57 protein-coding genes and 1 tRNA gene (1 of these 58 only partly in view) are annotated in these 55,808 nt (G+C 57.1%); 39 read left to right on the top strand and 19 right to left on the bottom strand.

The window, feature by feature from the left end; all coding sequences use genetic code 11:
• Both AGR1_RS03530 and AGR1_RS03535 read left to right on the top strand, forming a co-directional pair.
• Positions 1–915, top strand: the 3' portion of a protein-coding gene (locus tag AGR1_RS03530; protein ID WP_149146205.1) for a Do family serine endopeptidase. 630 nt of this gene lie to the left of the window's left edge; 915 of the gene's 1,545 nt are visible here — the last part of the coding sequence; its start codon lies off the left edge, out of view; it ends in the stop codon at positions 913–915.
• 91 nt (positions 916–1,006) lie between these two features.
• A complete protein-coding gene (locus AGR1_RS03535) occupies positions 1,007–1,756 on the top strand; it encodes an SDR family oxidoreductase (protein WP_149146206.1) in 750 nt (249 codons plus the stop codon).
• Between the two features lie 25 nt (positions 1,757–1,781).
• Here the strand turns inward: AGR1_RS03535 and AGR1_RS03540 are convergent, their stop codons facing one another.
• Entirely contained in the window at positions 1,782–2,345 is a 564-nt protein-coding gene (locus tag AGR1_RS03540; RefSeq protein ID WP_080790358.1) for a GNAT family N-acetyltransferase, read from the bottom strand.
• Complete coding sequence (serB, locus tag AGR1_RS03545; protein ID WP_080790359.1) at positions 2,342–3,232, bottom strand: phosphoserine phosphatase SerB; 891 nt, start codon at positions 3,230–3,232, stop codon at positions 2,342–2,344. Before serB ends, AGR1_RS03540 begins: the two co-directional genes overlap by 4 nt.
• Here serB and miaA point away from each other — a divergent pair.
• Positions 3,231–4,127 (top strand): tRNA (adenosine(37)-N6)-dimethylallyltransferase MiaA, encoded by an 897-nt coding sequence (gene miaA / locus AGR1_RS03550; RefSeq protein WP_149146207.1) that lies wholly within the window; start codon positions 3,231–3,233, stop codon positions 4,125–4,127. The genes serB and miaA overlap by 2 nt on opposite strands.
• Positions 4,128–4,134: 7 nt before the next feature.
• Here miaA and AGR1_RS03555 read toward each other — a convergent pair whose 3' ends face one another.
• Positions 4,135–6,144: an ATP-binding protein gene (locus AGR1_RS03555; RefSeq protein WP_149146208.1), complete on the bottom strand. Its 2,010-nt coding sequence runs from the start codon at positions 6,142–6,144 to the stop codon at positions 4,135–4,137.
• Positions 6,145–6,524: 380 nt separating this feature from the next.
• Here AGR1_RS03555 and AGR1_RS03560 point away from each other — a divergent pair, with 380 nt between their 5' ends.
• The 4 genes from AGR1_RS03560 (at position 6,525) to AGR1_RS03575 (ending at position 9,936) form a co-directional block, all read left to right on the top strand.
• The gene (locus AGR1_RS03560) at positions 6,525–8,318 is read left to right on the top strand and encodes an acetolactate synthase 3 large subunit (protein ID WP_149146209.1); all 1,794 of its coding nucleotides are present in this window, start codon (positions 6,525–6,527) and stop codon (positions 8,316–8,318) included.
• 19 nt (positions 8,319–8,337) lie between these two features.
• A complete protein-coding gene (ilvN, locus tag AGR1_RS03565) occupies positions 8,338–8,910 on the top strand; it encodes an acetolactate synthase small subunit (protein ID WP_003507555.1) in 573 nt (190 codons plus the stop codon).
• 131 nt (positions 8,911–9,041) lie between these two features.
• Complete coding sequence (locus tag AGR1_RS03570) at positions 9,042–9,410, top strand: metalloregulator ArsR/SmtB family transcription factor (RefSeq protein ID WP_080792809.1); 369 nt, start codon at positions 9,042–9,044, stop codon at positions 9,408–9,410.
• On the top strand, positions 9,403–9,936 hold the full coding sequence (locus AGR1_RS03575) for an SRPBCC family protein (protein WP_149146210.1): 534 nt from the start codon (positions 9,403–9,405) through the stop codon (positions 9,934–9,936). Before AGR1_RS03570 ends, AGR1_RS03575 begins: the two co-directional genes overlap by 8 nt.
• A gap of 138 nt (positions 9,937–10,074) precedes the next feature.
• Here the strand turns inward: AGR1_RS03575 and AGR1_RS03580 are convergent, their stop codons facing one another.
• A complete protein-coding gene (locus tag AGR1_RS03580) occupies positions 10,075–10,920 on the bottom strand; it encodes an aldo/keto reductase (RefSeq protein WP_149146211.1) in 846 nt (281 codons plus the stop codon).
• Between the two features lie 164 nt (positions 10,921–11,084).
• Here AGR1_RS03580 and AGR1_RS03585 point away from each other — a divergent pair, with 164 nt between their 5' ends.
• Entirely contained in the window at positions 11,085–11,678 is a 594-nt protein-coding gene (locus tag AGR1_RS03585; protein WP_149146212.1) for a LysE family translocator, read from the top strand.
• Between the two features lie 6 nt (positions 11,679–11,684).
• Here AGR1_RS03585 and AGR1_RS03590 read toward each other — a convergent pair whose 3' ends face one another.
• From AGR1_RS03590 to AGR1_RS03600, 3 genes are read right to left on the bottom strand one after another with little or no spacing between them, the layout of a single operon-like run.
• On the bottom strand, positions 11,685–12,473 hold the full coding sequence (locus tag AGR1_RS03590; protein ID WP_149146213.1) for an anti-sigma factor: 789 nt from the start codon (positions 12,471–12,473) through the stop codon (positions 11,685–11,687).
• A complete protein-coding gene (locus AGR1_RS03595; protein ID WP_162927328.1) occupies positions 12,470–13,027 on the bottom strand; it encodes an RNA polymerase sigma factor in 558 nt (185 codons plus the stop codon). The genes AGR1_RS03590 and AGR1_RS03595 overlap by 4 nt, the downstream gene beginning before the upstream one ends.
• Complete coding sequence (locus AGR1_RS03600) at positions 13,011–13,391, bottom strand: hypothetical protein (protein WP_149146214.1); 381 nt, start codon at positions 13,389–13,391, stop codon at positions 13,011–13,013. Before AGR1_RS03600 ends, AGR1_RS03595 begins: the two co-directional genes overlap by 17 nt.
• A gap of 142 nt (positions 13,392–13,533) precedes the next feature.
• Here AGR1_RS03600 and AGR1_RS03605 point away from each other — a divergent pair, with 142 nt between their 5' ends.
• The 3 genes from AGR1_RS03605 (at position 13,534) to AGR1_RS03615 (ending at position 15,578) form a co-directional block, all read left to right on the top strand.
• Positions 13,534–13,893: a metalloregulator ArsR/SmtB family transcription factor gene (locus AGR1_RS03605; RefSeq protein ID WP_162927329.1), complete on the top strand. Its 360-nt coding sequence runs from the start codon at positions 13,534–13,536 to the stop codon at positions 13,891–13,893.
• Positions 13,890–14,372 (top strand): SRPBCC family protein, encoded by a 483-nt coding sequence (locus AGR1_RS03610; RefSeq protein WP_080790370.1) that lies wholly within the window; start codon positions 13,890–13,892, stop codon positions 14,370–14,372. Before AGR1_RS03605 ends, AGR1_RS03610 begins: the two co-directional genes overlap by 4 nt.
• Before the next feature lie 78 nt (positions 14,373–14,450).
• Positions 14,451–15,578, top strand: coding sequence for an ATP-dependent RecD-like DNA helicase (locus tag AGR1_RS03615; protein ID WP_077981728.1), 1,128 nt, complete (start codon positions 14,451–14,453; stop codon positions 15,576–15,578).
• Here AGR1_RS03615 and AGR1_RS03620 read toward each other — a convergent pair whose 3' ends face one another.
• Entirely contained in the window at positions 15,579–16,277 is a 699-nt protein-coding gene (locus AGR1_RS03620) for a MerR family transcriptional regulator (RefSeq protein ID WP_149146215.1), read from the bottom strand.
• Between the two features lie 235 nt (positions 16,278–16,512).
• Here AGR1_RS03620 and AGR1_RS03625 point away from each other — a divergent pair, with 235 nt between their 5' ends.
• Positions 16,513–17,268: a pyridoxine 5'-phosphate synthase gene (locus AGR1_RS03625; protein WP_149146216.1), complete on the top strand. Its 756-nt coding sequence runs from the start codon at positions 16,513–16,515 to the stop codon at positions 17,266–17,268.
• Between the two features lie 72 nt (positions 17,269–17,340).
• Positions 17,341–18,606: an NAD(P)/FAD-dependent oxidoreductase gene (locus AGR1_RS03630; RefSeq protein WP_149146217.1), complete on the top strand. Its 1,266-nt coding sequence runs from the start codon at positions 17,341–17,343 to the stop codon at positions 18,604–18,606.
• Positions 18,607–18,676: 70 nt separating this feature from the next.
• Here the strand turns inward: AGR1_RS03630 and AGR1_RS03635 are convergent, their stop codons facing one another.
• Positions 18,677–19,723, bottom strand: coding sequence for an NAD(P)-dependent alcohol dehydrogenase (locus tag AGR1_RS03635; RefSeq protein WP_080790374.1), 1,047 nt, complete (start codon positions 19,721–19,723; stop codon positions 18,677–18,679).
• A gap of 190 nt (positions 19,724–19,913) precedes the next feature.
• On the opposite strand from AGR1_RS03635, the gene AGR1_RS03640 reads away from it, so the two are divergent.
• The 3 genes from AGR1_RS03640 to ilvC all read left to right on the top strand — a co-directional run bounded on the left by AGR1_RS03640 (position 19,914) and on the right by ilvC (position 22,730).
• Positions 19,914–20,819 carry an AraC family transcriptional regulator gene (locus AGR1_RS03640; RefSeq protein ID WP_149146218.1) on the top strand — a complete coding sequence of 302 codons (906 nt, stop codon included), beginning with the start codon at positions 19,914–19,916 and terminating at the stop codon, positions 20,817–20,819.
• Positions 20,820–21,007: 188 nt separating this feature from the next.
• The gene (locus AGR1_RS03645) at positions 21,008–21,661 is read left to right on the top strand and encodes a TetR/AcrR family transcriptional regulator (protein ID WP_149146219.1); all 654 of its coding nucleotides are present in this window, start codon (positions 21,008–21,010) and stop codon (positions 21,659–21,661) included.
• A 49-nt stretch (positions 21,662–21,710) separates the two neighbouring features.
• Positions 21,711–22,730: a ketol-acid reductoisomerase gene (gene ilvC, locus AGR1_RS03650; RefSeq protein ID WP_077981734.1), complete on the top strand. Its 1,020-nt coding sequence runs from the start codon at positions 21,711–21,713 to the stop codon at positions 22,728–22,730.
• Between the two features lie 71 nt (positions 22,731–22,801).
• On the opposite strand, the gene AGR1_RS03655 is transcribed toward ilvC, so the two are convergent.
• Together AGR1_RS03655 and AGR1_RS03660 are read right to left on the bottom strand one after the other, a co-directional pair.
• Complete coding sequence (locus AGR1_RS03655) at positions 22,802–23,833, bottom strand: endonuclease/exonuclease/phosphatase family protein (RefSeq protein WP_080790377.1); 1,032 nt, start codon at positions 23,831–23,833, stop codon at positions 22,802–22,804.
• A gap of 108 nt (positions 23,834–23,941) precedes the next feature.
• On the bottom strand, positions 23,942–24,394 hold the full coding sequence (locus AGR1_RS03660) for an RbsD/FucU family protein (protein ID WP_080792814.1): 453 nt from the start codon (positions 24,392–24,394) through the stop codon (positions 23,942–23,944).
• 271 nt (positions 24,395–24,665) lie between these two features.
• Here AGR1_RS03660 and AGR1_RS03665 point away from each other — a divergent pair, with 271 nt between their 5' ends.
• From AGR1_RS03665 to AGR1_RS03690, 5 genes are all read left to right on the top strand, one after another.
• Positions 24,666–25,910: a PLP-dependent aminotransferase family protein gene (locus tag AGR1_RS03665; protein WP_149146220.1), complete on the top strand. Its 1,245-nt coding sequence runs from the start codon at positions 24,666–24,668 to the stop codon at positions 25,908–25,910.
• A 335-nt stretch (positions 25,911–26,245) separates the two neighbouring features.
• Entirely contained in the window at positions 26,246–27,229 is a 984-nt protein-coding gene (locus tag AGR1_RS03675) for an ABC transporter substrate-binding protein (protein ID WP_080790379.1), read from the top strand.
• 9 nt (positions 27,230–27,238) lie between these two features.
• Positions 27,239–28,933 carry an iron ABC transporter permease gene (locus AGR1_RS03680; RefSeq protein ID WP_080790380.1) on the top strand — a complete coding sequence of 565 codons (1,695 nt, stop codon included), beginning with the start codon at positions 27,239–27,241 and terminating at the stop codon, positions 28,931–28,933.
• Positions 28,921–29,949 carry an ABC transporter ATP-binding protein gene (locus AGR1_RS03685; RefSeq protein WP_149146221.1) on the top strand — a complete coding sequence of 343 codons (1,029 nt, stop codon included), beginning with the start codon at positions 28,921–28,923 and terminating at the stop codon, positions 29,947–29,949. The genes AGR1_RS03680 and AGR1_RS03685 overlap by 13 nt, the downstream gene beginning before the upstream one ends.
• Positions 29,950–30,046: 97 nt before the next feature.
• Positions 30,047–31,156, top strand: a complete 1,110-nt coding sequence (locus AGR1_RS03690; protein WP_149146222.1) for an endonuclease/exonuclease/phosphatase family protein — start codon at positions 30,047–30,049, stop codon at positions 31,154–31,156.
• Positions 31,157–31,165: 9 nt separating this feature from the next.
• Here the strand turns inward: AGR1_RS03690 and AGR1_RS03695 are convergent, their stop codons facing one another.
• On the bottom strand, positions 31,166–32,905 hold the full coding sequence (locus AGR1_RS03695; protein WP_149146223.1) for a GGDEF domain-containing protein: 1,740 nt from the start codon (positions 32,903–32,905) through the stop codon (positions 31,166–31,168).
• A 213-nt stretch (positions 32,906–33,118) separates the two neighbouring features.
• Here AGR1_RS03695 and AGR1_RS03700 point away from each other — a divergent pair.
• The 5 genes from AGR1_RS03700 to AGR1_RS03720 all read left to right on the top strand — a co-directional run bounded on the left by AGR1_RS03700 (position 33,119) and on the right by AGR1_RS03720 (position 35,695).
• A tRNA-Thr gene (locus tag AGR1_RS03700) sits at positions 33,119–33,194 on the top strand.
• A gap of 891 nt (positions 33,195–34,085) precedes the next feature.
• On the top strand, positions 34,086–34,409 hold the full coding sequence (locus AGR1_RS03705) for a hypothetical protein (RefSeq protein WP_149146224.1): 324 nt from the start codon (positions 34,086–34,088) through the stop codon (positions 34,407–34,409).
• Positions 34,409–34,813 (top strand): hypothetical protein, encoded by a 405-nt coding sequence (locus AGR1_RS03710; RefSeq protein WP_149146225.1) that lies wholly within the window; start codon positions 34,409–34,411, stop codon positions 34,811–34,813. The genes AGR1_RS03705 and AGR1_RS03710 overlap by 1 nt, the downstream gene beginning before the upstream one ends.
• Before the next feature lie 181 nt (positions 34,814–34,994).
• Positions 34,995–35,312 (top strand): hypothetical protein, encoded by a 318-nt coding sequence (locus AGR1_RS03715; protein ID WP_149146226.1) that lies wholly within the window; start codon positions 34,995–34,997, stop codon positions 35,310–35,312.
• Positions 35,309–35,695, top strand: coding sequence for a hypothetical protein (locus AGR1_RS03720; protein WP_149146227.1), 387 nt, complete (start codon positions 35,309–35,311; stop codon positions 35,693–35,695). Before AGR1_RS03715 ends, AGR1_RS03720 begins: the two co-directional genes overlap by 4 nt.
• On the opposite strand, the gene AGR1_RS03725 is transcribed toward AGR1_RS03720, so the two are convergent.
• The gene (locus AGR1_RS03725) at positions 35,696–36,235 is read right to left on the bottom strand and encodes a hypothetical protein (protein ID WP_149146228.1); all 540 of its coding nucleotides are present in this window, start codon (positions 36,233–36,235) and stop codon (positions 35,696–35,698) included.
• A gap of 221 nt (positions 36,236–36,456) precedes the next feature.
• Between AGR1_RS03725 and AGR1_RS03730 the strand changes: the two genes are divergently transcribed.
• The 4 genes from AGR1_RS03730 to AGR1_RS29475 all read left to right on the top strand — a co-directional run bounded on the left by AGR1_RS03730 (position 36,457) and on the right by AGR1_RS29475 (position 38,219).
• A complete protein-coding gene (locus AGR1_RS03730) occupies positions 36,457–37,083 on the top strand; it encodes a hypothetical protein (protein WP_187772033.1) in 627 nt (208 codons plus the stop codon).
• Positions 37,080–37,418 carry a hypothetical protein gene (locus AGR1_RS03735; RefSeq protein WP_149146230.1) on the top strand — a complete coding sequence of 113 codons (339 nt, stop codon included), beginning with the start codon at positions 37,080–37,082 and terminating at the stop codon, positions 37,416–37,418. Before AGR1_RS03730 ends, AGR1_RS03735 begins: the two co-directional genes overlap by 4 nt.
• A 134-nt stretch (positions 37,419–37,552) precedes the next feature.
• Positions 37,553–37,735: a hypothetical protein gene (locus AGR1_RS03740; RefSeq protein WP_149146231.1), complete on the top strand. Its 183-nt coding sequence runs from the start codon at positions 37,553–37,555 to the stop codon at positions 37,733–37,735.
• Positions 37,736–38,060: 325 nt separating this feature from the next.
• On the top strand, positions 38,061–38,219 hold the full coding sequence (locus AGR1_RS29475) for a hypothetical protein (RefSeq protein WP_187772034.1): 159 nt from the start codon (positions 38,061–38,063) through the stop codon (positions 38,217–38,219).
• Positions 38,220–38,265: 46 nt separating this feature from the next.
• Here the strand turns inward: AGR1_RS29475 and AGR1_RS03745 are convergent, their stop codons facing one another.
• Positions 38,266–38,577 carry a hypothetical protein gene (locus AGR1_RS03745; protein ID WP_149146232.1) on the bottom strand — a complete coding sequence of 104 codons (312 nt, stop codon included), beginning with the start codon at positions 38,575–38,577 and terminating at the stop codon, positions 38,266–38,268.
• Positions 38,578–38,863: 286 nt separating this feature from the next.
• On the opposite strand from AGR1_RS03745, the gene AGR1_RS03750 reads away from it, so the two are divergent.
• The 6 genes from AGR1_RS03750 (at position 38,864) to AGR1_RS03775 (ending at position 47,640) form a co-directional block, all read left to right on the top strand.
• The gene (locus AGR1_RS03750; protein ID WP_149146233.1) at positions 38,864–41,623 is read left to right on the top strand and encodes a DNA methyltransferase; all 2,760 of its coding nucleotides are present in this window, start codon (positions 38,864–38,866) and stop codon (positions 41,621–41,623) included.
• A gap of 3 nt (positions 41,624–41,626) precedes the next feature.
• The gene (locus AGR1_RS03755; protein ID WP_149146234.1) at positions 41,627–43,678 is read left to right on the top strand and encodes a DEAD/DEAH box helicase; all 2,052 of its coding nucleotides are present in this window, start codon (positions 41,627–41,629) and stop codon (positions 43,676–43,678) included.
• Complete coding sequence (locus AGR1_RS03760; protein WP_149146235.1) at positions 43,671–44,873, top strand: GIY-YIG nuclease family protein; 1,203 nt, start codon at positions 43,671–43,673, stop codon at positions 44,871–44,873. Before AGR1_RS03755 ends, AGR1_RS03760 begins: the two co-directional genes overlap by 8 nt.
• A 39-nt stretch (positions 44,874–44,912) precedes the next feature.
• Positions 44,913–46,130, top strand: a complete 1,218-nt coding sequence (locus tag AGR1_RS03765) for a pentapeptide repeat-containing protein (protein WP_149146236.1) — start codon at positions 44,913–44,915, stop codon at positions 46,128–46,130.
• A 60-nt stretch (positions 46,131–46,190) separates the two neighbouring features.
• The gene (locus AGR1_RS03770) at positions 46,191–46,784 is read left to right on the top strand and encodes a hypothetical protein (RefSeq protein ID WP_149146237.1); all 594 of its coding nucleotides are present in this window, start codon (positions 46,191–46,193) and stop codon (positions 46,782–46,784) included.
• A 106-nt stretch (positions 46,785–46,890) separates the two neighbouring features.
• Entirely contained in the window at positions 46,891–47,640 is a 750-nt protein-coding gene (locus AGR1_RS03775; RefSeq protein ID WP_149146238.1) for a DUF5131 family protein, read from the top strand.
• On the opposite strand, the gene tcmP is transcribed toward AGR1_RS03775, so the two are convergent.
• The 4 genes from tcmP to AGR1_RS03795 form a co-directional block, all read right to left on the bottom strand.
• The gene (gene tcmP / locus AGR1_RS03780) at positions 47,637–48,782 is read right to left on the bottom strand and encodes a three-Cys-motif partner protein TcmP (RefSeq protein ID WP_187772035.1); all 1,146 of its coding nucleotides are present in this window, start codon (positions 48,780–48,782) and stop codon (positions 47,637–47,639) included. The two genes, AGR1_RS03775 and tcmP, sit on opposite strands and share 4 nt — an antisense overlap.
• Before the next feature lie 84 nt (positions 48,783–48,866).
• A complete protein-coding gene (locus AGR1_RS03785) occupies positions 48,867–49,151 on the bottom strand; it encodes a hypothetical protein (RefSeq protein ID WP_149146240.1) in 285 nt (94 codons plus the stop codon).
• A 78-nt stretch (positions 49,152–49,229) separates the two neighbouring features.
• Positions 49,230–49,466, bottom strand: coding sequence for a hypothetical protein (locus AGR1_RS03790; protein WP_149146241.1), 237 nt, complete (start codon positions 49,464–49,466; stop codon positions 49,230–49,232).
• 139 nt (positions 49,467–49,605) lie between these two features.
• The gene (locus AGR1_RS03795; RefSeq protein ID WP_149146242.1) at positions 49,606–50,832 is read right to left on the bottom strand and encodes an AAA family ATPase; all 1,227 of its coding nucleotides are present in this window, start codon (positions 50,830–50,832) and stop codon (positions 49,606–49,608) included.
• Positions 50,833–50,950: 118 nt separating this feature from the next.
• Between AGR1_RS03795 and AGR1_RS03800 the strand changes: the two genes are divergently transcribed.
• Positions 50,951–51,775 carry a hypothetical protein gene (locus AGR1_RS03800; protein ID WP_149146243.1) on the top strand — a complete coding sequence of 275 codons (825 nt, stop codon included), beginning with the start codon at positions 50,951–50,953 and terminating at the stop codon, positions 51,773–51,775.
• Between the two features lie 333 nt (positions 51,776–52,108).
• Entirely contained in the window at positions 52,109–53,548 is a 1,440-nt protein-coding gene (locus tag AGR1_RS03805; RefSeq protein ID WP_149146244.1) for a hypothetical protein, read from the top strand.
• Between the two features lie 465 nt (positions 53,549–54,013).
• On the opposite strand, the gene AGR1_RS03810 is transcribed toward AGR1_RS03805, so the two are convergent.
• Positions 54,014–54,760: a hypothetical protein gene (locus tag AGR1_RS03810; RefSeq protein WP_149146245.1), complete on the bottom strand. Its 747-nt coding sequence runs from the start codon at positions 54,758–54,760 to the stop codon at positions 54,014–54,016.
• A gap of 151 nt (positions 54,761–54,911) precedes the next feature.
• Between AGR1_RS03810 and AGR1_RS03815 the strand changes: the two genes are divergently transcribed.
• On the top strand, positions 54,912–55,649 hold the full coding sequence (locus tag AGR1_RS03815) for a hypothetical protein (RefSeq protein WP_149146246.1): 738 nt from the start codon (positions 54,912–54,914) through the stop codon (positions 55,647–55,649).
• Positions 55,650–55,808 lie beyond the last annotated feature (159 nt).

Consider the following 55,808-nt stretch of genomic DNA (forward strand, 5'->3'; position numbering starts at 1 on the left):
TTCATCCAGACGGATGCGGCCATCAACAAGGGCAATTCCGGCGGTCCGCTTTTCAACATGAAGGGCGAGGTGATCGGCATCAATACGGCGATCATATCGCCGAGCGGCGGTTCGATCGGTATCGGTTTTGCGGTGCCGACGGAGCTTGCGCAGAATATCGTGCAGCAACTCATCGAATTCGGCGAGACCCGCCGCGGCTGGCTCGGCGTTCGCGTTCAGCCGGTCACTGATGATGTGGCCGCGAGCCTTGGCATGGATAGCGCCAAGGGTGCGCTTATCTCCGGGGTCGCCAAGGGCGGACCGGTGGAGAACGGCCCAATCCAGGCTGGCGATGTCGTCCTGAAATTCGACGGCAAGGACATCAATGAAATGCGTGATCTCCTGCGCATCGTGGCGGAAAGCCCGGTTGGCAAGGAAGTCGATGTTGTTGTCTATCGCGACGGCAAGGAAGAGACCGTGAAGGTCAAGCTTGGTCAATTGCAGGATACGACCGACGAGAAGGCCTCGGCCGACGACCAGCAGAGCGAAGATGGCGACGGTGGCATGGTTGTGCCCGAAGACAATGACGGTGGCGACGATCAGGCACAGGACCAGACGCCGGAAGTGCGTGAAGCGCCGCAGAGCGTGCTCGGCATGAATCTCGTGGTGCTGAGCAACGAGTTGCGTACCGAAAAGGGCATTGCCGAAAGCGTGGAAGGCGTGCTGGTGGCCAGCGTCGATCCCGGTTCCCCGGCCGAACAAAAGGGCATGAAGGCCGGCGACGTGATCGTTGAAGTCGGTCAGGATTTCATGGAAGTTCCGGGCGATGTGCTGGTCCGTGTCAACGGGCTGAAATCCGAAGGCCGCAAAAATGCGCATATGATGGTGGCGGATGCACAGGGCAATCTGCGTGTCGTGGCGCTGCCGCTCGAATAAGCCGCTTTTTCACCCACTCCGGCAGGAATCGGGTGGTTGCAGCCTCGTCATCTCCCTATCCCTTGGCCTCCATTCAACGGAGGCCAAGGATATGAAACTACTCGACAATAAAGTTGCCATCATCATCGGTGCGTCATCCGGCATCGGTCGCGCGACGGCGACGTTGTTCGCCGCTCACGGCGCTGCCGTCGTCATCAATGCGCGTGGCGAGAAGGCGCTGGATGAGGTCGCTGGCGAGATCAGTGGAGCCGGTGGCCGTGTACACGCAGTTGCCGGTGACGCCGGTGTTGAGGAAACCCATGCGCGGCTGGCGGATGCGGCTACAAGTGTGTTCGGCGGGGTCGATATCGCCGTCAACAATGCGGGCGGCGTTGGTGCGGCGAAGCCGATGGCGGAGATTTCGCCTGACGAATGGGCCTATGTCCTCAACGTCAACCTGACGTCCGCCTTTCTGGGCGCGCGCTATCAGATTCCCGCGATGTTGCAGCGAGGCGGTGGATCCATCGTTTTCACCTCGAGCTTCGTCGGCACCAGCGTCGGCATCCCCGGCATGTCCGCCTATGGCGCTGCGAAGGCGGGATTGATGGGGCTGGTGAAGGGCATCACCGCCGATTATGCCGTGAGCGGCATTCGCGCCAATGCCTTGTTGCCCGGCGGTGTCGACACACCCATGGCCGGTGATCAGGCGCAAAAAGAATGGGCCGCCGGGCTGCATGCGATGAAGCGCATTGCAGAACCTGAAGAAATTGCGCAGGCCGCTCTTTTCCTCGCAAGCCCTATGGCGAGCTTCGTCGCCGGGGCGGCGCTGTTCGCCGATGGTGGCAATGCCGCGGTGAAGTAACCTTTGCAACTGGCGGGCAGGCGTCCTATCGCGCCCGCCATTCCTCCAGCGTCAGCGCATAGGTGACGTGCGGCCGCAGATGCGGATGCGTTTCTTCCGGCACGCGCGGATGGTCGAAATCGCGCGAAGGGTCGCGCTTCAGGCCAATGCGCTCCATCACTGCCGTCGAACGGTGGTTATCGTGGACGGCAAAGGAGACGATTTCTGGCGTCTCCTTTTCATCGAAAGCCATGACGAGCAGCGACTGCGCGGCTTCAGTGACGTAACCATTCCCCCAGAAGCGGGTGGCGAGCCGCCAGCCGATTTCCATGGTGCCAAGCGGGAAGGGCGGATCAAGGTTCATGACGGGCGATATGCCACAGAAGCCCATGACCTCGCCGGTTTCGCGCAGTTCCATCGCATAAAAACCATAGCCGCTGCCGCGGATCATGCCGTTGATGGTTTCCAGCACCGCGTCGGCTTCCGCATGGCTGCGGCGGAAGGGGAAAAATTCCATGACCTTTTCGTCGGCGTTGATTTCGCGGAACAGATTGCGGTCGCTCTCCTTCCACTCGCGCAGAATGAGCCTTTGTGTCTCACGAATGATCATGGAATGACAAAATCCGTCTTGCGGTAGCCCTGGATGTAAAGAAGCGCGGTCAGATCACCGTGGTCGATGCGCATCTGCGCCTCGGCCGCCACGGCGGGCTTGGCGTGCAGGGCAACGCCTGCGCCGGCCAGATGCAGCATGCCGAGATCGTTGGCGCCATCGCCGACCGCCATCGCCTCTTCCGGCGAGATGCCGAGCCTTGCGGCAATATCGTTCAGCGCATCCACCTTGGCCTGTTTGCCGAGGATCGGTTCGGCAACGGTGCCGTCAAGCTCGCCATTGGCTTCGCCCAGCAGGTTGGCGCGGTTCTCGTCAAAACCGAGCATGGCGGCGACGCGACCGGTGAAGACGGTGAAGCCGCCGGAAACGAGGGCGGTGTAATATCCCTTTGCCTTCATGGTGGCGATCAGTTCCCTGCCGCCGGGGGTCAGCGTGATGCGCTTTTCGATGACGTCATCGATGACGGAGACCGGCAGACCCTTCAGCAGCGCCACACGCTCACGCAACGCAGGTTCGAAAGCGATCTCGCCGTTCATGGCGCGGGCGGTGATGGCGGAGACCTTGTCCTTCAGGCCGACTTCGGCCGCCAGTTCATCGATGCATTCCTGGCCGATCATGGTCGAATCCATGTCAGCGATCAGAAGCTTCTTGCGCCGCTGATCCTGTTCCTGGATGACGATATCGATCGGTTTTCCGGCATGCGCGGTGGCAAGCACGCTGCGTGCCTGTTCGACGGCGGTGCCGGAGGGCAGGGCGATATCGCAGGCAATGCCATCGGCCAGCCAGTAGAGGCCCGATGCGTTGACGGCCTTTGCGGCCGCTTCGCCGAGGGCCGGTGTCAGAACGGGATTTGACGGATTGGCGATAAGCGTGGCAACGAGAGCCATGATGAAAAACCTTGATAAGAATTTTGATGCGATCCTGATAACCGGCCCGACGGCAAGCGGCAAGTCTGCGCTTGCGCTTCGTTTGGCGCGGGAGCGGGACGGCGTTGTCATCAATGCCGACAGCATGCAGGTTTACGACACGTTGCGGGTGCTGACGGCTCGACCGTCCGAAGAGGAGATGGAGGGCGTACCGCATCTGCTTTACGGCCATGTTCCTGCCAGCAGCCTCTACTCAACCGGCGAATGGCTGCGGGAGATTTCCGGCCAGCTTGCGGATTTGCGCGAGCAGGGGCGTTTGCCCGTCATCGTCGGCGGTACGGGGCTTTATTTCAAGGCGCTGACGGGTGGGCTTTCCGACATGCCCGCCATTCCGGATGACATCCGCGATGGCTTACGTGCCCGGCTGATCGGGGAGGGGGCGGCTGCGCTCCATGCCGAACTCGCATGGCGCGATCCGGCCATGGCGGATATGCTGCAACCGGGAGACGGCCAGCGTATCGTCCGAGCGCTGGAGGTGCTCAAGGCGACCGGAAAGTCGATCCGGGATTTTCAACGCGCCAGCGGCCCGATGATTGTTGATCCCGAGCGGGCGCAGAAATTCGTCGTCCTGCCGGAGAGGCCAGTACTGCATGACCGCATCAACCGCCGTTTCGAGGCGATGATGGATAGCGGGGCGGTGGAGGAGGTGCAGGCGCTTCTTGCGCTTGATCTTGCACCGGATGCAACGGCGATGAAGGCGATCGGCGTTTCTCAGATAGCCGATATGCTGGCGGGACGCATGAGCCAGGCGGAGGTGATCGAAAAATCGGCGGCCGCGACCCGGCAATATGCCAAACGGCAGATGACCTGGTTCCGTAACCAGATGGGCGACGACTGGACGCGAATCCAGCCCTGAAACGGGCCTAGTCCTTGCGGTAGAGGCTGCCGAGCGGCTTCTTCAACAGGCTTTCGCGCAGCGAAGGGCGCGTCTCGCCGGGCGACGGGCCATTCTGGGCCTGCATCTGGAAACCGGCCTTGCGCAACTCGTTGACTGCGCCGGTAGTTGGTTCCGTTGAAGCGTTGGAGGGTGGCGCAGACAGCGCCCGCCCGGGCAGCATGTCCGGGCGATAGGGTTCATACCCCTCAGCTGCGGGCGTTCCCAGTTCACGCTTCCAGCTGTCGATCTCGTCCGTCGCCCGGCTTGGCGGGGCCGGTTCGGGGAGATCGGAGAAAGCCGCTTCGACGCTTTGCTGGAAACCGGTGATGACGGGTTTCGGCGTGGCGCGCATGCGGGTGACGATATTGTTCAGATCGACCGTGTCAGGGGTTTCATGGTTCGTATGGTTGATGGTGCCGCTCGCTTTCGGCAATTTCGCGGTGGCCACGCGGTCGAAACGCATGCGCATCGGCACATTCACGGCTTCGCCGAAGGCGATAGCCTCACCATTGCCGATAGACGACAGAAAGCTGGTGGTCGAGGTCGATGCGTTCGGTACGGCGGAGAGAATGATCTTCTGGTCGATCTCGTTCGACAGCCGCATGGCGAAAACGGTCGAGCATTGCGACAGGATTGTCTGGTCCAGCTCGCTTGGCCGCTGGCTGATGACGCCGAGCGAAATGCCGTATTTACGGCCTTCCTTGGCGATCTGGGCGATGGACTGCCGGGTGGGGAAGAAGCCGCGCTCGGGGTCGGCGGGTACATAACGGTGCGCTTCCTCGCAGACGACGAGCATATGCAGCGATCCGCGCGCCAGTACCGCCAGTTCGAAGGACATGCGGCAAAGCACGGATACCACCGAATTCACCACTTCGGAGGGAATGCCTGACAGTTGGAATACCGAAATCGGCTTGCCTTCCCCGGGAATACGGAAAATATGTGCGACCGTCTCCAGAATGGTGTCGCTGATCGTATTGCTGGAGAACATGAAATTATAGCGCGTGTCGTTGATGGCCGAGAGAATGCGGCCTTTCAGGGAGCGCAACGCGGGTTTTTCGCTGCGCCCTTCCAGCCGGCCGATACGCTCGTCAATGAGGGCAAGAAGATCGGCTATACGGTAGGGCACCGGCGTATCCGGTGTGATCGCGCTCTTGTCAGACGTGCGGCGCACGGCGGAACCCTCGGTGCCGCGAAACGCTTTTTTCGCTTCCGGAACGAGGTCGCGAAGGATATCCATTTCTTCCGGCATGGGTTTACGTCCGCGGAAAATCACTTCCGCAAATTCCTCAAGGCGCATCAGCCAGAAGGGGAGGTCCAGCGTCTCGGTATCGATGACGACCGAATGATCGGGAAAAGCGGCCGCGAATTCATTATGCGGATCGAGAATGAGGACGCGTAGTTTCGGGTCGGTCTCGATTGCCTTGTTCAGAAGCAGCGAGACGGCGGTGGTCTTGCCCACGCCCGTCGAGCCGACGACGGCGAAATGTTTGGCGAGCATCTGCGGAATGCTGATGGTGGCGTTGATCGTATCGTCCTGCGTCAGCCTGCCGATGACGCAGGCATCACGCTTGCCGCTGTCGTAAATCTTGGAAAGATCGCTGGTGCGGATGCGATGCGCCACCGCGCCGAGATAGGGGTAACGTGAGATGCCGGTGGAAAAGCGCTCGCTGCCGTCTTCGGTGCGGTAGACCTCGCCCACCAGCTCAACGTCGATCAGCAGCCTGTTCGGCCTGTCCGCCGCCCAGTATTCTTCACCGGTGCGCATGGCAAAGACGAGGGCCGCGACACGGCTGGTGCCCATTTCGATGGAGATCAGGCGTCCGACGGACCAGAGCTGCGACACATCGGTGGTGCCCGGTTCGGTTTCGGCCGCAATGGTGGCATGCGCACCGTTGCAGGCGATGACGCGGCCGAGCATGCGGTTCGCTGGCTGCTCGCCGGATCGCCGTTCGTTTTCGTCCATGCGGGACGCGTTATGAGACCTGTCGTTATTCACATTTTTCCCGGTACATGCGGATGATCGCGGTGGTTCGGGCAGCATCTGTTATCTCGGTATAAAAGATTATGCTTAACAACAGGTGTACCGGTTGCGTTCGAAAATTTCGCCAAAGCCACCTCTTGGGTAATAAAAGAAGGCGGGGGCGATTTTTTCCTGCAATATGCGTTGACGGCTGGGGCTTTTGTGGCTAACACTCCGGCCCATGAAAAATCTTAACGTACTTATCGTGGTGGGACGGCGCATGGGCAGGATGGTGTAACCATCCGGCGAAAGCACCCATGCGCTGAACGAGGCTCCTCTAGGGGCCTTTTTTTATGTCTTCAAACAGGCCCTCGGGCTCCTCGATATCTAAAGCCAAAGCGGGATGGAAACAGGCAATGACGGATAAGGACAATACGGAAAACAGCAATCGCATGACCGGTGCGGAGATCGTTCTGCAGGCGCTGAAGGACAATGGCGTCGAGCACATCTTCGGTTATCCGGGCGGTGCCGTTCTTCCGATCTACGACGAGATTTTCCAGCAGGAAGACATCCAGCACATTCTCGTCCGCCACGAGCAGGGCGCTGGCCATGCCGCCGAAGGTTATGCCCGCTCCACCGGCAAGGTCGGCGTCATGCTGGTCACCTCCGGCCCCGGCGCCACCAATGCGGTCACGCCGCTGCAGGATGCGCTTATGGATTCCATTCCGCTCGTCTGCCTGTCCGGCCAGGTTCCCACCACGCTCATCGGTTCCGACGCGTTCCAGGAATGCGATACCGTCGGTATCACGCGCCCCTGCACCAAGCACAACTGGCTGGTCAAGGACGTCAACGAACTGGCGGGCATCATCCATGAAGCCTTCCGTATCGCGCAGACGGGTCGTCCCGGTCCTGTCGTCGTCGATATTCCGAAGGACATCCAGTTCGCCACCGGCACCTATACGCCGCCTTCCGCCGCCATTCAGCAGAAGAGCTACAAGCCGAAGGTCCAGGGCGACCTCAATGCCATCCATGCCGCCATTGAGCTGATGTCGAAGGCGAAAAAGCCGGTTTTCTACACCGGCGGCGGCGTCATCAATTCCGGCCCGGAGGCCACCCGGCTGCTGCGCGAACTGGTCGAGCTGACCGGCTTCCCGATCACCTCGACGCTGATGGGCCTCGGCGCCTATCCGGCCTCCGGCAAAAACTGGCTCGGCATGCTGGGCATGCACGGTTCCTACGAAGCGAACATGACGATGCATGATTGCGACGTCCTGGTCTGCGTCGGCGCGCGTTTCGATGACCGAATTACCGGTCGCATCAACGCGTTCTCGCCGAATTCCAAGAAGATCCATATCGATATCGATCCGTCTTCGATCAACAAGACGGTTCGTGTCGATGTGCCTGTTATCGGCGATGTCGGTCATGTCCTGGAAGATATGGTTCGCCTGTGGCGTGCTCTGCCGAAGAAGCCGGAGAAAGCGCAGACCGCAGAGTGGTGGTCACAGATCGAGCGCTGGCGTGCCCGCAACTCCTTCGCCTACAAGAATTCCAACGATGTCATCATGCCGCAATATGCCCTGCAGCGGCTTTATGAGGCGTCGAAGGGACGCGACACCTATATCACGACAGAAGTCGGCCAGCATCAGATGTGGGCGGCGCAGTTCTTCGGTTTCGAGGAGCCGAACCACTGGATGACCTCTGGCGGCCTCGGCACAATGGGTTACGGCCTGCCGGCGGCGATCGGCGTTCAGGTCGCGCATCCCGAAGCGCTGGTTATCGACATTGCCGGTGACGCCTCGATCCAGATGTGCATTCAGGAAATGTCCTGCGCGATCCAATACGGCCTGCCGGTGAAGATTTTCATCCTCAACAACCAGTATATGGGCATGGTGCGCCAATGGCAGCAATTGCTGCACGGCAACCGCCTGTCCAACTCCTATACCGAAGCCATGCCCGATTTCGTGAAGCTGGCGGAAGCCTATGGCGCGGTTGGTATGTATTGCGACGACCCGAAGGAACTGGACGACAAGATCGCCGAGATGATCGCAGTCAAGAAGCCTGTCATTTTCGATTGCCGCGTTGCCAATCTCGCCAATTGCTTCCCGATGATCCCGTCTGGTAAGGCTCATAACGAAATGCTGTTGCCGGATGAGGCCACGGATGAAGCCGTTGCCAACGCCATCGACGCCAAAGGCCGTCAGCTAGTCTGAGCCGGGAGAGGAAAAGGACATGAACGCACACCTACAACCCACCGGCTCGGCCTACTTCATCCAGAAGGAAACGGCTGCCGTCGAAAATCACACGCTGTCGGTTCTCGTCAGCAACGAGCCGGGCGTTCTCGCCCGGGTCATCGGCCTGTTTTCCGGTCGCGGCTACAACATTGAAAGCCTGACGGTTTCGGAAACCGAGCATGAGGCGCATCTGTCGCGCATCACCATCGTCACGCGCGGCACGCCGATCGTGCTGGAGCAGATCAAGGCGCAGCTGGAGCGCATCGTGCCGGTTCACCGGGTTCTGGATCTCACCGTTCGCGCCCGGGAACTCGGGCAGGAGCGGCCTATCGAGCGCGAAGTGGCGCTCATCAAGGTTGCCGGCACCGGTGAAGTGCGCGCCGAGGCGTTGCGGCTTGCCGATGCGTTTCAGGCCAAGGTGGTGGATGCGACGGTGGAGCATTTCATCTTCGAAATTACCGGAAAGTCTTCGAAGATCGATCAGTTCGTGGCCATCATCAAGCCGCTTGGCCTGATCGAAATCTGCCGCACGGGTATTGCTGCAATGAACCGCGGTTCGCAGGGGATGTAATCTCCGTCATCGCAGCAGATGCTGGAATATAAGCCCGCGGTTCGCCGCGGGTTTTTTTATGGCTTCACACGGATTGGCAAATATTCAACCATATGGTTGACTTTCCGCATTGGCAGTCTATATTCAACAACATGGTTGAATTATCTGCTTCCCATCTCGACACTGTCTTTCACGCCCTTGGCGACGCAACGCGACGCACGATGCTGCGCGATCTTTCGCGTGGGGAGCGAACGGTGAGCCAGTTGGCCCAGCCGTTCGAGATATCGCTCGCTGCGGCTTCAAAGCACATCAAGGCGCTGGAAAATGCGGGTCTCATCCGCCGCGAGGTGAGGGGGCGCATCCATGTCTGCCGCCTTGCGCCGGAGCGGCTGGAGGAAGCGCATGAATGGCTGGATTTCTACCGGCAGTTCTGGGGCAATCGCCTCGATATTCTTGAGCAGATGCTCAGGGACGAAGATCAGGGAAAAATCCCTGCAGATGGAGGAAATGACAATGGCTGATATTGCAATGCCTGAAACTTATGGCCGTCTCGTCGAGCCCACCACCTTAAAGATCGAACGGCTGCTGCCGGGGCCGATCGAGCGGGTATGGGCCTATCTGACACAAAGCGAGCTTCGCCGCCGCTGGCTGGCTTCCGGCGAAATGCGGCTTGCGCCAGATGCGCCGTTCGAACTCGTCTGGCGCAACGACGAGCTTTCCGATCCGCCGGGCCGGCGTCCCGAGGGCTTTTCCGAAGAGGAAAAGATGGCGTCCCGCATCATTACCGTCGTTCCACCGCATCGCCTTGTCTTCAGCTGGGGCGAAGGCGGAGAGGTGTCAATCGAGCTTCAGGCTCTGGGCAAGGACGTGCTTCTGACGCTGGTCCATCGCCGGCTTGCGGATCGCACGACCAGGCTCAACGTCAGTTCCGGTTGGCACGTGCACCTCGACATTCTCGCTGCCCGTCTTCAGGAAAAGGAACCGAAACCGTTCTGGGACACATGGCTGGCTCTTAAAGAGGAATACGATCCTCGCATACCGCAATAATGCCCAAGGGCTTATCTGCCCGACGGCGCGGCTTGCCGCGCCGTTATATGGTCGCTACGGCGGGCGATGCTGGTCCTCACATTCCGATTCAACCGCTTCAGTACCTGATTCCGGGGTGCCTCGTAACATCTTGTTTTGTCAAAGCATTTCCAGCACCGTCTTGCCCGTCGGGGGCGGGAAGGCGGCGTCGAGCGCCGCCCAGTCTTCATCCGTTATTTCAAGATCGGTCGCACCGCGGTTTTCCTCGACCCGCGAGACGCTGGCGGATTTTGGAATGGCGATGACGCCGTCCCTCTCCAGAAGAAAGGCGAGCGCCAATTGCGCCGGTGTCGCCTGATAGGCCTTGGCGATGCGGATGAGTTCGTGGTTATTCAGGATGCGGCCCTGCTCGATGGGGGAATAGGCCATCAGCGGCACGCCACGCTCCTGGCACCAGGGCAGCAGCGAAAACTCCGGCCCCCGCCGGGACAGGTTATAGAGCACCTGATTGGCGGCACAGTTCCTGCCGTCGGGAACGGCGAAAAGCTCTTCCATGTCATCGGTATCGAAATTGGAGACACCCCAATTGCCGATCTTGCCGTCGCTCTTTAGCCTTTCGAATGCGGCCACGGTATCGCCAAGCGGGTGCTCGCCGCGCCAGTGCAGCAGATAGAGATCGATGTGGTCGGTGCCGAGCCTTGCCAGGCTGCGCTCGCAGGCTTCTGCAGTGCCTCTTGCGCTGGCGTTCCACGGATAGACCTTGGTAACGAGAAACACTTCGTCGCGGCGGCCGGCGATTGCCCTCCCGACCACTTCTTCCGACCGGCCGTCGGCATACATTTCCGCAGTGTCGACCAAGGTCATGCCGAGATCGATCGCCTTGCGGATGCTCTCAACCTCCTGGTCTGCCGATGATCTCGTCTCACCCATGTTCCAGGTGCCGAGGCCAAGGGCTGGAACCTCTTTTCCAGAAGGCAGGGTTACGGAAGGAATATCCTCATGCATGGTTTTGCTCCAGCGGTTGCCGATTGGACAATAGTCCTTTGTGTCGACTTCTCAAACCCATGGCGCAAATGATTGATCCATCAAAAAATTTGACCTCGCCCATCGGTGTGTCGGGGTGGTTTGACGGCAGGACGGCGGATAGGGTTTTGGCTCAAGGAGAGATCATGACCATAGAAACTTTCGCGGCGCTGGTGCTGTTTGCCTTCACCACCTCCATCACGCCTGGCCCCAACAATATGATGCTGTTTGCGTCGGGTGTGAATTTCGGTTTCCGCCGAACCATCCCGCATATGCTGGGCATTGGTGCCGGGTTTCTGTCGCTGTTGATCGGGGTGGGATTTGGCCTTGGTGCGTTGCTGCATTCCGTGCCCGCGTTGTACACGGCGCTGAAATTCGCGGGTGGGCTCTATCTCGTCTGGATTGCGTGGAAGATCGCGATGTCGCGCAGCCTCAGCGAGGGTTCGGCCGCTTCCGAGCCGATGAGCTTTCTTGCCGCCGCCGCCTTTCAATGGGTCAACCCAAAAGCCTGGGTGATGGCGGTGACGGCGATGGCGACCTACACCAATGAGGCCCAATATTTCCTCACGGTCCTGATCGTCGGTCTTGCCTTTGCTGCCGTCAATCTTCCCAGTGTTTCCACCTGGGCCGGTTTCGGCTCTGCGCTGCGTGACTGGCTGTCGGTCCCGGTTCGGCTCAAATGGTTCAATATCACCATGGCTATTCTGCTTGTCATCAGCCTCTGGCCAATGCTGAAGTAGCAACCGTCACGTCGGAAACTGCCGGTAACATTCCTCGGCAATCGCCTGCACCTCGTCGCGCGTCAGTTCGGCGGAAACGGCATAACCCAGCTCATTGTCGATCCAGTAGAAGGTCTCGACACCATCGGCGCTCGCCATGCGGAAGCTGGTGGTGCGGTTTTCCTCATTGTGGCCGATCAGCACCGTCACCCGGCGGCCGGTCTTGTCCTGATACATCAGCATCGCGCCCGGCTTGCCGCTGACGGGGATAAGACGCCCGCCGACAAGGTCATATCCGATCTTCGAGAGATCGGGGATGGCGAAGGGATAGCCCAGCCGCTTGCCGAGCCATGTCGCAAGATGCTGCTGTTCGCCGGCGCCGACTTCAACGGGGTGACGCACCTCGCTCGCATAGATGAGATAGGCGGATTTCGCCTGTGCCGGAATATCCGTCGTCAGCGACGCCAGGGTCACGTCCTGTGGCGTCGAAAAGGACGGGGGCAGCAGTCTGCCGGCTGCGGCGCCCGCCACGAAGATCAGCAAGGCCGCAGCCGTCTGGAGGATGGCCGGTTTCAGCCGCCATGCGCGATCCCTCTTTTGCGGGCCGAGTAGCGATGCGTCATGCGGATGTGCGGCGGCATAGGAGGCGAAGGCACTGCGCAAAATATCGGCCTGTTTTTTCCATGCCTCCACACGGGCCTGCTCTTCCGGTCTTTCCGCCAGCCAGGCCTCGACAGCCGCGCGGTCGTCGCCGGAAAGAAGTCCGTCGACATAGGCGTGCAGATCGTCTTCGGTTATGGCCTCTAGCCGTTTCATCGTGGTCTCCGAAGGGGAATGATATTATCCGCCGCCAGCTGCTGGCGAAGGGTTTCGCGAGCGCGGGACAGTCTGGACATGACGGTGCCGAGCGGGATCGCCAGGGTTTCGGCTGCCTCCTGATAGCTGTAACCTTCCACCGTCACCAGCATCAGAACGGCCCGCATATCAGGAGAAAGAAGGGCGAGTGCGCCATGCAGCCGGTCGTTCTCCAGCGTGTCGGAGAGCGTCTCCGCGCTGGCGATGCTCTCATGGCCGTCGAGGCTTTCCGACGGGTGACGTTTCTCGGCGCGATGGCGGTTGCGATAAAGATTCGTCATTATCGTGTAAGCCCATGTTTTCAAACCCGTTCCGCGCCATTGCCTTTTGTTGGCCAGCGCCTTTTCCACGCAGTCCTGCAAGAGGTCCTCGCCATCGGCGTCGGAACGGGAAAGGCTGCGGGAATAACGGCGCAGCATGGGTATCAGCGCCAGCATCTCCGTTTCGAAGCTGCCGGCTGCGGGGGAATGGCTCCCCCGCTTTTCGTCCTTCATGCCGTCAGGGTTTTGCGGCATCCCATACACCGTTCACACCGTCGCCGGTGGCGTCGCCTTTTTTCATGTCCTTGACCCAGTAATAAAGCGGCATGCCATCCTTCGCCCATTGCATCTTGCCGTCCTTGCGCTTCACGAGGGAATAGGCGCCCTCGGCCTTGTCACTGGCGGCTGCGAAAAATGGCGGCCAGTTCACCGCGCATTTGTCATAACAATTGGATACGCCCTTCTTGTCGTTCTTGAAAGTGTAGAGCGTCATGCCTTTTTCGCCCGCCAGCACATCGCCTTTGGCGGTCTTGACGGTTTCGACCATAGGGGCGGCATAGGCCGTTCCGGCAAAAGCCAGAACGAGGGCGGGAGCGATAAAGCGGATCTTCATGGACATATCCTCCTTGGTTCGGGCGGGCTCAAGCCGCCAGCACATCAAGAGACACCGCAACCTGGCGAATTATTCCCCGCGATAACGAATTTTCGCGATTTTTAAACTTATCCATTGAGCTAACTATTTTGATATGATAGTTAGCCTTATGGAAAACTATTCAGCCGCGCTCGACGACATCTTCCAGTCTCTTGCCGATCCGACCCGCAGGGCGGTGATCCTGAGGCTGGGCGGCGGGGAGGCGAGTGTCGGAACGCTGGCCGAGCCCTTCGACATGGCCCTGCCGTCCTTCATGAAACATATCCGCCAGCTGGAAGAGGCGGGGCTGATCGTCACGCGCAAGCAGGGGCGTGTCCGGTTCTGCTCGCTGGAGAAACAGAGGTTTTCCATGCTTGATGGCTGGTTGTCGCAACAACGCGCCATCTGGGAAGGCCGCACCGACCGGCTCGAACAATTCGTCATGGCGCAACAGGACAGGATGTCCAGCAAAGGGGAGAATGACCGATGACCGAGACTTTCAATCCCGATCTCGACCTGAAGATTTCACGCATCATAAGGGCGCCGCGCCGGCTCGTCTGGAATGCCTGGACGGACAAGGCCAGCCTCGAACAATGGTGGGTGCCACATCCCGGTCAATGCCGGGTCGACCGCATGGAGCTTCATCCCGGCGGCGCTTTCGAGACGCGCTACAGCGAAGACGGCAAGGAATTCGGCCAGCATGTCAGCGGCTGTTTTCTGGCGGTGGATCATGAGGAGCGTCTCGTCTTCACCGATGCGCTGACCGCAGGTTTTCGCCCCTCCGCCCAGCCGTTCCTCACTGCCGTGATGACATTTCGCGATCACCCCGACGGCATGGAATATGTGGCCTATGCTATGCACAATAGCCCTGAGGATCGTGACCGGCACGCGGAGATGGGTTTCTTCGACGGATGGAACACGGTTGCGGAGCAGCTGGCCCAGCTTGTCGAGCGACAGGCGGTCAATTGAGCCTTCATATTGGTGAGATGATTCATCTTTCGTTCTTTTTCTGTTGCGCATGACGCTCGAATCCTGCGATGAGGGCGCATGTTATTTTCACCGCAACAGGACGAAGCGCTGAAGGCTGTTTCCCGCTGGCTGAAGGAAGGCCGGACGCCGGTTTTCCGGCTGTTCGGTTATGCCGGAACTGGCAAGACGACGCTTGCCAAGCATTTCGCGGAAAATGTCGATGGCGAGGTGCTGTTTGCGGCCTTCACCGGCAAGGCTGCGCAGGTGCTGCGTTCGCGTGGCGCCACCAACGCCCGCACCATTCATTCGCTGATCTACCGCCCGCGCGGTGAAGAAACGGTGGAAGACGAGGAAACCGGCAAGACCTCAATTGCGCCGATGTTCTCCATCAACCGGCAAAGCCCGCTCGCCAAGGCGGCGCTCATCATCATCGATGAATGTTCGATGGTGGACGAGCAGCTCGGCAGGGACCTGATGAGCTTCGGCACGCCGATCCTCGTGCTCGGCGATCCCGGCCAGTTGCCACCGGTCTCGGGCGGCGGCTTCTTTACCGAGCAGGAGCCGGATTATCTGCTGTCGGAAATCCATCGTCAGGCCAAGGACAATCCCATCATCCATCTTGCCATGGATGTGCGGGAAGGCCGGGAGATCATGCGCGGTGACTATGGTTCCGCGCAGGTGATCTCCAAATCCGAGGTGACGCAGTCGCTGGTTCTCGATGCCGACCAGGTGCTGGTCGGAACCAACCGCACCCGCCGTCGCTACAATCAGCGGCTTCGCGAGCTGAAGGGCTTTACCGCCGATTATCCGCAATCCGGCGACAAGCTGGTCTGCCTCCGGAACGATCCCGCCAAGGGGCTGCTCAACGGCTCGCTATGGCAGGTAATGAGCTCTTCGCGCGAGACGGTGAAGCCCGGCATCAACCTGATGATCCGGCCCGAAGACGACGATATGGATCGCGGTGCGGCCAAGATCAAATTGCTGAAGGCGGCCTTCGAGGATGTAGAGACCGAAATTCCGTGGTCCACGCGCAAGCGTTATGACGAATTCGATTTCGGCTATGCGCTGACCGTGCACAAGGCGCAGGGTTCGCAGTGGAACAATGTGGTTCTCTTCGACGAGAGCTATGCGTTCCGGGACTCGCGCGAAAGGTGGCTCTATACCGCCATTACCCGCGCGGCGGAGACCCTGACGATTGTTCGTTGATCAGGCGCGGATGACGCCGAGCAGAACCGCCTTGGCGACCGCCTGAAAGCGGTTGCTGGCATTGAACTTGCCGATGATCGTCGCCTCGAGAACATGGAGATCGCTGCCCGAAAGACCAAGGGCGCGGGCAAGGCGCACCGGGGCGTAACCCTCCGCCATCAGTTCCAGACATTTTCGTTCGGTGTCGGTGAGTGCGATGTCCTTTGCCGGCGCCCGTTCCGCGCCGTCCATGCCGTCCGCGTCCGTGTCGGCGACCAGCAGTTCCTCGATCTGCTGGGCCTGGCGCTGAAGGGTGGAAAGCTCGGCCGTCAATTCGCGTTTCCGCTGCCGCAGCGCGGCGTGGAATATATCGTCCGCCTCGCCCTGCGAGAGCGAACGGGCGAGTTTTTCCATGATCTCGGTGATGGCGGCGACAGAAATACCCACTTCGCGGCAGACGTTAATGACGGCCATGCGCTGGACGTTGCGGTGGGTATAGACGCGCATCTGGCCGATGCGCTTCGAGGTCAGCAGCGCCTTTTCTTCGTAAAAATGCAGCGTCCGGTGGGTCACCCCGAAGATATTGGCCATGTCGGCGATGGGCACGGGTTCTGCGGGCAGGGAGGAGGGCAGGCTTATATCCGGTAGAAAGCTGCTGATCCTTAAATTGGGTTTGTCCTCGTCGCCGTGACTTTCGAACGGCATCCGGCCATCCTGCATTGTCTCCCCCTTCGCGCTCTTTGACAGCGTGCCTGCCTTTTTAAGGTGCCCGTTACTTGTTCCCCCAAGACGGGCATGTTTTTCGATCAAGACCTCATGCCAAACGCTACATCAGAACCGTAACGTGTATTGTCTGTTTTCGTTCCCGCAATAATAAAAATTTTACCGGCCTCCTTGCGATTGGCCTCAACCTGCGTGAAACAGGATGTCAATTCCGAACCGGAGCCTCGATGCCATGCCCGCAAAACTTTCTGTCAATCTGAACGCAATTGCGATGTTACGCAACCGTCGCGATCTTCCATGGCCGGATGTCGCGCATTTCGGGCATATTGCACTGGCTGCGGGGGCAAGCGGGCTGACTGTACACCCGCGACCGGATCAGCGCCATATCCGCTTTTCCGATCTGCCGGTACTGCGCGCACTGATCGACGACAGTTTTCCCGACGCGGAATTCAACATCGAAGGTTATCCGACCGAGGATTTCCTCGTTCTTTGCGAGGAAACGCAGCCGGAACAGGTGACGCTGGTGCCTGACGATCCGTCGCAGGCGACGTCCGACCACGGCTGGGATTTCCGCAAGCACGGCGTTTTCCTGAAAGACGTGGTGGGACGCCTGAAGGCCGGCGGCATGCGCGTCTCGCTTTTTGCCGACGGCGATGGTGAGCGTGAGCCGGTGGAACTGGCGGCCGAGACGGGGGCGGCGCGTATCGAACTTTACACCGGCCCATATGGCGGCTGCTTTGACGATCCGCAAAAGGGCGACGCGCTTCTTGAAAAGCTCGGGCAGACGGCGGATCATGCCAGAGCGCTCGGACTTGCTGTCAATGCCGGCCATGACCTCACCGTGGCAAACCTGCCCAAGCTGATGGAACGTATCCCTTATCTGGCCGAGGTTTCCATCGGCCACGGGCTGACGGCGGATGCGCTGGAATATGGCATGGCCGAAACAGTCCGGCGTTTTTGTCAGGCCTGCGGTCAGCCTAATTCATAACCAAAGTCAATTTTTTCACCTATGCTCGGCCTTGCGCATGCTCCGTGCGCAGATTTTGGAAGGCAGAGACATATGGAAGAACATCATGTTGTCGTCGTGGGTGGAGGCTTCGGCGGTTTACAACTGGTGCACGGGCTGGAGGGGCTCCCTGTCCGCATCACATTGATCGACCGTCGCAATCACCACCTGTTTCAGCCGTTGCTGTATCAGGTTGCGACGACCGCGCTGGCGACATCCGAAATCGCCTGGCCGATCCGCCATCTCTATCGCGACCGCAAGGAGGTGACGACCCTGCTTGCGGAGGTGACCGGTGTGGACCGTGCGGCGCGGACCGTGCAGCTGAATTCCGGACAGGTGATCGGCTTCGATACGCTGGTGCTGGCCACCGGCGCGCGCCACGCCTATTTTGGCCGTGACGAGTGGGAGCGTTCCGCCCCCGGCCTCAAGACGCTGGAAGATGCGACGACAATCCGCCGCCGCCTGCTTCTGGCCTTCGAGCGGGCCGAACTCGCCACCAATGAGGAGGAACGACAGGCGCTGTTGACCTTCGTCATTATCGGTGCAGGTCCGACGGGCGTGGAAATGGCGGGCATGATCGCTGAGCTGGCCCACAGGGCGCTGCCGGCGGAATTCCGCAATGTGGATACCCGGAAGACGCGGGTGCTGCTCGTCGAGGCCGGCCCTCGCGTCCTGCCGGTCTTCACGGAAAATCTTTCAGCCTATGCCAAAGAGGCGCTCGAAAAGCTCGGCGTCGAGGTTCTGCTCGGCACGCCGGTGACGGCGTGCACGGATGAGGGCGTGACGGTGGGCGAGACCTATTATCCCTGCCGCACCGTGGTCTGGGCCGCCGGTGTGCAAGCGTCGCCCGCCGCGACATGGCTCAATGCCGCCGCCGACAGGGCAGGGCGGACCATTGTCGGGCCACAGCTTAATCTGGGCGATGATGCCGATATCTTCGTCATCGGCGACACGGCCGCCGTCAATCAGGAAAACGGCAAACCGGTGCCTGGCATCGCGCCCGCGGCAAAGCAGCAGGGCGCCTATGTGGCAAAGGTCATCAAGGCGCGGCTGGAGGGCAAGCCATCGCCAGCGCCCTTCCGCTACAGCCATCAGGGCAATCTGGCCACCATTGGCAAACGCGCGGCGGTCATCGATTTCGGCCGGTTCAAGCTCAAGGGCGTGCTGGCGTGGTGGATATGGGGGCTTGCCCATATCTACTTCCTGATCGGAACACGGTCGCGGTTGGCCGTGGCGTGGAGCTGGCTGTGGATTTATCTGAGTGGCCAGCACAGTGCGCGTCTGATTACCCAGAAAGAGACGCTGAAGGACGAGGCGTGAGGCCAGATGACAAAGGAAAGGGCGGGAAGTATGACTTCCCGCCCTTTTTATTTGGTCGTCTCTGCGTGCATCAAGCGTCGAGAGAGGCCATGTCGATGACGAAGCGGTAACGCACGTCGCTTTTCAGCACGCGCTCATAGGCTTCGTTGACGTCTTTGATGTCGATCTTTTCGATTTCGGAAACAATGTTGTGCTTGCCGCAGAAATCCAGCATTTCCTGGGTTTCCTTGATCGAGCCGATCATCGAACCGGCGAGCGAACGACGGCCGGGGATGACCGAGAAAGCGTGGACCGGGATCGCATGTTCCGGCACGCCGAGCAGAACCATCGTGCCGTTGACCTTCAGCAGGTTGAGATAGGCGTTCCAGTCGATTTCCGCGGAAACGGTGCAGAGAATCAGGTCGAAGGTGCCGGCGAGCTTCTCGAAGGTCGAGGCATCGCTGGTGGCGTAATATTCCTTCGCGCCGAGCTTCAGACCGTCTTCCTTCTTCGACAGGGACTGGGAGAGAACGGTGATATCCGCGCCCATGGCCGAACCGATCTTCACGCCCATATGGCCAAGACCACCCATGCCGACGATGGCGACCTTTTTGCCGGGGCCGGCATTCCAGTGATGCAGCGGCGAATAGAGCGTGATGCCGGCGCAGAGAAGCGGCGCAGAGGCATCGAGCGGAAGGTTTTCCGGGATGGAAAGGACGTAGTCTTCCCGCACGACGATATGGTCGGAATAGCCGCCCTGGGTCGCGGTCTTGCCATCTCTATCGACGGAGTTATAGGTTCCGACGAGACCGGGCATATATTGCTCGTTGTCGAGATCGCGCGTGGCGCAGCCGACGCAGGAATCGACGAAACAGCCGACGCCGACATGGTCGCCGACCTTGAACCTGGTGACCTTCGAACCAACGGCGCGGACGACGCCCGCGATTTCGTGGCCGGGAACGATCGGGTAGACGGCGTTCTTCCATTCGTTGCGGACGGTGTGGATGTCCGAGTGGCAGATGCCGGCATATTTGATATCGATGACGACGTCGTCATCGTTTGGCTCGCGGCGTTCGAAGGTGAACGGGGTAAGCGGCTTCGACGCATCGGTCGCAGCATAACCTCTAGCAATGGCCATCTGAATATCCTTATCGAGGGGTTGGGGACGGCGGAATATGCGATGGAAGCGTGAGGCGGCGTTAGAGTGATCCTCCGAGCTTTTTGCACGATCCTGCAAAAAATGCCCCGTGTGCTCTTTGCGGATGTCGGGCGGCTTTCTAGATAAGCAACATCCAATATATCTCTTCCTTCAGTTAAGGGATTTTCCCATGTCCTTGCCGTTCAATGTCTATCAGGAGATCGCCTCCATCGCCGCGCGGCACATCACGGAGGACGGCGAGGTGCGCACGGCGATCGAAACGCTGGGCATCAGCCGGCGCACGACGCCGAGCGCTCCCTGCCATGGCAGCTATCGTCCTTGTCTTGCCATGGTGATCCAGGGGTCGAAAAGCGTTCAACTCGGAACGGACACCATCAATTACGGCGCGGGGGATTATCTTCTGACCTCGCTTGATCTGCCCGTTGCATGGCGGGTGGTGGAGGCGAGCAGGGAAGTGCCGCATTTCTGCATCTCGCTTGCCGTCGACAGTGAGAAGCTGCTCGATCTCATGCGGCGTGTACCGATCGATCCTGTGGCGGAGCCGACGAATGCGCAGCGCGGCATCGTCGTCAACAGTGCAACACCGGAGCTTCTCGATGCCGCCATACGGCTCCTGCGCTTGCTTGATCGTCCGGCCGACATCGCCGCCATGGCGCCCCTGATCGAGCAGGAGATCCTTTATCGCATCCTGACCGGACCGGCCGGCGGGCAGCTGATGAACGTCATCGCGTCCGGCAGCCATGGCAACCGTATCGCCCGCGCCATCGCCTGGCTGCGCGAGAATTTCGCACGCCAGTTACGGATTGAAGAACTGGCCGAACAGATCGGCATGAGCGTCTCGTCCTTCCACCATCATTTCAAGACGATCACGGCCATGACGCCGGTTCAGTATCAGAAGCAGCTTCGCCTGCATGAGGCGCGGCGGCTGATGCTGCTGGAGCGGCTGGATGCCGGCACCGCCGGCCATCGCGTCGGCTACCAGAGCCCGTCGCAGTTCAGCCGGGAATATAGCCGGTTTTACGGATTGTCGCCGTCGCGGGATATCGACGCCTCGCGCGAAATTGCGGCGGGGTAGGTGATGGTCTATCACAGTGGAACGATGGCGCGTGGGGCTTACCCCCCTCTGCCCTTCATACTGCGGGGCACCGCACCAATTCTTCTCATCCCCCGAAGAATCCGCTTGACCCCAACGCCACCTCCGCTTAAATGGCGCTCGAACCGTACCGTACGGTACATCAATCGAGCCTCTGGAGACGAAAAGACTTGGCTTCCGACCCGATCACAGCGCAGGAATTTTCGCCGCGCCAGAACGCCGTTCTGGACCAGGCATTGCGTCTATTGGTCAAGGGTGGTGAGAAAGCGCTCACCACATCCGGATTGGCGCGCGCCGCCAACTGTTCCAAGGAAAGCCTCTACAAGTGGTTCGGTGATCGCGACGGCCTGCTGGCGGCGATGATCACCTTCCAGCAGAGCAAGGTCCGCACCTTCGAAAAGGCGGGCGACCGTGTGTCTGCGCCGCAGCTTGCCGATCATCTCGAGGTTTTCGCGCATGATCTCCTCGATGTTCTGGCGGGCGACGTGTCGCTGGCGCTGAACCGCCTCGCCGTTGGCCAGGCGAGCCGTGACGGCTCCAAGCTCGGCGATCTGCTGCTGGAACGCGGCCGTCGCCAGATCGACCGGCGGGCGCGTGGACTGATCGAGGCGGGTCGCCGTTCCGGCTACCTGCGTTTCGATGATGCCGAGGAGGCATATCGCAGTTTTTACGGCCTCATCGTCTCGGATCTGCATGTGCGCATGCTGCTGGGCGAGGCGCCGGACAAGGATTTTTCCGCCCGGGCAAAAAAGGCGGTCGTCGCCTTTCTGACGCTCTACGGGACGGAAAAGGTACATTCGGAACTCAGCGGCAAACCCGCCTGACATTCCGGTTCAGACAACTGAGAGACAAGCATTAGGGAAGGACCATCAAATGCGCGTTTATTATGATCGTGATGCCGATCTCAATCTCATCAAGTCCAAGAATGTCGTCATCGTCGGTTACGGCTCCCAGGGCCGCGCCCATGCGCTGAACCTCAAGGATTCCGGCGCCAAGAACGTCGTCATCGCTCTGAAGGCCGGTTCGCCGACCGTCAAGAAGGCCGAAGCCGACGGCTTCAAGGTCATGACCGTTGCCGAAGCCGCCAAGTGGGGCGACCTCCTGATGATGGCGACCCCGGACGAACTGCAGGCCGACATCTACAAGGCCGACATCGCCGGCAACATCCGTGATGGCGCTGCAATCGCTTTCGCACACGGCCTTAACGTTCACTTCGGCCTCATCGAGCCGAAGGCATCGCTCGACGTCGTCATGATCGCACCGAAGGGCCCCGGCCACACGGTTCGCGGCGAATACCAGAAGGGCGGCGGCGTTCCCTGCCTCGTTGCCGTTCACCAGAACGCTTCGGGCAACGCGCTTGAACTCGCTCTATCCTACGCCTGCGGCGTTGGCGGCGGCCGTTCGGGCATCATCGAAACCAACTTCAAGGAAGAGTGCGAAACCGACCTCTTCGGCGAACAGGTCGTTCTGTGCGGCGGTCTCGTCGAACTCATCCGCGCCGGTTTCGAAACCCTGGTCGAAGCCGGTTACGCACCGGAAATGGCCTATTTCGAGTGCCTGCATGAAGTGAAGCTGATCGTTGACCTGATCTACGAAGGCGGCATCGCCAACATGAACTACTCGATCTCGAACACGGCCGAGTGGGGCGAATACGTCACCGGTCCGCGCATCATCACCGCTGAAACCAAGGCTGAAATGAAGCGCGTCCTGCACGACATCCAGACCGGCAAATTCACCTCGGACTGGATGCAGGAATACCGCTCGGGTGCGGCCCGCTTCAAGGGTATCCGCCGCATGAACGACGTTCACCAGATCGAAGAAGTTGGCGCAAAGCTGCGCGGTATGATGCCCTGGATCGGCAAGAACAAGCTGGTCGACAAGGCTGTCAACTAAGCTTCATTGCTTGGTAGAGAATTGGAAGGCCGGGGCGAAAGCTCCGGCCTTTTTTTGTTTTCGATGCGCCGTCACACGATGGCGTCGTCTTCCTCGATGACGACCGAAACCGGGAAGTGATCGGAAAATCCGCCGAGATTGACGTTTTTGACCGCATCGCCCTTCGATAGGCCGAAGCGGATAGGCCCCTCGTTTTTGCTATGGCTGACCATGGCGGCGATGGCTTCGACTTTCGCGGTTTCCTCACGCACGCTGAAGCCGCTGCTGCCGCTCAGAAGTGATCGGGAAACGAGGATCTGGTCGAAGATATTGGCGTCGCCATTGAAATAGAGCGTGCCATAGATCGTCCTTGCCGTGCCGACTGAATCCACCACCGGCTGGCGCAAATAGTTCCAGGCAAGATTATAGAACATGGCCGATTGCGAGTTTTCGACATCGTCCCGCTCGCGGGTGGAATTGGCGTGGTAGCGCAGGGACGCATCGGACGGATCGTCATTAAAATCGCCGAACGCGATGACGGCGATATCGTTTCCTTTCTCCTCGCGAATACGCTGATGCCAGTAGCCGAGCGTTTCGCCGGCGGTCATCCGAAAACCGGCGCTTTCGACCGCGCCACCCGAGCGCGACGGCCAGTGATTGGAAAGCGCGATAAGCTGGCGGCCGCCCTTGGTGATGAAGGTGCATTGGGTAATGTCGCGCGTGCCGGTACGGCGCATCACGAAATGGCTGAAAATCTCGTTCTCGTTGATCAGCAGCTTTTTGCTGTCATAGATGAAGGCGGTGTCGATGCCGCGCTGGTCCTTGCTGGAATCGGCGTGCACGACGCGATAGGCGCGCTCAGGCATGAGATCGTTCAGATGTTCTGCCAGCGTCTCCAGGACGAAACGGTTCTCGACCTCGCAGACACCGAGCAGATCTGGCCCGGCACCGCCGATCTGCCGGATGATGATGCCGAGCTGTTTGACCTTGGTCTTGAACAGATCCTCGGTCCAGCCTTTCAGATCGTTCTTCAGCCGCTCGGCAATCCACGGCTCGCGCGCCGGATAACCCTCCGGCGCAAACAGGTTTTCGACATTCCAGAACGCCAGGACATATTGTGCCATGATACCTCACCCCTCCGGTTGGTTTTGCAGACCCAGTGGAAGTTTTTGCCACAACAACTTGAAATTGTCATGACGGGCGAGATATGACGCCCATCCTGTCGTTCGATCTTATTTGCCCGGCGGGATGACCCCCTTGGTCAACAGGAAGCAGCCGTAAAAGCGCGTCTCGCCTGTCGTGATGACGCAATAGGCCTGCTTGGCTTTTTCGTAGAAGGCAAAACGTTCGATGCCGTACATGGGGGCGGATTTTCCTTCCGCCGCGTCGATTTCCTTCTGCACTTCGGCCTGCACCGGTTCCAGTTGATCTGGCGCGCCCATCACTTCCATACGGCCGACCGAAGGTTGCAGCGGCGTGTCGAGCGGCAGAACGGACAGGATCGCCTTCATGGCGCGGGCGGCCGAGACGTTGTCGATATGCAGCACCTTGCCGACGGTGGTCTGGCGGGCCACCGAATCGGAAGGGAAATTAGTGTCCGAGATCACCAGTGTATCGCCGTGACCCATGGCGCGCAGCGCGTGCAGAACATCGGCGTTCAGCGCCGGGTCGATATTTTTCAACATGTCGTCAAACTCCCATGATGCTTTCGCCGTCTCGCGGCGCGCGCAATCCAGCCGGAAAACCATGCCGCGTCAATCGCAAAGGTGTGATTGTGAAGCTTTGCGCAAGGGTGTATTTGGCTTTGTCCGCAAATCCGGGCGTCGATGCAGGTCGGTTGCGGGCAATGTGCAGGGAGGCAGAAATAATTCGAAAAACTGATAAGTCAGTATTGCTGACGTATCGACATTTCTGTAAAGATGCACGCATAAAAACGACACAAGAGGAAACGTACCCATGCTTGATTGGGAACAAATTTTCGCCACGCGCTCTTCGCGTATGAAAGCGTCTGAAATCCGTGAGTTGCTGAAGCTGCTGGAGCAGCCCGATATCATCTCCTTTGCCGGCGGCATTCCGGACCCGGCCCTTTTCCCCGCAGAGGAGTTTCAGCAGGCTTACGCGGAAATTTTTTCCGGTTCGCAGGTCAACTCGGCGCTGCAATATTCGGTAAGCGAGGGTTACAAGCCGCTGCGTGAGTGGCTGGCGGGCGAAATGGACAAGATCGGCATCGAATGCACCGCCGACAACGTCTTCATCGTTTCCGGTTCGCAGCAGGGTCTCGATTATCTCGGCAAGCTGTTCCTGTCGCCGAAGGATACGGCGCTGGTAACCTGGCCGACCTATCTCGGCGCGCTTTCCGCCTTCAACGCCTATGAGCCGAATTACGACCAGCTGAACCCCGGCGGCAACCGTACGCCCGAGGCTTACCGCGAAACAGCGGCCAAGCTCGGCGGCGCGGTGAAATTCGCCTATCTCTCGGCCGATTTCTCCAATCCGACCGGTGAAACCGTCGATCTGGCCGGCCGCGAAAAGGTTCTGGCGCTGGCCGACGAGCTGGATATCGCCGTCATCGAAGACGCGGCCTATCAGTCGCTGCGTTACGATGGCGAGGCTGTTCCGCCGATCATGGCGCTTGATATCGCCCGTTCTGGCGGCATCGAGAACACCCGCACCATCTATTGCGGCAGCTTTTCAAAGACGCTCGCACCCGGCCTTCGTGTCGGTTACATCGTTGCTTCCTCGCCGGTTATCCGCAAGCTGGTGTTGATGAAGCAGGCCGCCGACCTGCATTCCTCGACCATCAACCAGATCGCCATCGAACGCGTCGCCTCGCGCGGTTTCGACAGCCAAGTCGCCAAGATCAAGGCAGCCTACAGCGCGCGTCGCGATGCCATGCTGGCCGCACTCGAGAAGTATATGCCGAAGACGACCAGCTGGACGAAGCCGGAAGGCGGCATGTTCATCTGGGTGACGCTGCCTGAGGGTATGGATGGCGCCGCATTGCTGGCGAAATCCATCGCCACGGAAAAGGTCGCTTTCGTTCCCGGCCGCGCCTTCTTCGCGGACGGCTCCGGCACGAATACGCTGCGTATCAGCTTCTCCTGCGCCAATGAGGCGATGATCGAGGAAGGCATGAAGCGGCTTGGCCGGTTGATTGCGACGGCTCAGGCGGAAACGGGCGAGGCGGTTCCGGCGATTTGAAGGGGCTTTGCGGCAACGACGGAGCTTGCGGTTTCACCCCCCTCTGTCCTGCCGGACATCTCCCCCACAAGGGGGGAGATCGATCTGCGGCTATGTTTCCGCCCATCCCAACGTTTGAGAGCGTAGTGGTGAGAGAGCGTCTTGCCGATCTCCCTCCTTGTGGGGGAGATGCCCGGCAGGGCAGAGGGGGGTAAGCCACAATCTCCAAGAGGAGTTGCGCTCTCCCGCCTACGCTCCCATGCATTAAAGAGATCACACCCCAAAAATCCTGCCTGTCACATACATGTTATGCAATCATGTTTTAGCGGTCCCACGAAACAACAGGGACTGGACCCATGAAAACGCTGCTTTCCGCTTTCACCGCCATCGTATCGCTCGGCTTCATCGCCACCGCTGCCAATGCCGCCGATCTGGTGCTCTACACCAGCCAGCCCAATGAGGACGCGCAGGCGACCGTTGATGGCTTCAAGGCCGCCAATCCGGGTCTCGAAGTCGATTGGGTGCGTGACGGAACGCCGAAGATCATGGCCAAGCTGATGGCCGAGATCAATGCCGGAAATCCGGTTGCCGACGTGCTTCTGATCGCCGACACCGTGACGCTGGAGCGCATGAAGCAGGCTGGCCAGCTTCTCGCCCACAAGTCTCCCGAAGCCAAGAATATCGACGCCTCGCTTTATGACGCGGATGGCTTCTATTATTCCACCAAGCTCATCACCACCGGCATCATGTACAACAAGGCTGCCGCGATGAAACCGACGAGCTGGAAGGATCTTGCCAAGGCGGAAGCCAAGGGTCTCGTCACCATGCCAAGCCCGCTGACCTCGGGTGCGGCGCTGATCCATGCGCAGACGCTTGCCGCCGCAAACGGCCTCGGCTGGGATTATTACAAGCAGCTTAAGGCCAATGAAGCCATTGCCGGCGGCGGCAATGGCGCGGTTCTGAAGTCCGTTGCTTCAGGCGAAAAGGCCTATGGCGTGGTCGTCGATTACATGCCGATCCGCGAAAAGGCCAAGGGCGCACCCGTCGAGTTCGTCTTCCCGGAAGAGGGCGTATCGGCCGTCACCGAGCCGGTCGCGATCATCAAGGGCACCAAGCACGAGGAAGCGGCGAAGAAGTTCGTCGACTACGTGCTTTCCGAAAAGGGCCAGCAGGGCTTCGTCAAGCTCGGCTACATTCCGGTTCGTGCCGATGCCGGCATGCCGGAAGGTTTTCCGGCTCGCGACAAGATCAAGGTTCTGCCGCTCAACGCTGCCGATGCGCTGAAGAACTCCGAACAGGACCTGAAGACTTTCTCCGACATTTTCGGCTCCAAAGGCTGATATAGCGGAATGACCCGTTCCAATGCCTATGGAAGCAGCCAGCCGCGCTGGCTGTTTCCTTTTGTAGTGAGTGTTGTTTTCGCGCTGAGTGCCCTGCCGCTCGGGCGGCTCGCCTATACCGGCGTTATCTCGTCGCTGAATGGTGATATATGGCGGCTTCTGGCCGATCCCGCCCTTTGGGGTGCGGCTCTGAATACGCTCTCCACCTCGTTTTTCGGCATGCTGATTTCACTTGCCATCGGCGGCGCCTTTGCGCTTGCGCTGACGCTCTGCGACATCCGCGGCAAGTCGATCTTAAGTTTCCTGTTCATGCTGCCGATGATGATCCCGCCGCAGGTGACGGCGCTGTCGTGGATCGGTATGACAGGACCGTCGAGCACGCTGTTGAAGGCCATCGGCCTTGCGCCGGCACTGGGTTCGCCGCAGCCGCTTTATTCGATTACGGGCATCGCGCTTCTGCTGGGTGTGCAGCATGCGCCGCTCGTCTATCTGTCGCTGCGGGCCGGTCTGCTGGCCTTGCCGCAGGACGGCATCGAGGCTGCCAAGCTTTCCGGCGCTTCGCCGCGCCGGGTACTGTTCGATATTATCCTGCCGCTGTCGACGCCGGGATTGATCGCCGGGGCGGCGATCTCCTTCGTCTCCAATGTCGGCAATTTCGGCATTCCGGCGATCCTCGGCATCCCCGCCTCGATCTTCACTTTGCCGACCTTGATTTACAGTCGTTTTGCCAGTTTCGGCACCAGCACATTCGGCGATATCGCCATTCTCTCCACCATGATCGCCATCATCTCGGTCGCCGGGCTCGCGCTTCAGGAGCGGGCGATGAAGGGCAGGGACTATCGTATCATCGGGCTTTCCGGCAAGGCGGCGACATTCGGGCTTGGGCTGTGGCGGGTGGCGGCGGAGTTTGCGCTGTGGCTGGTGCTGCTCTTCATGCTGGTGGCGCCGCTGACGGCGTTGGTGGCAAGCTCGCTCGCGCCTGCCTATGGTGTTCCGCTCAACCTCAAGACGGCGACGCTGCATGCCTATGAGGAATTGCTCTATCGGCAGAGCGTGACGCGTACTGCCTTCCGCAATTCGCTGTTTCTGGCGACGGCCACTTCGCTTTGCCTGCTGGCGGTGACGGTGTTGACGGCCTATTTCCTGGTGCGGGGCAAGAGCCGTTTCATGTTTCTGCTCTCGGCGCTGGTGGATATCCCCTATGCGCTGCCGGGCGTCGTCATTTCCGTCTCCTTCGTGCTGCTTTTCGCCGCTCCCATCCCGCTTGTCGGCATCACGCTCTACGGCACGATCTGGATCATTCTGCTCGCCTATTTCTCCTCCTTCTTCGCCGTCAGCCTGAAACCCATGGTCAGCGCCTTCCTGCAATTCGATCCATCGCTGGAAGAGGCAGCAAGGCTCTCCGGCGCCGGTTTCTGGCGGCGACTGAAGGATATCATCCTGCCGCTGGTCGGGCCTGCGGCCGGTGCTTCGGTCATTCTCGTTTTCCTGATCGCGTGTAACGAGCTGACGGTATCGGCGCTTCTCTGGTCGGCCGGCACACAGACGCTCGGCGTACTCATCTACAACCTCGATGACAGCGGCAGCTTCGATCTTGCTTCTGCACTTTCGGTGCTTGTCGTCATCATGGTCATTGTCCTTATGCTGCTGCTCGAAATTCTGGGGCGCTATCTGCCGAAAGGAGTGGTCCCTTGGCGAAACTGATCCTCAACCGCCTGTCGAAGAGTTTCGGTGCCGGTTCAAAGCCAGCCGTCGACGATGTTTCGCTTGCCGTGCGGGAAGGCGGTTTTCTCGCTCTGCTCGGGCCTTCCGGCTGCGGCAAGACGACCGTGCTGCGCATGATCGCCGGTTTCGAACAGCCGACCGACGGTTCCATCCTGCTTGGCGAGCGGGTGCTGGCCGATGCCGGCAGCATGGTGCCGCCGGAGCGGCGCAACATGGCGATGGTGTTCCAGTCCTATGCGCTGTGGCCGCATATGTCGGTTGCCGACAATGCCGGTTATCCCCTGAAGGTGCGCGGTATTTCGGGTGAGAAATATCGCGAGAAGGTGCGCCAGGCGCTGGCCGCCGTCCGTCTCGAGAGCTTCGCCGATCGCCGTCCCGCCGAATTGTCCGGCGGCCAGCGGCAGCGTGTGGCGCTTGCCCGCTGCCTCGTTACCGAGCCCGACGTGGTGCTGCTCGACGAGCCGCTGGCAAATCTCGACCGGCACCTCAGGCAGGAGATGGAGGAGACGTTCCGTGAGTTCCATGCCCGCTCCGGCGCAACGATGATCTACGTCACCCACGATCAGGCGGAAGCCATGGCGCTGGCGACCGATGTCGCCGTCATGTCACAGGGCAAGCTCTTGCAGGTGGCGCCGCCGGCGGAGCTTTATGCGCGGCCCGAAGGCAGGCTGGTCGGTTCGCTGGTGGGGCAGGGGGCGATCGTGATCTTGCCCGTGCCGGAAGGGACTTCGCGCGATCTCGACTGGACGGGGCTTCGGGCGGCGATGGAGAGCGGCAGGCAATTGCCGCAGGCGGATATTCTCGTGCGGCCGCAGGATGTGGTGCGGGATGCGGATGGCATCACCTGCGCCGTCACATCGGTTCTTTATGAGGGTGAGCGTTACGCCCTGCGTCTCGATCTGCCGGATGGGCAGGCGCTCAGGGCCTATTCGCGCGAAGCGGTCGCCGTCGGAGACCGTCTGCCGGTGGCCATTCGCGCGGCGTGGCGGCTTTAGTGCGATAAGTGTACTTCCCGAGGGAGGGTGAAGGACGTGGCCCTAGCTACTGGCGAGGCGGCGGGCTAAGCTTTCCCTGCAGCAATAGGAATGAACCATGTCGCTTCGGCTCGCCACCTTCAATATCGAAAACCTTCTCACCCGTTTCGATTTCACCGGTTTTCGCAACCAGACGCGGCGCGACAGGGCGATCCAGCTCTTCGATATCAGGGACGAGGCCACCTATCAGGCGTTGGAAAGCGCGCGCATGGTGTCTTCCACCGATGATACCCGCCAGCTTTCAGCGCTCGCCATTGCGGATGCGGATGCCGATATCCTTTGCCTGCAGGAAGTCGACAATATGGCGGCGTTGCAGGCCTTTGAATATGGTTATCTCTACCGCATGGTCGGTAATGGCTACCTGCAGAAATATCTGGTTGAGGGCAATGACGGCCGTGGCATCGATGTCGCCGTCGTCATGCGCGAGGAGACGCGCGACGGTGACAGGATCGAGGTGGTCGATATCAAGAGCCATGCCGCGCTCACCTATCGCAATCTCGATCTTTTCAATTCCGCGCTTGCCGCCACAAACCAGATCGATGACAAGATTTTCAAACGGGATTGCCTGGAAATCGATCTGCGGATCGGCGGCAAGCCGCTGACGCTTTACGTCACGCATTTTAAATCCATGACCAATGCCCGCGATGCGGTCGACGCCCGCATCGCCACAATGCCGATCCGTGAGGCGGAGGCCATGGCCGTGCGCCGTATCATTGAAAACCGCTGGGGTGTGGGCAATTCCCGCAACAAGAATTTCGCGATCTGCGGCGATATGAATGATTATCAAGAGCGTGTCGCGATTTCCGGCGACAGGCGCAGTGGCTACAGCTTCGAGCCTGTCGAGGAGGAGCGCAGCGCGCTCGATATCTTCACCGCCGATGGTTTCGTGGTCAATCCGATGACGCGCCGTGACGTCATGGATCGCTGGACGCTCTACCATTCACGCGGGCCGCAGGAGCAGCATCTGTGCCAGCTCGACTATATCTGGCTGTCCCCGCGTCTGGCGGAGACGAACGCCACACATGTTCCCGACATCATTCGCAATGGACAGCCTTTCCGGACGATATTCCCGCCGGGACAAGAGGTCGAACGTTATCCCCGCACCGGCTGGGATCGCCCGAAGGCTTCCGATCATTGCCCCGTGGTCATGACGCTGGATTTGATCTAGGCGATGCTCCTAGCCGTTCGCGACCTTTGGGAAATAGGTTGCCCAGACCCGGTTACGGCCCGCACGCTTGGCTTCGTAAAGCCGGTCGTCGGCGATGGCGATCAACTCGTCCCAACTGTTGATCGTGCGTGCCTCCTGCCAGACCACGCCGAAACTTGCCGTCAGTGAGAGGCCGCTTTGCGCGTCGATGGTCTGGGCTTCGATCAGGCGGCGAAGGCGGTCGGCCGTCGCCGTCGCCGTGGCGTGGCTGACATTCTGCAACACGACGACGAATTCCTCGCCGCCATATCTGGCAAGAATATCATCCTTGCGCAAGGCGCTGCGCAACAGGCCCGCGGTCTTCTGAAGCGCGATGTCACCCATGGCATGACCAAAACGGTCGTTGATTGATTTGAAGTGGTCGATATCGACAATCATCACGCCGAGCGACTGACATTGCTCCTCGCCCGTCAAAATGGAGCGAACCGCCTTTTCGAGTGCGCGGCGGTTAAAAACGCCAGTCAGGGCATCGGTTTCGGAAAGTGTGCGCAGCTGTTCGGCCAGCGCACGCTGCTGGTTTTCCATTTCGCCCTTCTGGCGAAGCTGTTCGCGCAGGAAATCCAGTTCCTCGAACATCTTCTTCACTTCCGGAGCAACCCTGTCCTCATGATTGCCCTCGGAAAGATCACCACCGGCGATGGCAGCGATCTGCGCCTGGACGGATTGCATCGGCCGGAACAGCGCGGTTTTGTAAACCGATGTCAGCCGCAATAGCACCAGCACAGCAATGCCAGCGAGAAAGAGCGACGCTCCGCCGTAGATCAGGGCCTCGTGCTTTTTCCTTTCGATCCGCGCGCGCGTTTCGGACAGAATGAGGTCACGCAACGTGTCGGACGACCGCATGCCTGCAATATAGTTTCTGGAGAATTCAAGAGCGCTTGGCTGGGCGGATGGCACGGCCATCACGATCGTGTTCTGCGCGTAAAGCAAAGCCTGACTGAAATATTGGGTTTCAAGATCGCGCAATGCCGCGTCCAGTCGCGGCGTCGACAGATAGGCGGCGGTATAATTGGTCAGCGATGCTTTCAGCGACAGCAGGCTCTGCATCTCGGTGTCGAACTTGGCGCGATAACGGAGCTTTTCCTGCCTGTTCGCCTTGAGACTCATGATGACATAAGAGCCGAGGCGGCCGATCCGGTCCCGCATCACACCCGCCGTACCCGTCAGTGCGATGTCGATCGCCACATCGGGCGTCGCCTTGATGATGGCGCGTGCGGCCCTGCCGCGCAGCAGATTGACGCTGTCCGCCGCCCTGAACATCGATGAAATCGCGTTGGACATCGCGCCGTTGTTGCGTACGTCAGGGGAGAGCGCGGCAACCTGATCGACCAGTTCTCGCGATTGTTCGAGAGCCTGGCGGGTTTCAGCAAGTGACTTCGCCAGTTCGGGCTGCGTTCTGATATCTTCGGTGAAGGATTTCTCCAGCTCCGACAGCTTGTCGTCCGTTGCCTTGCGCGCGGTCGCAAGCCCTTCGATCAGTCCCTCATCCGGCACGGATGCGCCCATCAGATTATTGGCGGGGCCTCGCTCTGCCGATACCAGCCATGCCGACTGGAGAGCGGTTTCAAAGCGGGTGAGCTGCGCGGCATTGGTGCGATAACGTATATAATTGTAGACGCTGGGCAGCGCGGCAAGGGTTGCCAGCAGGATTGAGCTTACGGCGATGATGATCGTGCCTGTCAGCTGGATTTTCTGTATGCTCGCGCGCATATGATGCGTTGTTCTCACTGGAATGGTCATGTTTCATCGCCATTTTAGTGACGCTGCGTAAATACTTCGCTTATTTTCCGGGCCTTTTGCCACAATCGCGATCATGCAAACAGACCGGCTGGCAACGGTGTGGAAAAGCGGCCTGTCGATGCCATGGCGTCAGTTTTTGCTTTACACCAAGTCAGAATCTGATAGTTGGCAAGGCACTGGCTTGCCCTTGTAGCTCAGTTGGTAGAGCACCTGATTTGTAATCAGGGGGTCGCGGGTTCGAACCCTGCCGGGGGCACCAGTCACTATATCATTGAAATCGTTGCAATTTTACGCAAAATCCGTTGACGGAGTGGCGGCGAAAACCCTGTGAATCAATCACAGATCAATCACGACGGCGGAAAACTAGTGATTCACAGTGCTCGTCAACAGATTTTGATCACGCGTTCGTGATCGGTTTTCAACAAAGTCAATGATCCATCCAGTGCACGACACGACCTTGACTTCCAGCTGTAACTAGAACAAAACAGGAACAAATTCCTATCGGGTCGGAGGCTGTGATGAAACATCGTCGAGGTATCGATCTTGTGACTGATGTCTCTGACGCAGGACAGCTGATCTATACGACACTTGGCGCACTGCCACAGTGGTACACGTTAGGCTGCAGATGCAGGAAATGCGGGCATCACGCAATGTTGGATAGGTGGGAGCTATCCCGACGGTTCGGCAAAGGCGTCTACATTAGTAGCCTCGGATCGTACGTAAGTTGTTCCAAGTGCCGCACTCGCGGTGACGCAGAATGGCTGATCGGGAAAATTCTTAGAGATTGAGTGCTCCGGAACGGTCAGGAACCGGAGCACTCTCGGTGTACTCTCGGGCACTGTCCATGCGGTTTTGAACCACATCTCATTTTTATCGACCGCAGGACAAAGGTGCGGTCGTCGGACAGCGTAAAAGCCTGCCCCCGTCCCCTAGGGATAGTAATATCATTCGTCGTCAGCTTGCTCACGTCAAACCGCCGCCGAAAATATGACCTATAAGACATATTCGGCAACAAATATGAACTTTACGACATATTTCTCAGCAACCTATCACGCTGTGCCCGCAACCTATTTTAATTTATTTTAGGTTGCCGTAGACTCCCTAGAACGTTGACTGCGCCAGGTAGGACGAAGCCGGAGATATTGTTGACATGTCGGACAATAAGCCCGCGATGATCACCGGACTGATCGATGACTGGAAGCTGCGGTCGGCCGAGGTGAAAGTCCACTTGCGATTGAAATATCTGCCACTCGATTTTGATTTCGGCCAGATCGATGAATGTGAGCGCTATCTCGAAATGTCGGATGATCAGCAACGCGCGTTTGTCTCAGACATGAATAATGAGGAATATGAATTTTGGAATGCTCTGGAGACGTCGAGAGCGCTCTATGTGAATCCACTCGACAAGCAAGATGGCTCCATCACTGAGGCTAAGGTCGCGGCACATCCTAAGCGATACGGATGGAAGCTCTGATGTACAGTTTTCGAGACCGTTCAAAAAAAGCACAAAAATATCGTGTCCGCCAAATGTCCGCGAATATCGCGATATCTGGTCGCGATATGAGAGATGAAGACATCCTGCACCTGGAAACCTGGATCGATGAAGGAGTTTCTCAAGACGAGGTCGCTCGACGACTGATCGTCCGGCACATCGGCGGCGACACGACTGCTGAGAAGGTTGAGAATCTGCGCAGGTATTACAAGATCAAGCGGTCGAGTGGATATCCTGAGCAACTCGCTGACGCTCTCAATCGGATCGAGGGCATCGAAGGCGACGAGACCCTGAGCCTAATCGCTGATCTGTTGCGTAAGAGCATACTGACGCCCGATGAAGCCAATGCTTTTACGCTGATGCACGTGCGAGAGAAGTCACGATGACACTCATCGCTGAAACGTAACGGATCAGCGGCAACATCGGAAAATTGCCCCTGGATTGCTACAAGTCATTGAAAAGGTACCGAAAAATCGTCTGATCTGTAAAGTTTTAATGTTGACAAGCGACTCCTGTTAACTCCTGGTACCGGACATTCTCATCACGAGCTTTCGACAGGAGATATCCATGACCCAGCATCGTTCGGTTCCGTGCCCAGCAACGTCCGTCGCAATGCAGACCGGAGCAATTTTCGTGGGTCTGGCAGCAGGTGCTGTCAACGCGCATATGTCTGGGATCGCTGCAGCCCGGGCGGCTCGTGAAGAACGTGCATCTCATATGTTGGCTCAACAGCTGTCGGATGCGGTCGGAGCCGCGCACGACTGGGCTGAGTACGCAAAAAGGCTGATCCTGGAAAATGAGCGTTTGAAGGGTGAAAACGAACGCCTGAGGGCTGTCGCAGCTCAGCGTCGCGGTGTCATCGAGCGTATGAGGTCAGCAGCATGATCAAAGAAGTCATCATGTCGCCCGCCATGGCGCTCTATCATTGGCGCGTAAATCGGATGAGCATCCGCAATGTGCTGAGTCAGACAGGATTCCGCTCCATCGGTGAGCTTTACGAAGCTTATCATGAAGAACTGGAGAGCACCGAAATGTCTATGCAGGACCACATGATGACGCCTGAAGACCATCAACGTGAGGAAGACGTCGACGCCGTATGGTTAGAGTTCGGCGATTATCTTCGTGAAATGGTGCCGCCTGCGGAATACGATGATGAGATCGAGCGTCTGCTTCCGCTCGTAATTGCGACCCGGCAAATTGAAGCGTCTGCCAGGTCACGACCTTTTCGTGATGACGTAAAGCGCCGTAAAGCGCAGGCATTGCACTGATCAGTTGACGTACGCAGGTGGCCGTTCGAGGCAACCATTTCTGAAAGCTGCGATCCGATCCGAAAGAACCGGATCGGATTCTCTCTTTTTGGTCTGACCAACAGAGGGCACGCCAAAAATTGCATCCTCGCGACCAGCCATTGCATCGGCGATTTTCCGCTCTGACTTTTCCGACGCCAGGATTTTGATCTGGTCATCCGTTAGGTGGACTTCCAGCCAATCAATCTGATCAGGCGTCAGGCGTGTCAACGGAATCGTGTCACGGTGCTCCGGCAAAGCCTGGGCCCATGCCATCGCAACACGCTCCGGTGACGACAGGATATAATCAGCAGCTTTCTGCTGATCTACAGCTCTGTCCTGCACATACTTAGCTTCGTCTACATCCGGCAGATCGAGCTTCTGCGGAGGCATCACAGTGCCACCGCCACCTCCGCCTGGCAGAAGGCCTAGAAATTTCTGCCAGCACCACTCGAATCCCTTTAATCCACCCTCGGCCAGCCGTGCCATGGCCATCAGTATGGCCATAAAAAATGCTCTCATTTCCATCATCTCCCTTGTCTAATGAGGATGAAGGAATAGTGGTCGTCTTCAAAGCATTCCACAAATCACGCCGACGGAAATTACACACCTGAGAAAATATTACGTTGACTATATAAGGTATTTTCTCTTTGGTGTATTTTCTAAACACACATCAACACTTGCGCCGAAGGAAATTGCGCAAAACCATATCTCTGTCGGGATCATCCGGCAGGGAGATTATTATGGGAAGATTTAGATCATTCACTGTTCGGCCACCAAAGCCGACATTCACGAAACGCGGAATCGAAATCTGGACCACACAGCTGGTCAACACTTTTGGCGACCGCAACACGCGCCGAGACCGTGCTGCTGAATGGCTCGATGTCAGCCGCAGGACAATCGATGCTTGGTGCTCTGCGAGCGATCCTCGTGTCATCTCGGCGGAATTGTTGATGGAACTGGCGGTCGGCGCAACCATCTATCAGGCACCGCTTCTGGAAGCTGACATGATCTACGACGTCGTCAATGGAGACGGCGAGATCGTCACTACACAGAAAGACATCGGGCTCGCGGCATATGTTGCAGACCTGAGAGGCCACCAGGTACTCCGTCGAGCCGGTCGACCTCTGCAGATGACGGAAGAACAGCATGTCCGGTCACGCCTGCGCCGCATCATCGCATCCGGCCACCTGGCTCTGTCGCAGCTTTCGGGCTGGCTGTGTCGTGATGATTATGGTGTCGTCGACCGCATTGTAGAACTGCGGAGCCGCAAATATCCTAACGTGCACGATTTTGCGATTGATCGGATCGACCGCGAAATTAAGCACGGATACGACGAGAGCTGGGAATGGGTAGGAGCTGCACCATGAGAAAATCCATTCCAATGACCGGCTCATCCACAGTCGTCAACGCTGATCCCGACCTGGAAAAATTCCGCGCATCGCTCAACCGGGTCTGGGAAAAAACGCTTGCATCAAGAAAAGTGAGAATCCTGAATGACGGTGCTTTCATCCGAAGGGATAGAACCAGCATCGTACCGATCAGCCAGCAGACATCAGCAGCGATTGAAGAATTCCGTCAGGAGTTGAATACCATTGCCACCCCTGCGGTACCGGCACCGGTCAAAGCCTCATCGGCTCCTCCACCCCGCCGAGCGCCACCGCCCAGGCCAGCATTCAAGAGGCCGACCGCATTACAGAAATGAGAAAGAGGCTCCGGAAACGGAGCCTTTTTCGACGGCGGCAGAAAAATGCATGGTCTGAAATTTTTGCCCTTAGCAAGGTGGGGTCGGGCTTCTAAATGGGCTGTACCCGAAACGTAAAGAGTAAGAGGTACAGCATGAATACGAAGCCGAAAAAGACCACGAAGACGACCAAAGCAGAAAAGCTTGCTCAGCAGGATGCCGCACGACAGGCTCATTTTCGAGAGATCGAAGGACAGATGAGCAATCTGCTCTCGGCGCTGTATGACGAGATCGGCAGCAGAAGAAAGAAGCCGTCGGCAAATGCCCGCGACAAATAAAGTCGCTTAAATTTCCATCGGCGGAATTATTGTGTAATTTTTCAAGAAAAATTGGTTGGCCAGAGAAGTGATTTCAATCACTATATTTCTGTCACTAAATAATTTTTGTGTAATTTCCGCCGATGGCCAAATATTTAATTATCAGCAAACGAGCTGATGACCGGCAAGAAAAAGATGAAGCCGGACAACATTAGAGAAGAAGGAAATTTAAAATGGAAAGAAAATCGCTATTATCGACAGCAACTACGTCCAGGCAGTCGCAGACACAGTTGAGCAGGCTGTAGCTATCTACGCCGATGGTGTCAGCAAGCCATGGAGCCTGGAGGTGCCTCAAACTGAAAATGACATCGAAGTTTACGGGATGACGGTTTGGGAAATCCCTGCAGACATCGCTGAAGACATTCACGGCGAAGCCACTGATCTCGTCTTCGAGCACGGTGAGCGAGTTGGCAATATAGACATCTATCTCGATGCAGCCGCCTGATTATTCCTGAACAACCCCAAACCCCGGCCTAATAATCGGGGTTTTGCTATTCTACCTCAACGATTTTGCCGATGGCTTTATTCTCGCTGGAGCACCGCTCACCCCATTTCATGGCTTCGTCCGTGAAAGCGAATGCCTTCTTCAAAGTGACGGTCTGGTGTCGATATATAGGCTTATCGCTGTCGCAGTCGATTAAAGATTTAGGAACCTTCGGCCTTATAACGACGACCTTCTCTATCACCTTCGATTCACTTGCGGGCAGGCTGCATCCGGCCAGCACCACAATCAACATCACGAATGCCGCAGCCGTCATCGCCCGAGCAAGCACCGTCCATACTTGTTCTGAGAACCCCTTCATGGCTTTCCTCCGAACCTCTTTAAGAAGGGTTTCGCCACCGCATCCGGAAACCTGGACTATCAGTGATGGTACGGGCGTCATCGCAATGGCGGATGAGGTGCTGTAGGTAAGGCGGCCTGTCCACAATCGAACAGCATGAAGGTGTTGAAATCCGGGACTTTCGAGTGGTTTTCTTTGCTCGGTTGCGTCTGGAGGGGTGACCTGACGAAATGATCCCACTATTCATTGGTGATGTCAGGAGCCAGTGTTTCAGCATTCCTGATTTGAGAATTGGTGGGGATGTGAATTGAACGCTTTTGAAATCGAAGAAGCCATATCATCATTGGCAGAACAGCCATTTGATGCTTCAGATTTTCCGTTTCTCTTCCTCCAGGCATTTGGCGCGAAGGAAACCACTCTTCGGCGGCTTAGAAGCGGCGACACCAATAAGTCGGATATCGGCGGTGTCCTGCAAACGACCAATATCCATATCAAGGTAGCCGCTACTGGAGCCGTTACCGACGCACTGAAAGACCTAAAATCCAGCCCCGCCACGTCACGAGCCAAGGCCAAATTCATCCTTGCCACCGACGGCCTTGATTTCCAGGCTGAAGACTTGAACACGGGCGAGGTGATCGTCTGCGAGTATCGGAAGTTTCCGGAGTTTTTTGGCTTTTTCCTGCCTCTGGCGGGGATTTCCACAGTCAAGCAAATCCGCGAAAGCAGCTTCGATATCAAGGCTACTGGACGTCTGAACCGCCTTTACGTCGAACTTCAAAAGGACAATCCGGAGTGGAGCACGTCAGCGCGTCGTCACGAGATGAACCACTTCATGGCGCGTCTAATTTTCTGCTTCTTTGCCGAAGACACCGACATCTTCATGAAAGAGACCCTGTTCACTGCCACGGTCGAGCAGATGAGCAGCAAGGACTCCTCCGATACGCACGTCGTGATCGAGGCCATCTTCAAGGCGATGAACACCCGTTCAGAGGATCGCGCTTCAGCTGGCATTCCGCGTTGGGCGAACGTCTTCCCGTACGTGAATGGTGGGCTGTTTTCTGGTTCGACCGATGTCCCGGTTTTCAGCAAGATCGCACGTACCTATCTGCTGCATATCGGCGGTCTCGACTGGAAGAAGATCAATCCGGACATCTTCGGCTCCATGATCCAGGCTGTTGCTGACGACGACGAGCGTGGCTCGCTCGGCATGCATTACACGAGCGTGCCGAACATCCTGAAGGTCCTGAACCCGCTGTTTCTCGATGACCTTCGCGAGAAACTGGAGGAGGCGGGAGACAATCCCCGGAAGCTGCTCAATCTCCGGAGCAGGATGTCCAAGATTCGCGTCTTCGACCCGGCCTGTGGTTCCGGCAATTTCCTCGTTATCGCCTACAAGCAGATGCGTGAGATCGAGGCTGAGATCAACAAGAGGCGAGGGGAGCCTGAGCGTCGGTCGGAAATCCCGCTCACCAATTTCCGAGGTATCGAGCTTCGTGATTTTCCGGCCGAGATCGCTCGTTTGGCGCTGATCATTGCCGAGTATCAGAGTGACGTCCTGTATCGCGGTCAGAAGGAGGCGTTGGCCGAATTCCTGCCGCTGGATTCGAAGAATTGGGTGACCTGCGGCAATGCGCTTGAAATCGATTGGCTCAGTCTTTGCGGTCCGACCGGAACTGGCGTCAAAATTCGCAGCAAGGACCTTTTTGGAACACCTCTCCACCAAGCTGAAATCGATTTCGAAAACGAAGGTGGTGAAACCTACATGTGCGGCAACCCTCCGTACATCGGAAGTTCAAAGCAGACGAAGGAGCAGAAGAATGAATTAGCGAATCTTTTCAATAGAAACGGAGTCAAATTCAAGAATTTAGACTACATTTCGGCGTGGTTTTGGCTCGCGGCGGAATTCTGTCGCCTAACACAGGCGGCTGCTGCATTCGTTACGACAAACTCCATCTGTCAAGGCGAGCAAGTGTTTCTGCTGTGGCCAGCTCTTTTGCGTAAAGATGTCGAAATATTCTTTGCTCAAGCACCCTTTAAATGGGCAAACTTGGCTCAGAACAATGCTGGCGTCACGTGTGTAGTGGTCGGGCTGCGGAGGAAAAATGGAGGCAAGAAATACCTCTTCTTCGAGGACCAAAAGAAGGAGGTGACGAGGCTAAATCCATATTTGCTAGACTTTGACGATGTCTTCATCCCGCGTCATTCTGAATCCATTGCAGGACTTCCTCGGATGTTGAAAGGTAATCAGCCTACCGACGGCGGAAATCTCATATTATCTCCCGAAGAGCGCCGCAATCTGTTGGCCTCATCACCGGACGCGAGCAGGTTCCTACGCCCTCTGTACGGTTCAAAGGAGATTATCGACGGCCTTCAGCGATATTGCATCTGGGTCGAGGATGACGAAGTAGAAGAGGCGAAGGCAACCACGGAACTTGCTGTCCGGTTCGAAAAGGTAAAACAATCGCGCCTTGAAAGTGGGGCGGAGTCGACGCGCAAACGAGCGTTGGATTCCCACAGATTTATTCAAATACAAGAGTACGGCAAAGCCGCTATTGTTGTCCCGGAGGTCTCTTCCGAAAAGCGGGGATATATTCCGTGTGGGTTGATCAAAAGCAACGAGATTGCGACAAATAAACTATTTGCTATTTACGAGCCAAAATTATTTGTGTTTGCAATTTGCTCATCAAGACTACATCGAGTCTGGGTGGAAACTGTTTGTGGTAAATTAGAGGAGCGAATTAGCTATTCGAATGTACTTGGATATAATACTTTTTCGCTTCCGAATTTGACAGAGAAAAACAAAACCGATCTCACGCGCTGTGCGGAAGACATTCTCTTGGCGCGAGAAGCTCACTTTCCAGCGAATATTGCTCACCTCTACGACCCTGAGAAGATGCCCGCCGACCTGAAGGCTGCGCATGATCGGAACGATGAGGTTCTGGAAGCGATCTACATCGGTCGACGCTTCAGGAACGACACCGAGCGCCTGGAAAAGCTGTTCGAACTCTATACCAAAATGACATCCGGAAAACCGACGAAGTCCGGTAACATCAAGATGAAGGCATAAGTCATGAGCAACGAGAAATCCGTCCCGTCCGTCTCTGTCACTTATGCGCAGAACGGCAATTCCACCAAACCGAACGAGCTGGGCATGCGCGTTATGCAGGAGCGCGCCTACGAAAAACGAGGCGAGCAGTACCTGCTGATTAAGTCGCCCCCTGCCTCCGGCAAGAGCCGGGCATTGATGTTCATCGCGCTCGACAAGCTTCACAACCAGGGCGTTCGCAAGGCAATCATCACCGTGCCGGAAAAATCAATCGGGTCGAGCTTCGCGGACGAGCCCCTTTCGAAGTTCGGCTTCTGGACCGATTGGACAGTGGAGCCGAAGTGGAATCTCTGCAATGCACCGGGGTCTGATGGTGGTAAGGCCGAGGCGGTCGGAACGTTCCTCAAGAGTGAGGACCGCATCCTCGTCTGCCCTCATGCGACCTTCCGCAACGCAGTTGAGAAATTCGGTATCGAGGCCTTCGACAACTGTCTGATTGCCATCGACGAGTTCCACCATGTGTCTGCCAACCCCGACAACCGCCTTGGCGCGCAGTTGGCCGAGCTGCTGGCGCGCAACCAGGTTCACGTCGTTGCAATGACCGGCTCCTATTTCCGTGGCGACGCTGAACCCGTCCTGATGCCGAACGATGAGGAAAAGTTCAAAAGCGTCACCTACACCTATTACGAGCAGTTGAACGGCTACAAGCACCTCAAGACCCTAGATATTGGCTACTATTTCTACGCCAACGCGTACTCCGACGACATTCTGAAGGTGCTCAACCCGGACGAGAAGACGATCATCCACATCCCTTCCGTCAATTCCCGGGAAAGCACCAAGGATAAGGTGCGGGAAGTGGAGCACATCATCGAAGAGCTGGGCGAGTGGCAGGGGACCGACCCTGTGACCGGGTTCCAGCTTGTCAAAACACCCTCCGGCCGCATCCTCAAGATCGCTGACCTGGTTGACGACGATGCAAGCAAACGTGACAGGGTGTCGACCGCGCTGAAGGACCCCAGTCAGAAGAACAACCGCGACCATGTCGATATCATCATTGCGCTCGGCATGGCGAAGGAAGGTTTCGACTGGATTTGGTGCGAGCACGCGCTGACGGTGGGCTACAGGTCCAGCCTCACAGAGATTGTCCAGATCATTGGTCGCGCTACCCGTGATGCGCCCGGCAAGTCACGGGCTCGATTCACGAACCTGATCGCTGAACCCGATGCCTCTGAGGCCACGGTCGCGGAAGCAGTCAACGACATGCTGAAAGCCATCGCGGCAAGCTTGCTGATGGAACAGGTGCTCGCTCCGAGGTTCAACTTCACGCCCAAAGCCAAGGCTACAGGTCCGCAGGACGGCTTCGACTATGGAGATGGCGGCTATCAGGAGGACAAGTGCAATGTCGGTTTCAACGCTGACACCGGTGAGTTCCAGATCGAGATAAAGGGTCTGGCGCAGCCGCAGAGCAAGGAAGCCGAGCGTATTTGCCAGGAAGACCTCAATGAAGTCATTGCAGCGTTCGTGCAAGATCGGTCATCGATTGAGCGTGGCCTTTTTGACCATGAATTGGTGCCGCAGGAGCTGACACAGGTCAGGCTTGGAAAAATCATTAAGGAAAAGTACCCGTCTCTGACGGAAGAGGACCAGGAGGCGGTCAGACAGCATGCAGTTGCTGCCCTCAACCTGACTCAGCAGGCGAAGGCGGTTCTCAACCCGAACGAAGAAGCCCCCCAATCCGGGAACACCGCCTTAATCGATGGCGTCCGGAAAATTGCCTTGAGCGTGCTCGAACTAGATATCGACCTGATCGACAGCATCAACCCGTTCGGTGAGGCCTATAAAATCCTCGCGAAAGAGATGAACGAGGAGCGCCTGAAGCAGGTTGAGGCCATCATCACCGGCAAGAAGGTACAGATGACACCCGAGGAGGCTCGCGACCTGGCTCGCCGCGCTCTCAAATTCAAAGCCGAACGGAACCGCTTGCCCTCGCTCACCTCGCCTGATCCCTGGGAACGCCGCATGGCCGAAGGCGTCGCGTTTCTCGCCCGCATGAAGGCGGAGGCCGCCAATGGCTGATTTCACCGATGATGATGATGCGCTCCTTGCAGAACTTGGCGTCGAAGTAGAGGCCAAGCGCACAAGCACCCGCACGGCCGAGGAAGAGCGGATCATCGCTGGTTTCGAGGAAATCCAGCGCTTCTTCGAGACACACAAACGACTACCGCGCCACGGGGAAGCCGTCGATATCTTCGAACGGCTGTATGCGGTGCGGCTAGATCGCATCCGTGAAATCGAAGCATGTCGTTCGATTGTCGAACCAATGGACCATCAGGGACTGCTTGGAGTTCCACCGGTCATGAGCCAGGCCAACATCGACGAAATGGACGACGATGCTCTCTTGGCCGAACTGGGGATAGAAGCGGAGGTTTCAGAAATAACAACGCTTAAGCACGTTCGCTCGGTATCTGAGAAGCGGGCGGCCGAGGAGATCGCAAACCGTGAGCGCTGCGAGGACTTTGACCAGTTCAAGCCGTTGTTTGACCAGGTGCAGGCCGAGCTGAAATCCGGCGTTCGCACGACCCGGCCATTCGTAAAAGATGCTGGTTTCCTGAAGGCTGAGATCACCGCCGGGCAGTTTTTCATTCTCGGTGGCCAGACAGTCTACGTGGCCGAGGTGGGCGAACCTATCAAAGCCCCGAACGGCGAAACAGATGCTCGGCTGCGTGCGATTTACTCCAATGGTACTGAGAGCAACATCTTGCTCCGATCCCTCCAGCGCGCACTCTATAAGGATGAAACTGGTCGAAGGATCACCGAGCCGACGGCGGGTCCGCTGTTTGCCGACGAGACCGACGATGGCGATCTGGCCAGCGGAAAAATCTATGTCCTGCGCAGCAAGTCCGAGAATCCTTTAGTCGCCCAGAACCGTGATCTAATACACAAGATCGGGGTAACGGGCGGTAGTGTCGAGCGCCGGATCGCCAATGCGAAATTCGACGCAACCTTCCTTTTGGCCGACGTCGAGGTCGTTGCCACATACGAGCTTTTCAACATTAATCGAAACAAGCTCGAAAACCTCATACATCGAGTTTTTGGTGCGGCTCGGCTTGATTTGGAGATCAAGGATCGTTTTGGGAAGCCAGTGGTTCCACGCGAGTGGTTCCTGGTTCCGTTGTTCGTGATTGATGAAGCTGTCGAACGGATTCGGGATGGCTCGATCTCTCGTTATCGCTATCGGCCGGATCAGGCTGCTTTGGTTGCTGACGAGTGAAGGTAATGGGCAAATCGACGGAAGCTGGTGTCGGCGGCTATGGACAACAAGCGTGAACTGAGGCGCATCCTCGCTGCAATCAAGGATAAGGCTTGGGAGCGGCAACCGAAGGCAGGCTATCTAAACCGGGCCTTAAATTCTTTGTCCAATCCACCGGCTGTTGGGGTATTGAATGCCCTGACGGTATTGGGACTCGTCATCGGCTTGCTAGCGTATTGGTCTGACCTGAGCAGCCAAAGGGAAGCGCGGACCTTCAACGCGTGGCAGCTTCTTGCAATGAAGCAAGCTGGTGGTTTCGGCAGGCGTGAGGCCATCGAGTTTCTGAATGTGCAGGATTGCTTTGGTGGGGGCGCGGGTCAACTAACGGACCTTTTGTACCAGACTGCAGGAGCCGATTACACGCCGAGATGTTGGTTAGGATGGGATGGCTCTGAACTTCTTACCGATAGCACCGGTAACCAAATTGGCCTTAGTGGCTTAAAGCTGACGGATGATCCAGGACAGGTCGGGGTCCAGCTACCCTACCTCCGCTTTGTTCGAGGACGAATTTCTGCGTCCGAACTGGCATTCACAAATCTAGGAGACTCGGTTCTCGATGGAAGTTACTTGTACAACGTGAATCTCAGCTACTCAAATTTTGCGTATGCGTCGATGCGCAACATGTATAACCAAATTACCCGTTTTGATTGCGCGACATTCCTTGGCGTTCAAACACGCGGCTCCTCATTCGTTAGTTCGAGTTTTGAGAATATCACCGGCCAGTATGCTGTATTTGACTCCACCTTTTTCGAAGGAGCCAGCTTCAAAGATGCTGGCTTGCAGGGTTCCTCATTTGACGAGGCTTCTCTTCAAAGCACCTCATTTGAAGGCGCTCGCCTCAGCGATGCGAGTCTGAGAAATACGACTTTTTTTGAGAAGGTAAGTTTTGCCCGTGCCGATCTAGAGGGTGCAACCATCGTGTCGGGCTCCGACGAATATGCACATTTGTCGGATGAAGGGCGGGCGGAATTCTTCGCTGCCGAGTTGGATTTCACGGATGCTTTTGTCGGTGGCGCAACCATAAGCATTCAAAACGAACATGTCTCCGCTAAATTTGATGGCGCATGGACGTGTGAAGGCCAAAAAGCAAACGTCACCATCAATGGCAAAGTGGCTCCGATAGCGGTCAAGCCCTGTGGTCAGGAGACCCCGAAATCCGCCCAGCCGCATAATCAATGCGATCAAGGCAACGCCGTCTTACCCCATCGAGACTACTAGACGGAGAGCGGAAACCCTGTTCCAAGCTCTACCAGAGCAACCATTCACGAGGAGAGGCCAATGGCAGCGGAAGGCATCTGGGGCAACCCCGCAATGATCGTCTCAATCTGCAGCGTGGTTCTCGCCGGTATCGCCGCCTTGGGACCGATACATGTCTATCTAACGCAGAAGAAGCGTGAGAACCTGAAGGCCGTCACCTCGCTACATGACAAATGGTGGTCAACCGAGTTCGCCGCTTTTCGAGCCGTGGTCTGGGAGCAGTTAGAAATATGGCAGTCAATGGAAGATGACCGTCAGAACAGCCCCGTTATTCTCAATTATTCGAGGCGTGGTGAGCGATGGGGCTTGCGGGACGACCGCCAGATCGCCCATACACGTGTCCTGTTCTTCTTTTGCGATGTCAGCGTAATGTTACGCCGCAAGCTGATTGACGAAGACTTGGCGTTCGAAATGCTGGGGGTTCACCAATACCACTGGTATCGGGAGTATTTTGCGGCAATTCGGGCGGCTGCAAGAGAAGCGACGGCGGAGGAAAATCCGCCGTTCTTTGTCCATGAACTTGCATGGTTCGACAGTCGCTACGTGAAATGGAAGCTTGACGCTGGAAGCAGGTTCAAGGGGTACAATGTCGAAGGCCGCCAGACTTCAACATGAAATCATTTATTGACGTCCGCCTGTACGGCCACACACCTGCTCCGACTGATTTTTACCGGATTGTTTACCGATAATGGTAGCATCCTGAGATTATCTGGAGCTGCCGATGGCTGAAACGACAATTGAATGGACCGATGCGACCTGGAATCCGGTGGCAGGCTGCTCCATCATGAGCGCTGGCTGCACCAATTGCTATGCCATGCGAATGGCAGCTCGGCTAGAAGCCATGGGTGTCGACAAGTATCGCGGCCTGACGCGCAAAAGCGGTGGCAGGCCGAAGTGGACGGGTGCGCTTTACCTTGATGAAAGTGCCCTACAAATTCCCACGACATGGTCTCGCCCGAGGAATGTGTTTGTCAACTCGATGTCAGACCTCTTCCATCCGGACATTCCCACCGACTTCGTGCGAAAGGTGTGGCGGGTTATGGCGGATACTCCCCGCCACACCTACCAAATCCTGACAAAACGTCCTGACAGAATGGCGGAGATTTTGCAGGCGGGATTCCCTGTGCTCTCCAATGTCTGGCTGGGAGCCAGCGTCGAGGACGGGCGTGTTCTGCATCGGCTCGATGAGCTGAGGCAGGTCCCTGCGGCTGTCCGGTTCGTTTCCTTCGAACCTCTCATAGGTTCGGTATCCGGTGGCAATCTCGCCGGAATTCAGTGGGCAATCGTCGGTGGCGAATCGGGCCCTAAGGCGCGACCGATGGAACCGGCGTGGATCGACGAAATTTTCGACATGTGCACGGACTCCGACACTGCCTTCTTCTTTAAACAATGGGGCGGCCTCAATAAGAAGAAGACGGGGCGCTCTTATCGCGGGAGAACCTGGGACAACATGCCTGCGGTCGCGGCCTAAGCCCGTTTGATTTGATCGGCGTCGCCGGGCTTATGACGCCTCGATCCGTTCATGCGCCAGGTGTTCTTGATCTCTCCTGCCTTGGCCAACTCCACACAAATGTCTTTGGCATCGGTTTTCCTCACCATGAACCGGTCAAGCATTGGCGGCCAAATCTCGGAGAATGGCTTTGGACAGTTCGGCAACTGCTCGCGGAGCCAGTCTTTCGCCTGAAGCTTGATGCTCGCGAATTGCGCGTCGGCAGATATCTCAGCGAAAGAAGCCGCACCCTCTACACCGAACATGTCGGTCTGCCCGGTCTTATTCTCCCTGATCGCTTCACGGGCAGATGCCCGCCTCATACCGTGATCCTTGAGGGCCGCATGTTCAACATCACGATATGCAGCCAGTCCCTCAGCGCTGCGAGTTCCGTACACGATATGGAAATGGGTGCGGTCAGATATCTTCTCAATCGGAGTGCTGAGGACGTACCGAAAACCGCCAGCTAGCCGGAATTGCTCCGAAAAGAGGGTCATAAGACCTTCTTCACGGGGTACTAATGGGTCGAGGCGCTGCTGCCAACCCTGACCAAGAATGCCGTCGAAAGAGGCAAGCGTCTTCGGGTCAGATGAAGCGGTGAACCTGCTGACGAAGTCATACATGAAGTTCAACAGAACTTCGCCCGGGGCGTGGTCGAAGAGAGGCCTGAGCTTGTCAAATTCGTAGCCGGTCCAGCCTGTGGGGTCGATGAAGGTCAGAGCAAATGAGTTCGCCATCGTCCGACGAATCTGATGGACCGCATTCTCGAACTTGCCGTTGAAGGTCTCAACCAAGAAATCGTTTGCCGGATGATGATAGGCCATAACTGCGGGATGCAATTGTGCAAAGGACGCGCCGTTCTCTTCCACAAACAGACATTTGACACGAGCTTTCTTCCCATGGGCGCGAGCTTGCTCTTGAGCATCCTTCAAGACTGCGAGTGCGATCATGAAGGATGAGTCCGAGTGATCGGGCGTTCGAGACTGCCACGGTCCGGAAAAGCCATCGATGTAAGCTAGGTTCCATCCCCCATGAAGTGCCTTCATGGCCAGTGTCTGGAGATACCTACGTAAAATAAAATGCTTTGCTTCAGTCTGTTCACGGCCTTGATAGATGTTCGTCATGGCGAATCCCGGCTGCATATCAACTCAACCTATGACTGATTTCTCATGTCGCCAACTCGCCCAACCGCAAAACCTCACGTTTCTTTAATGATCCGCGCTGATTTCGGTCATCAGTTGGTCGATTTCCGCTTGTCGGGCAACGTACGCCTCGACATCCGTCCGCCGATAGGAACGGATTCTACTGCTTTCCATGGCCCGGAGAACGAGAACTCCGTCCCGTCCGGACATCTGCTTGATCTCTTCGAATGAGCGGAATTCTGGACTTCTCTCGGGGCTCGGATAAGCCGTCAGCATTTTGAAGCCCGAGATGGACCAGGTGCGCCCATGCTCTATTTTCTTGATCGCGATCCTCCTGGCAGCCAGTCGCATACGCTTGCGCCCTCGATATCCGTGAAATCGAGGCCGAAGGCCGAGGCGTGAAACGGTTTGCTCTTGCTGAGCCATAGGTCATTTTCGCGGGAACCGGTCATCACGGCTTTTTAGCTTTGCCGGATCGCGAAGAACCTGGAGCCATTCATGCGCGTAGGTCGCGACTTTGTCGGGATCGAGCGCATTGATCTCGGATTCGAGCCCGTCAGCAACCTGCTCGACCAGCTCCGGTTGGTTTCGAAGGCGACGGTAGATCATGCGGGACATGATCAGGCTAGAAAGCGCGTTGATGTGTTCAGCGTGCAGTGCTGTCATTGATCAATCATACCGGAAATGCTGGGTTCTGAAATCCCATTGGCAGCTAAAGCGCGTTCGCTTCCAACGCCTCATATGATTATTTCCAGGCTCTGATGTCCAATAACATTCATTATTGGACGTCAGAACAGACGCACACTTATTGCGTCCATATATGCCCTTCGAATAGCCATTCAGGAACATCGACATCCTTGCACGCGGGGTGATTAGCAAAAATCTGGCGGACGAAACGAACTGCCCCATATGCTGCGATCATCAGTTCGCGCTGCTGCTGATAATAAGCCTCATCGAAGACATTGTCCTCGATTTTGTGGGCGGGTTTCTGGCGAGCTTTGCGGACGGCCCTGAAACCCTCATTTATGGGCACCATATCCTTTTCGTCTTTGGGCTTAAATTTTGCTGCCAGCCATTCCATCAGCAGCGAAATGGTGCCCTTCATTCGCTTTATTTCTTCGCCGCTGTCCATCTTGCCGTATTCGTAGACCTCGATATCCCCTTCAAAAAACTTGTAGTTCATGTCATCGGACATCAGTTGGTCAAGCCGGAGGCAGAAATCTGAGAACTCCTTTTTGGTGGGGCGGATTAGAAAGCCGAAATGGTCTGGGCGGCGATAGGCCTCGTAGTCGGACTTAAAAAGCCTCGGCTTGCCCATGCGTTCGCTCATGATGTTGATGATCTTCTTCTCTTCGAGGATCGCGTCGAATACCGACACGCCTTCAGGCCATTCCCCGAGAATGGACGACCGGTAGTAATCCGGGTGAAGCTTGAAATCGCCCTGAAGTTCAAATCCAGCCCAATAGGCCTGCTGTTCGGCTGACATGTCATGTAGGTATCGAAGGAAGGCAGCCACATACCGGTTCACCTTCTCATCGAACGCAAAGCCAAACTGGGCATACTCGTGGGTTTCGTTGTCCTTGCCGTCGCGATAGATGGTTCCGGACGTATCATCGACCGAGTATCTGAAGGTAGGATCGTTGCGGTAGCGTTCCAGCACCTCCAAACGAAAGGTCCGAAACTCTAGCTGTGGGGCTCCAAGCTTCAAGGCCGAGGTATAAGGGGCGGTGGGCTCAGGGCTGACGCCTGCCACGTCTACCAAAGCTTTGCGAGTGGGGAACAGGCACCCATATTTGAGCCCCCTGTTTGAGACTTGCTTCACCTGATCAGCGATTGGTCTGGCTGGCAGCAACCGAATATGCGGATTATTGGTTTCTTCGTCGTTGATCAGGTCAACCAGTCCCGCTTCGATCAGTTCTATCAAAGCGGATTTCTCGGCGGGCGCTCGAATCCCGTGCGCTGGCCAGCCATTGAAGTCGTTGGACTCCTGATACTTTTTCAGGACATTGGCCAAGATGGTCGCTGCGTCCACTGTCATCTCCCCTGTCGGCAATAAATATCGCTGAGATAGCATGTTCTAGTCAGTGCGGGATTGCGTTAAAGTTGTGTGGCCGTGACGGTCTTAGTGTTTAACTCAGGTGACGAACCCAGTGGCAAATTTCTTAGACTACAGCGAATTTGAGGGCTTGAAGACTAGTTATTTCGACAACCTTGATGACCGGGACTACCTCTACACCTTAGTTAACACCATCGACTGGCAGTCGCAGGTGCATGCTGTTCGGCTGATGATCTCCCGTAACCGTGAAGCAGGGGAAGCTTTTTCCAAAGCCATTGAAAAGGAAGGCGAGGAGGTCAAAGCTTATCGGGGTCCGCATCATGATCACTGGGTGGATCACCACGTCGATATGATCCACGAATCCGTATATCGCGACGCGGCCGAGAGCATGGCTGCAATCGGTATGATCGCCCCGTTGGTCGAAAGCACGCTTGGCCAGGCTCTTGCTGCACTGGGCGACATGTATGATCGTAAAAACATAAGCCCTGGCAGTCACAAGCGCTGGAAAAGGGCAGGGGATCATCCGGCGCGTTGGAATTGCCAATTCTATTTCAACGACAAGAAGCAAGCGTCGAACAACATCCTACTAGGGCTGCCGCAGCTTGTCGCAGCATGCGGGCTCAACAAGTTTCTTTCCAAGGAGTTTGCGACATGGTTCGAAGCAATGTTCACGTATCGAAACTTCATGTTCCACGGCGGCTTCGAATGGAGCCTTGATCGAAGGGAGTTCTTTGAGACGCAGGTGAAGAACAAGGCCTGGAACCGGTTTTTCAGCTGTTCAACAACCAACGGTCGCCCCTGGATTTATTACATAGAGAACTCGGCTATCGATGCATTGCCCACCATGGTGGAAGACATGCTCGATAGTCTGGGGCGGTTCGTTAAGTCGCTGCCTTTCGAGCTGATATCGGAGCCGTAAGGACTGCTTTCCGTGGGGTCATCACGTTCTCGGCTTCCCGGGCACGACCTGACCTCCTGCCACGGCGGCACAGTCTCAGCTCCGCAGAGTTCGAACTATTTCCCCAAGCAATACCTCCAGGCTCTGTCGAAAATCCACTTGGGTGGGATAGCGCAAGCGTCATTCGTTCTCGGTCAGCTCACTTATCCCGATTTTGCAAGTCGCGTTTCAATGTGAAAACTGTTCCACACGGGCGTAAATTGCACAGGTCGAAATCGCTGGAAATATATCCGGGGACATGCAATTGCTGGTGCCGAAAAGGTCGATTCAACTACTCGATGAAGAGCCGTTAGAATGAGCGATTTCAAAAAGATCGATTTTGGTGAAATCAGTGCGGAGGCCGAAAGAGAGCGTAATCCTCTGCTTATTGAGTCCGGCTTCATCGATCTCAATTCGGCTGAACAGGAAGCTATCGAAGGCAGAAAATTCCTGTTCCTAGGCTATAAGGGGTCAGGAAAGTCCAGCATCGGCGAGCGCATCGACCTATCCCAGTCAGGTCGCTACGACCGGTTCGTCAAGAAGATTTCGCTGGCAGATTTCCCATTCACTCCGTTCTCCAAGATCATTAAGGGCGATATCGAGCCAGAGGCCAAATACCCAGCCGCTTGGTCGTGGATTCTGTTGATCTACATGATCGAGTCGTTCGCAACCGACGCCGCCGCAACGCATGCGAACGTGCAGGAGTTCGAGAACACGTTGAAGGCTTTTAAAGAACTGGGCGTTTCTCCAGCGGCTTCACCGGCTGCGATTGTCATGACCAGCGCAAAAAAGACTTTCTCGGTGAAAGTGCCGTTCGATCTGCTTCAATATGATCACGAAGATGGGCAGCCCAAAAATCCGGACAGCATCTTTAATTTCGTAGACAGCCTCAAAAAGATGGCTTTAGGCGTAAAATCACCCAACAAGCATTTTCTGGTTATTGACGGTCTGGATGAAATCCTGACTTCGAAATCGGTGCAGTACAAGTCTCTATACGCATTGATGTACGAAGCTTCGGTTTTGAACGCGCTATTCCACGGTAACAACGTCCCATTCAAAATTGTCATCCTATGCAGGACCGACCTTTTCGATAAGACGCCAGGTCCGAACAAGAATAAAATCCGGCAGCCGTATGCGGTAGACCTGGATTGGTATCACGATGTGAACGACCCTGACAATTCTATGCTTATCAGAGGTGCTGGTCTGCGTGGAAAGAACAGCCTCGGCCGAGACGTGGATATTTTTACAGAGTTTCTGCCGCGATTTGTCTATGACACGCCGACGAAGCAGTATTTCCTCGATATGACGAGGCATACGCCGCGAGATTTCTTCCAGCTTCTCTCTTACGTGCAGAAGTTTCATAAAGCCGGTGTGATGACGGATGGTGAGGTTAAATCCGGTCTTCGTGATTACTCAATAAAATACTTCTTTCCTGAAATACACGACGAACTGAGTGGATACGCGGAGGTCGGGGAAATCAACGCGATATTCACCGCAATCGCGGCGGTCGGAAAGAGGGATTTCTCATATGCAGAGTTGGAGGCGGCTTGGTTGGAAGCCTGCGACGGGCAACCGAATTCAGCGACCCTACTTACGATCTGCAATGCCATGTTTGACTGCAGCGCATTTGGAAACATCGAGCAGAAAAAGACTACCCACTACGCTTATAAATATCGGAACCGGCTATCGACTTTCAGCAAAGCCAAAAAGATTATGCTTCATCGAGGCCTCTGGAAGGCTATGAATATACAATAACGGCAAATGCTCCAAGATGACGACACCCGCCGAATATCTGGAGTGGTCCGAGACCCTCGGATGCAAAGAGCAGGATTTTGCCGACAATGCTGCCTTCGTTGGCTGCATCGCTAGCAAAAAGACTCATTTCGCAGCCGAATCCGCTCAGGCTTGAGCCGCAGCTGATCATCAGCAGATAATGGAAAATACCGGTATCGCCGCAATCGTGCTGACCGTCATTGTTGTGACCTAAAGCGGCGGCCGATATGGAGGCTGATCGAAAGCCTATTCGTTAGCCTCGGCTGCGAGGACGATCACGACCAATCCGCAGCCGCGACCGGCAGAGCTGCCAGGATGACAGCCCCAATTACAATGGCGAGTCCGATCCACTTCATGCCGCAGCTCGTCGAATGATCTCGGCTATCGGCGTGACCCCGTACGGTGGATCAGGAGGCTCGTCAGTTGGCGGCGACCAGCCCAGCTGCTCTAAATCGGTCCCGCATCGAACGGGTGGCTGACGACGTTGCAAGCGGCAACGAGGACCTCGTCGTCAAGGGCGTCGTCAGCCCATTCGGGGTTATCTTTATTCCTCGCAATCCACTCGAAAACGTCGTCGGTCAAGCTTGAAAAATGTGAGATCGCCCATAACTCAATCTTACTTAATCCCTCGTTCCAGGGAGCACGAACGATAGGCTCAGCGCATGCCAGATCGTGAAACGGGAACGAAGAACCCATCTGCCGATCCCACAGAGATGGCCCAAGCTCGCGTTTAAGATCGTCCATAGACTTTGCGCCACGCTGGCAGATATCGGCTTTAGCATCGTGTCCCGGCAGCTCGATGCCGAGCGCGGCGGAAACGGTCGACAGGATATCGTCGATGTCGTCGGCAGGGACGATCTCTTCGAGAGCCATGATCTCATCACACGCTGCCTGGATTGCCTGGCGCTCGGCGGCATTGGCGCGGTGCTTTGCGGCAACCGCTGCCATCTGGGCATTGCGGATGGACTTCACGTCGAAACGGGCGACAGCTTTTTCGATCACGTTGATCTGAGCAATGCGGAATACTGCGACAGCCTTAGCCTGTTCAGCAGCAGCGATCTGGTTGTAAAATGCCTGCGCAGCCTTACGAAGGGTGCCGGACTTACCCCAGCTGATGAGGTGCTCATATCGAGTTAGCCAGCGCAGCTCAGCACCTTCGATCTTGCGGATATCTTCGGTTGTTACTTCCTTCATTTCGGACGTTCCCTCTTAGGATTTTTGTCTTGATTGAAATGGTTGGGTCAAAATGATCATGGCGCAAATAGATTCGACATCCGCCGACGAGAATCTTGGCGACGCACCGCCGGGTTGTGTAATGTCGACCCAATAGACGGCTGGGGGGGGCATGAATTTCGTGAATTTCACTATTGGGGGCGCAGCGGCGGCCCCACAAACGTGGCTGTCGACGATCCTACCTGGCCTGACAGTAGCCCTGGTTGCCGGTATCGTTCTTTTCGGACTGAACTGGCTCAGGGAGTATCTGACCACCCACTGGAAAAAGAAGAACGAGGCCGAGGTCCTGGCGTTCATCTTGGTCACTGAGTTCGACCGCCTGATCGCTGCTTGTTCCGAAGTCGTTGACGATCCATTGCACCAGGACAGCCATGGGGTTTGGGAGACGACTGTCAAAACTCCTTGGATCGAGTGGCCAGATAACTGGAGCTGGGGCTCGTTTCCGAAAAAGCTTCAGTACCGCATTCGCTCGATCCCCAACAAAATCTACCTTGCGAACCGTCATGTTAGCAGCCTGTGGGAATATGGTGACGGCCCACCGGACTACGACGACGCGTTCGAAGAACGGATATTCCGCTACAGTTGGATAGGCCTAGAGGCGGTATTGATCAACGATATCCTCGCCAAGGAATACGGGGTCCCGCTGCTCGATAGAGGTGACTGGGACCCGGAAGAGCGTTTTAAACGCGAGATCGAAAAGATCACCAAACGGCGCGATGAGGAGAAGGCGAACCCGTGGCCTCAGCCTCACTGGATGCTGCCGAAGGTCCCTATTGAGGAATTGACGGAACGCCACAAAAAGCTGGCAGTCGAACTGGAAGCAGCCCAAAAACGGCAGGCGGAGCTATGAGAGATAAGATCAAGAGTTTCATCCCGGTTGCCGCTGGCCTGTTCACCGTCTGGATTTCCAACGGCCTGCTAGAGGCGTTCCACGATAATCCACGAGAAGCTGAATAAGGTTTGCTACAAAACCGATCCGACAGGCCACTATGGCGACTGCAATTTCGAC

This window comes from Agrobacterium sp. B1(2019) (assembly GCF_008274755.1).
Lineage (GTDB): Bacteria > Pseudomonadota > Alphaproteobacteria > Rhizobiales > Rhizobiaceae > Agrobacterium > Agrobacterium salinitolerans.

What these genes read in the sequence shown, in the direction of transcription:
- AGR1_RS03760 (WP_149146235.1), top strand. Translation starts at nt 43,671, where the DNA reads ATGGCTGATTTCACCGATGATGATGATGCGCTCCTTGCAGAACTTGGC.
- AGR1_RS03665 (WP_149146220.1), top strand. Translation starts at nt 24,666, where the DNA reads ATGCTTGATTGGGAACAAATTTTCGCCACGCGCTCTTCGCGTATGAAA.
- AGR1_RS03615 (WP_077981728.1), top strand. Translation starts at nt 14,451, where the DNA reads ATGTTATTTTCACCGCAACAGGACGAAGCGCTGAAGGCTGTTTCCCGC.
- AGR1_RS03585 (WP_149146212.1), top strand. Translation starts at nt 11,085, where the DNA reads ATGACCATAGAAACTTTCGCGGCGCTGGTGCTGTTTGCCTTCACCACC.
- ilvC (WP_077981734.1), top strand. Translation starts at nt 21,711, where the DNA reads ATGCGCGTTTATTATGATCGTGATGCCGATCTCAATCTCATCAAGTCC.
- AGR1_RS03725 (WP_149146228.1), bottom strand. Translation starts at nt 36,235, where the DNA reads ATGAGAGCATTTTTTATGGCCATACTGATGGCCATGGCACGGCTGGCC.
- AGR1_RS03600 (WP_149146214.1), bottom strand. Translation starts at nt 13,391, where the DNA reads ATGTCCATGAAGATCCGCTTTATCGCTCCCGCCCTCGTTCTGGCTTTT.
- AGR1_RS03805 (WP_149146244.1), top strand. Translation starts at nt 52,109, where the DNA reads ATGAGCGATTTCAAAAAGATCGATTTTGGTGAAATCAGTGCGGAGGCC.
- AGR1_RS03660 (WP_080792814.1), bottom strand. Translation starts at nt 24,394, where the DNA reads ATGTTGAAAAATATCGACCCGGCGCTGAACGCCGATGTTCTGCACGCG.
- AGR1_RS03675 (WP_080790379.1), top strand. Translation starts at nt 26,246, where the DNA reads ATGAAAACGCTGCTTTCCGCTTTCACCGCCATCGTATCGCTCGGCTTC.
- AGR1_RS03695 (WP_149146223.1), bottom strand. Translation starts at nt 32,905, where the DNA reads ATGCGCGCGAGCATACAGAAAATCCAGCTGACAGGCACGATCATCATC.
- AGR1_RS03540 (WP_080790358.1), bottom strand. Translation starts at nt 2,345, where the DNA reads ATGATCATTCGTGAGACACAAAGGCTCATTCTGCGCGAGTGGAAGGAG.
- AGR1_RS03590 (WP_149146213.1), bottom strand. Translation starts at nt 12,473, where the DNA reads ATGAAACGGCTAGAGGCCATAACCGAAGACGATCTGCACGCCTATGTC.
- AGR1_RS03730 (WP_187772033.1), top strand. Translation starts at nt 36,457, where the DNA reads ATGGGAAGATTTAGATCATTCACTGTTCGGCCACCAAAGCCGACATTC.
- AGR1_RS03580 (WP_149146211.1), bottom strand. Translation starts at nt 10,920, where the DNA reads ATGCATGAGGATATTCCTTCCGTAACCCTGCCTTCTGGAAAAGAGGTT.
- AGR1_RS03630 (WP_149146217.1), top strand. Translation starts at nt 17,341, where the DNA reads ATGGAAGAACATCATGTTGTCGTCGTGGGTGGAGGCTTCGGCGGTTTA.
- AGR1_RS03810 (WP_149146245.1), bottom strand. Translation starts at nt 54,760, where the DNA reads ATGAAGGAAGTAACAACCGAAGATATCCGCAAGATCGAAGGTGCTGAG.
- AGR1_RS03765 (WP_149146236.1), top strand. Translation starts at nt 44,913, where the DNA reads ATGGACAACAAGCGTGAACTGAGGCGCATCCTCGCTGCAATCAAGGAT.
- AGR1_RS03570 (WP_080792809.1), top strand. Translation starts at nt 9,042, where the DNA reads ATGGTTGAATTATCTGCTTCCCATCTCGACACTGTCTTTCACGCCCTT.
- AGR1_RS03610 (WP_080790370.1), top strand. Translation starts at nt 13,890, where the DNA reads ATGACCGAGACTTTCAATCCCGATCTCGACCTGAAGATTTCACGCATC.
- AGR1_RS03710 (WP_149146225.1), top strand. Translation starts at nt 34,409, where the DNA reads ATGTACAGTTTTCGAGACCGTTCAAAAAAAGCACAAAAATATCGTGTC.
- ilvN (WP_003507555.1), top strand. Translation starts at nt 8,338, where the DNA reads ATGAACGCACACCTACAACCCACCGGCTCGGCCTACTTCATCCAGAAG.
- AGR1_RS03785 (WP_149146240.1), bottom strand. Translation starts at nt 49,151, where the DNA reads ATGCGACTGGCTGCCAGGAGGATCGCGATCAAGAAAATAGAGCATGGG.
- AGR1_RS03815 (WP_149146246.1), top strand. Translation starts at nt 54,912, where the DNA reads ATGAATTTCGTGAATTTCACTATTGGGGGCGCAGCGGCGGCCCCACAA.
- AGR1_RS03620 (WP_149146215.1), bottom strand. Translation starts at nt 16,277, where the DNA reads ATGCAGGATGGCCGGATGCCGTTCGAAAGTCACGGCGACGAGGACAAA.
- AGR1_RS03690 (WP_149146222.1), top strand. Translation starts at nt 30,047, where the DNA reads ATGTCGCTTCGGCTCGCCACCTTCAATATCGAAAACCTTCTCACCCGT.
- serB (WP_080790359.1), bottom strand. Translation starts at nt 3,232, where the DNA reads ATGGCTCTCGTTGCCACGCTTATCGCCAATCCGTCAAATCCCGTTCTG.
- tcmP (WP_187772035.1), bottom strand. Translation starts at nt 48,782, where the DNA reads ATGACGAACATCTATCAAGGCCGTGAACAGACTGAAGCAAAGCATTTT.
- AGR1_RS03715 (WP_149146226.1), top strand. Translation starts at nt 34,995, where the DNA reads ATGACCCAGCATCGTTCGGTTCCGTGCCCAGCAACGTCCGTCGCAATG.
- AGR1_RS03560 (WP_149146209.1), top strand. Translation starts at nt 6,525, where the DNA reads ATGACGGATAAGGACAATACGGAAAACAGCAATCGCATGACCGGTGCG.
- AGR1_RS03735 (WP_149146230.1), top strand. Translation starts at nt 37,080, where the DNA reads ATGAGAAAATCCATTCCAATGACCGGCTCATCCACAGTCGTCAACGCT.
- AGR1_RS03790 (WP_149146241.1), bottom strand. Translation starts at nt 49,466, where the DNA reads ATGACAGCACTGCACGCTGAACACATCAACGCGCTTTCTAGCCTGATC.
- AGR1_RS03605 (WP_162927329.1), top strand. Translation starts at nt 13,534, where the DNA reads ATGGAAAACTATTCAGCCGCGCTCGACGACATCTTCCAGTCTCTTGCC.
- AGR1_RS03595 (WP_162927328.1), bottom strand. Translation starts at nt 13,027, where the DNA reads ATGCCGCAAAACCCTGACGGCATGAAGGACGAAAAGCGGGGGAGCCAT.
- AGR1_RS03720 (WP_149146227.1), top strand. Translation starts at nt 35,309, where the DNA reads ATGATCAAAGAAGTCATCATGTCGCCCGCCATGGCGCTCTATCATTGG.
- AGR1_RS03745 (WP_149146232.1), bottom strand. Translation starts at nt 38,577, where the DNA reads ATGAAGGGGTTCTCAGAACAAGTATGGACGGTGCTTGCTCGGGCGATG.
- miaA (WP_149146207.1), top strand. Translation starts at nt 3,231, where the DNA reads ATGATGAAAAACCTTGATAAGAATTTTGATGCGATCCTGATAACCGGC.
- AGR1_RS03705 (WP_149146224.1), top strand. Translation starts at nt 34,086, where the DNA reads ATGTCGGACAATAAGCCCGCGATGATCACCGGACTGATCGATGACTGG.
- AGR1_RS03740 (WP_149146231.1), top strand. Translation starts at nt 37,553, where the DNA reads ATGAATACGAAGCCGAAAAAGACCACGAAGACGACCAAAGCAGAAAAG.
- AGR1_RS03635 (WP_080790374.1), bottom strand. Translation starts at nt 19,723, where the DNA reads ATGGCCATTGCTAGAGGTTATGCTGCGACCGATGCGTCGAAGCCGCTT.
- AGR1_RS03755 (WP_149146234.1), top strand. Translation starts at nt 41,627, where the DNA reads ATGAGCAACGAGAAATCCGTCCCGTCCGTCTCTGTCACTTATGCGCAG.
- AGR1_RS03625 (WP_149146216.1), top strand. Translation starts at nt 16,513, where the DNA reads ATGCCCGCAAAACTTTCTGTCAATCTGAACGCAATTGCGATGTTACGC.
- AGR1_RS03770 (WP_149146237.1), top strand. Translation starts at nt 46,191, where the DNA reads ATGGCAGCGGAAGGCATCTGGGGCAACCCCGCAATGATCGTCTCAATC.
- AGR1_RS03575 (WP_149146210.1), top strand. Translation starts at nt 9,403, where the DNA reads ATGGCTGATATTGCAATGCCTGAAACTTATGGCCGTCTCGTCGAGCCC.
- AGR1_RS03640 (WP_149146218.1), top strand. Translation starts at nt 19,914, where the DNA reads ATGTCCTTGCCGTTCAATGTCTATCAGGAGATCGCCTCCATCGCCGCG.
- AGR1_RS03680 (WP_080790380.1), top strand. Translation starts at nt 27,239, where the DNA reads ATGACCCGTTCCAATGCCTATGGAAGCAGCCAGCCGCGCTGGCTGTTT.
- AGR1_RS03655 (WP_080790377.1), bottom strand. Translation starts at nt 23,833, where the DNA reads ATGGCACAATATGTCCTGGCGTTCTGGAATGTCGAAAACCTGTTTGCG.
- AGR1_RS03535 (WP_149146206.1), top strand. Translation starts at nt 1,007, where the DNA reads ATGAAACTACTCGACAATAAAGTTGCCATCATCATCGGTGCGTCATCC.
- AGR1_RS03775 (WP_149146238.1), top strand. Translation starts at nt 46,891, where the DNA reads ATGGCTGAAACGACAATTGAATGGACCGATGCGACCTGGAATCCGGTG.